This window comes from Streptomyces sp. V4I23 (assembly GCF_030817975.1).
Classification (GTDB): Bacteria; Actinomycetota; Actinomycetes; order Streptomycetales; family Streptomycetaceae; genus Streptomyces.
The window spans coordinates 4731933-4788212 of sequence record NZ_JAUSZW010000004.1; the positions used below are offsets into that span (position 1 = coordinate 4731933).

Consider the following 56280-nt stretch of genomic DNA (forward strand, 5'->3'; position numbering starts at 1 on the left):
GGGGGAGGGGGACACGGCGGCCGGGGAGGCCGCCCCCTCCGCGGCCTCCCCGGTCGTTCACGCTCGGCGCGCTTACTGCTCCGGCCGTGTCTTGTGCAGGTCGATGACGTCCTTGGCGGCCGGCTCGATCGGCCCCAGGGGCTTGTTGAAGTCCGTGAACGTCATCGTGGCCGGCTCCTCGCCGCCCTTCTGCTCCACCTTCAGCACGTACGGCTCGCCCTCGGCGGCGACGTAGACCTTGTAGCTCGCGTCCCCGTCCTTCTCGGTGAGGACGACCACCTGCTTCCCCTGCAGCGTGGTGGTCTCGCCGCGCCGCATCAGGTGGAAGCCCTCACGGAACTCGCCCAGGAACGTGTCGAGTTCGCAGAACTCCAGCTGCTCCTTCGCCTCGGGCGAGGACGCTTCCTCCTTCAGCCAGCGGCCCTTGAGCGTCTTCAGGACCTCCGCGTTCTCCTCGGCCGTGCCGCCCTCGTTCTGGCTGCGCAGGAACGCCTCGTCGAAGCGCATGTAGGCCGTGTCGCCGGCGCGCACCAGCTCGGCGGTCCCGGTGCCGCCCATGGTGAGCGTCCCCTTGCAGTCGCCTTGGGAGTCGATCGCCATGTACGCCTTGATGTTTCCGTCGGTCGTGTCGCCGGCGAAGTCGACGGTCAGTGACGTCGCCTTCGCGGTCGCCTTGGCGGCCGTGTCGGCGATCTCCGGTCCGGACATCCCGGGGAAGGGCCCGTCCGCCTCGCCGGACGCGCCGGAGAAGGGGCCGCAGGCCGTCGCGGCGAGCGCGACGCCGGCGCAGAGCGCGGCACGGACGAGGTGCGTGAACCGGCGGGGAGCGGTGGCAGGCATGGAGGTTCTCCGAGGCAGGGGTGGAATGGGGGTGCTGGGGTCCGGCGGGGCGTCGGGGGGCGCTCGGCCGGGGTGCGCGGTGGGCGCCGGTCAGGAAAGCCGGCTGCCCGGGGCGGCCCCGTCCCGCGCGGTGGCGGGAGCTGGGGCCGGGGACCGGCTCAGAGCGCCAGGTCCCACTGCGAGGCGTCGTACCAGACGTCGGGGACGACCTCGACCGTGAGGTTCTTCGCGTCGGCCGGGGTGTCGAAGGCGTAGGTCACCGTGGCCTTCTTGCCGGGCAGGATCGTGCTGTCGAAGCCCTGGCCGGCCTTGTCGTCGAAGATCTGCTCGGCGCTCACACCGTCCTTGCCCGCGCGGGCCGTGACCGTGACGAGGGTCGAGTCGAACTTCTTCTTGCCGGCGTTCTCGATGGTGATCGTGACCTGGTGGGCCTTGTTGCCCTTGGTGTGGCCGACGGCGAACTCGCCGGGGGTGAACGGCTTGGGCGCGGAGACGGTGACCGTCAGTTCGTCGTCATAGACGATGCTGTCGCCGGCGGCGAGCACCTCGGCCTTCGCGCTCTTCCCGTCCTTGTCCTTCTTGGACGGGTCCTTCGGAGCGGTGTTCTCGGTGGTCCGGTTCAGGTCGTCGACCGCGTCGTCCACGGCCTTCACCGTGGCGACCCCGATCACCACGCCCGCGATCATCGCGATCAGACCCAGGATCGCTCCGGCCGTCGCGGCGCCCTTGTTGGTGGCCTCCCCGCGCTTGACGCGGCCCCGCCCCATCAGGCCGAGGACCAGGGCGAGAAGGCCGAGGAGGCCACCGAGCCAGAAGAGCAGCGGGACGAATCCGGTGACGGCGCCGATGATGCCGAGCACCAGGGCGGCCGTGCCGAGCCCGTTGCGCACCGCGGCGGGCGCGCCGGGAGCGCCGTAGGTCCAGGCGCCGTGCGGCGCCTCGGGCTGCTGAGCGGACTGCGACATGGGTGTACCCCCCGGAGAGTTGTGGCCGGATCCGTGGAGCCGGATCCGTGTTCCGATGGGTCAATAAGAGCAGAGCCTGTGAACCGAGTCAACAAGATTCTCCGTTCACGCTGGGATCGTCATGTGAAGCGATGTCGACTGTGAAGGCGGGTAGGATCGCCGCCACAGCATCGGAACCGCCCGCGCGGACGGTCGCCGGACCACCCGCTGGGCAGACCCGCCCCGCCGGGGCGCGCGACAGCCGCCGGTGCGCCGCCGGAACAGGTCGAGGGGAGCCAGCCGGGTGCCGGACAACGCAGCAGAGGTGACCGCCGCCGGGATCGCCCGGCTCGCGGGAGTGGGCCGTGCCGCCGTGAGCAACTGGCGGCGCCGGCACGCCGACTTCCCGAAGCCCGTCGGCGGCACCGAGACCAGCCCCTCCTTCGCCCTCGCCGATGTCGAGCAGTGGCTACGCGACCAGGGGAAACTGGCCGAGGTCCCGCTGCGCGAACGGATCTGGCAGCAACTGGCGGGCCACCCCTCCGGCGCCGTCACCGCCCTGGTGCACGCCGGCTGCGCGCTCCTTCTCGTACGCGACAGGCCGGCCGGCTGGCTGGAGCTCTCCGCGGTCTCCGACGACCGCCTCGCCGAGGTGCTGCCCGGCGCGCTGGAGGAGGTGCTGAGCCTGCGATTCGGCGCCCCGCGCGCCGTGAGGACACCGCTCGCGGAGGAGCTCGTCCCCTCCGCGCCGATGCTGCGCGGCGTCGCGGAGCTCGCCGCGGAGACCGGGGCCCGCCAGGCGTTCGAGTTCCTGCTCGGCCGTCACCTCGACGCGAATCCCCGGCAGTACACGCTCACCCCGCCCGGCCCCGCCGCGCTCATGGCCGCTCTCGCCGGCCCCGCCCGCTGCGTCCTCGACCCGGCCTCCGGCACCGGCGCGCTGCTGCGCGCCGTCGAGCGGCCCGCCGCGCTCTACGCCCAGGAGGCGGACCCCGACCTGGCCGCCCTCACGGCCCTGCGGCTCGCCCTGAACACCGACGCCGACGTACGGGCGGCGGCCGGGGACGCCCTGCGCGCGGACGCGTTCGGGGATCTCGGCGCGGACGCCGTGCTGTGCCATCCTCCGTTCAACGAGCGCAACTGGGGCCACGACGAACTCGCCTACGACCCCCGCTGGGAGTACGGCTTCCCCGCGCGTACCGAATCGGAGCTGGCCTGGGTCCAGCACGCGCTCGCCCGCCTCCGCCCCGGCGGCACCGCGGTCCTTCTGATGCCCCCGGCCGCCGCTTCCCGCCGCTCCGGCCGCCGTATCCGCGCCGGGCTGCTGCGCCGCGGCGCCCTGCGCGCCGTCATCGCCCTGCCCGCCGGGGCGGCGCCCCCGTACGGCATCCCGCTCCACCTGTGGGTGCTGCGCAGGCCCGGCGCCACCGACCGGCCCTCGCCCGACCTGCTCCTCGTCGACGCCGCGGCCACCGACCAGGCGACGGCGGCGGGCCGCGACAGGCTCGACTGGCCCGTCGTCCAGGACACGGTGCTGGAGGCGTGGCTGCCGTTCGAACGGAACGGCTCCGCCACGGAGAACCCGGGCGTGAGCAGGCCCGTCCCCGTCATCGAACTCCTCGACGACGACGTGGACCTGGCCCCCGCCCGTCACCTGCCGCCACCGGCCGCGGGCGGCGGCACCGCCGAACTGGGCGCCGTGCGCGACCGGCTGACGGAGACCCTGCGGCGCACCGGCGAGCTCACGCCCCCGCCCGTCGAGCAGCCCCCGGCCGCCCCCGCGCACTGGCCGTCCACCACCGTGGGCGAGCTCGCCCGCGCGGGCGCTCTCGTCCTGCGTGCCGGAGGACAGGGCGCCGCTCCGGCCGGCGCCCCCGTGGCGGTCCTCACCGAACAGGACGTCCTGGCGGGCAGGCCACCCTCCGGGGCCCTGCCCGACGGCCCCGAGGAGGAGCCCGTGCTGGTCGAGGCGGGCGACGTCGTCGTCCCCGTGCTCGGCGGCGGCACGGTCGTGCGCGTGGCGGACGACGCCGCGGCGGGCGCGGCCCTCGGCCGCAACCTCCAGCTGCTGCGCCCGGACCCGGCCGCGCTCGACCCCTGGTTCCTCGCGGGCTTCCTGCGCGGCAGCGCCAACCAGCGCCAGGCCAGCAGCTATGCGTCGACCGCGACCCGCCTCGACGTGCGCCGCCTCCAACTGCCGCGCCTCCCGCTCGCCGACCAGCAGCGCTACGGGGCCCGCTTCCGGGCCCTGGCCGAGTTCGAGGACGCGCTGCGGCTCGCGAACAGGCTGGGCGAACAGCTGGTCCAGGGCCTGTACGACGGGCTGACGGACGGCACCGTGCGGCCGGAGTGACGGGTTCGACAACGGTTCCGTACAACCCCGGGGCCGTTGTCGGTGTCGGTGTATACGCTCGACATCGACCAGTGCGTTTCCAGCCATCCAGGAGCATCCATGCACGGCCCCGGCTATGCGCCGCCGCAGCCCCCGCGGGAGGTCTCCGCCTCGGTGATCGTGCTGCGCGTGCTCTTCGCGCTGATGCCGGTGATCAGCTGTGGGTTGCTGTCGTGGGCCACCATGCTGCGGCTCGCGGTGGTCACGCGCCGCCCGCGGGACTGGGCCCTGTTCGCAGCGACCGTGCTCGCGGTGGCGGTCTGCTTCGGCATGGTGATGTCGGACCCGACCGCCGACCTCGAGCTGCCCCGGTCGAACGTGGCCATCGCCGTGCTGCTCGCCATCGGGGTCCTGGTCGTCACGTACTACCTGTTCGCCGAGACCAAGCACTTCGCGACCCGGCCGCAGGCGTACTACGGTCCGCACCCGCACCCGCAGCCGCACTTCGGATACGGCTATCCGCCCCCGTCGGCCACCGCCCCCGCTCACGGCTCCCCCTGCACAACGCCGCCGCTCCACGCGCAGCCGCAGCCCGCGCCCGCCCCGCAACCGCAGGTCCCGCCGCAGACCCCGCCGCTCACCGCGCCCGTCCCGCAGCCCCAGGCAGCCCCGCGGCCCGCGCCCGCCTCCGAGCCGCCGCGGTCCGGCCGCATCGATCAGGTCCGCGCCGAGCTCGACGAGCTCAGCGACCTGCTCCGCAAGGAGGAGGACAGATGAACGGCCGTGTGATCGCGGGCCGTTACGAGCTGTCCGCGCTCATCGGGCAGGGCGGCATGGGGCAGGTCTGGACGGCGTACGACACCCGCCTCGACCGCCGCGTGGCCGTCAAGCTGCTGCGGCCCGACCACATGGCCGCCGCCACCGCCGCCGACGACATGCGCCGCCGCTTCGTGCGGGAGTGCCGGGTCACGGCCCAGGTCTCCCACCCCGGTCTCGTCACCGTCCACGACGCGGGCAGCGACGGTGACGACCTGTACCTCGTCATGCAGTACGTGGAGGGCGCGGACCTCGCGGACCATCTCGCCGAGCACGACCCCTACCCCTGGGAGTGGGCCGTCTCCGTCGCCGCCCAGCTGTGCGCGGTGCTCGGCGCGGTGCACGCCGTGCCGATCGTCCACCGCGACCTCAAGCCGCGCAACGTGATGGTGAAGCCGGACGGCACGGTCACCGTGCTCGACCTCGGTGTCGCCTCCGTCATCGACACGGACACCACCCGCCTCACCCACACCGGTTCGCCGATCGGCAGCCCCGCCTACATGGCTCCCGAGCAGGCGATGGGCGGCGCGGTCGGCCCGTACACCGATCTGTACGCCCTCGGGGTGCTCCTGCACGAACTGCTCAGCGGGAACGTGCCGTTCGCCGGGTCGACCGCCCTCGGCGTCCTGCACCGCCATCTGTACGAGCCGCCGCTGCCGGTCCGCCAGGTCCGCGCCGAGGTCCCGGAGCCGCTCGAGGCACTGGTCCTGCGCCTGCTGTCCAAGGACCCGCAGCACCGGCCGTCCGGCGCCCAGGAGGTGTACGAGGCGCTGGCGCCTCTGCTGCCCGCGCGCGGCGCGCCGGCCGGGCCGCTGGACCCCACCCGCCCCTTCCTGCGCCCGCACGCGCCCTGGCCGGACCGGGTGAGCATCCCGTCCCCGGCCGCACCGCCGGTGGCGCCCGCGCCCCGGCCGGACGTGGCCGCGGCCGTCGACGAGGTCAAGCGCCTGCTCGGCGAGGGCAGCATCACCCAGGCGGTGGACATCCTCGGCGGCATCCTCCCGGCCGCCGCCGCCGAGCACGGCGAGCACTCGCCCGTGGTGAGGATCCTGCGCAAGCAGTACGCGGCGACGCTGATGGACGACGGCCAGTACCGCCGCGCGCTGCCCGAGCTGCGCCGCCTCGCCGACGACCGCACGGCGGAGGCGGGCCCGTTGGACCCGCAGACCCTGCAGTACCGCTTCGACGCGGCCCAGTGCCTGGAGCAGCTCGGCGAGCCGGCCGCCGCGCTCACCGAGTACCGCGCGGTCCTGCCATACTACGAGAGCACCGACGGCGACCGCGCGCTCCAGGTCCGCCACCGCATCGGCCACCTTCTGCTGGCGGTCGGCGACCACACGGCGGCCCGGCACCAGTTCCAGTCGCTCCTGCTCGACGCGGAGCGCGCGTACGGTCCGTACCACCAGCTCCCGGCGGAGCTGCGGCGCGCACTGGAGCGGCAGCAGCAGTTCCGCACGGGCTGAGACGGAAGGCGGCCCCGCCGCCGTCACCGGCAGCGAGGCCGCCCGTGGGCGCGCGGTGTCAGCTCGCCCGCAGATAGGCCGACGTCGAGACCCTGCCCAGCATCCGCAGCCGGGACGTGCCGGCCGCCAGGTGCTTGTCCAGGGCGTCCTGCACGCCGGGCCACTTCTTGTCGCCGTAGTCGTCGAGCACCACGATCCCGCCGGGAGCGGCGATCTCCTCGACCCACTCCAGGTCGGCCCGCACCCCGTCCTCGGAGTGGTCGCCGTCCACGATGATCACCCCGTACTCCCGGTCGGAGACGGCCTCGCGCACGTCGGGGTCGGACGAGAAGCCCCGCTCGATCCTCGACGCGTACGCCTGCGGGCTGCCGGCCAGCGCCAGGTTGGCCCGCACGACGTCCTCCTGGACGGGCGTGCCCGTCGGGTCCGCGTGGTGGGTGGTGCCCGGCTGGAGCTGGGAGCCGGCCAGCGGGTCGACGATCGTCAGGTCGGGCCGGGTGCCGGCCCGGTGCAGCATCCGCATCAGGGCGGAGGCGAACTGCCCGTAAAGCGTGCCGATTTCGAGGATGTTCCCGTTGGGCGGGGACAGCAGGGGGACCGTGGCGAGCTTTCCGCACACGTTGGACGTGGAGCCCGCGAGCCTGCCCACGCCGAGCGCCTCCTGGGCGACCACCGTGCGGTAGGCGACGACGACGCTGCGGCGTGCGTGCTCGCTGCCGCCGCTCACCTGCTCTATCTGGCGCACCAGGGTGTCGATCGCGCCGGGCGTCGGCATCCGGTGCGTCCCCCTGCCCGTGCTGTCGAGGAGCAGCCCCAGCGCGTACTGCCGGGTGCGCATCTCCCCGACCTCTCTGCGCAGGGAGTCCACGTCGGCCCGCAGGGTTCTGGTCACACGCTCCACGCCCCATCTCACGCGCGGTTCGACCAGCGTGAGGGCGGGGCGCAGGACTCGCTTCGTCAAACGGTTGGGCACAAAGGGCATGTCCGGGAACGTACGCGTGAACGCCCCTCGACCCCACCAAGGGCCGATGCTGCGCAGGTGAAGTCTTGATGTCACGGCCGTGAAGGACCTTCCGGTTCCAGGTCGAGCGGAGGTGACGCCCCGCGCGGGACCGCCGCCGGCCGGTGCTCACGCCTCCCGGTGGCCGGCTCCCGCGCCCGCTCGCCGCCTGACGAGCAGGACGGTGACGGCCAGCGCGACCAGCGCACCCGCACCCGCTGCGGACCCCGCCACCAGGCCCGGAGGCCGGAACGAGCAGGTGACGGTCGAGGTCGTGCCGTCCAGCGGCACGGCGACCAGTCCCAGGTACGAGTCCGCCGGGCGTCCCTCGCAGCTCCAGCCCGCGATCCGCGGCGCGGCGAGCACGGCTGTGCCCTTCGTGCCCGGCGGCAGCTCGGCCGTGACGCCGCTGTCCGTGACGTCCACCCGCACCGCGCCGGTCCTCGTGAGACCGGCGACCGCGGCCTTCAGCCGGTCGCGGTCCAGGCAGCCGATGCTCGCGTCACGCGGCGCCTCGCCGCCGTAGACGACGCGGGCGCCCGGCTCGGTGACCGTGCCGAGCGGGGTGAGCGCCGCCCGCCGCTTGGGCTGTCCGCCGCGCAGCTCCACCGCGGGGCCGTCGCCGACGCGTGCCGTTCCCGTGTGGTCGGGCGCCCACAGGAACACCTCGGTGCCGACGCGACAGGCGCCCGCGACCGGGGATTCGTAGACCTTCGCGCCCAGCAGCAGCTCCTGATTGCGCAGCGGCGAGGCGCCGTAGCGCGGTTCGGCGCCGGCCGGCCGCACCGTCACGAGCGGGGCGGTCTCCTGCCGGATCACCTGGGGCTTCTGTCCGGGGGCGGTCCGCAGCCGGGCCCCGACCGAGAAGACGGCGTCCGTGACCGGATTGTCCAGGGACTGCAGACTGCGGCCGCCCGACGTCCAGCCGCCGCCGAGCGCCGCCAGCGTGCGCGTCAGGACGTCGGGCGTGTGGCTGCTGTAGTACGAGGCCCCCTGGCCGCCCAGCAGGATCGGGTCGTTGCCGGTGAGCTGTGTGCGCCCGGGGTCCGTGCGGTAGCCGGGCCAGCCGTCGGCGGCGGCGACGGCCGCCGCCCGCTCGCTGTGCGACGCGCCCCACGGCGGGTAGTCGTCGAGCCTGGCCGGGCGCTCGCGGTCGGCGTACGCGGTCGTCGCCGCGGCCTGGCCGGCGAGCGCCCCGGTGAGCAGGACCGCGGCCACCGCCACGGCCCGGCCCCGCGCGGCGAGCAGCAGACCGCCGAGCACGGCGGCCAGCCCCGCCGCGAACAGCAGGTACGCCGGGCCGGTGACCAGTTCGCTGGTGCTTGCGCCGAGCGCGATCACGGCCACGACGGCGCCGCCCCCGAGGAGGGTCCGTCGTCCCGGCCAGCCGCGCGACAGACAGGTCCAGGCGGCGATGACGACGATGCCCGCGAGGACGAAGGCCTGCCGGTAGGGACTGCCGTTCGGGGTGGCGAAGGCGTGCCACACCAGGTGCGTCGGGCCCCACTGGAGCGAGACGGCGACCGCCGCAATGAGCGCCGTCCACAACCGTCTCTCGCGCCTCGGCACGGACCGGTTGAACGCGAGGCCGCCGGCCAGCAGCAGCGCCCCGCCGCCGACGAAGACGGCGGGGGTGAAGAAGCTGTACGTCGCCGGCAGTGTCCGGGCGAACACGTCCGTCCAGCCGGCCGGCGCGAACTCCTTCGTCCACCCCGGGTAGGCGTGCTTCGAGCCGAGGAACACGGGGACCAGGACCGGGGCGGACAGGCCGATCCCCAGCAGCACCGTCCACGCGGCGCGCAGCAGGGCCCGTATCCTCTCCCGCGCCTGGGTGTCCTCCAGCAGCAGCCGGGCGAGGAGCACCAGCGCGGCGCCGAGCGTGGCCATGTACGCGGTGTAGAAGTTGGCGATCCACGCGAGCGCGACGATCACCGGGCCGAGCAGCGGCCTCCTGCCCTTGCGCGCCCACTCGCCGACCAGGCACAGCAGCGGGAAGGCGATCAGACCGTCCAGCCACATGGGGTTGTACGACGCCTCCACGACCGACCAGCCGCACAGGGCGTACGAGGCGCCGAGCACGCCCGCCATCCACCGGCGCCCGTGGCCCTTGTGCAGGGCGGTGAGCAGCCAGGTCATGGCAGCGGCTGCGGCGGCCGTCTTGACGAGCGTCACGACGTAGACGGCAAGGTCGATCCCGTCCCGCGGGAAGAGGCCGACGAGCAGGGAGAAGGGGCTCGTCAGATACGTGCCGAGGTCGGGCAGCGCGCTGGTGCCGTAGCCCGACTGCCAGTTGAGCAGCACACCGCCGTCGGCGCGTCCGTGGAGCAGGTCCCACAGGTGGGCGTGGAACGGGACGAACTGGTTGCCGAGGTCGTTCACGCTGCGGGTGCGCGGTCCGAAGGGGAAGGTGCGGGCGACGGCGTCGCCGGCGCTCACCGTCCCGACGGTGATCAGCGCGGCGAGGGCAGCGGCACGGCCGCGCGCGGAGGGCAGAGTCCACATGATGAATCGAATATGCCAGCGCCGATCGTGAAAACATGCTGTACACAGGTCAGTTCACTCAATGGTCGCCTGTATGTCACGTGGAACACGGGGTGGCGACATTCGGGCGGGCTGTTGTTCTCCCGTGCTGATCTCGATAGTTGTCCCGTGTTTCAACGAAGAGGAGATCATCGGCCGCTTCCATGACCATGTGACCGCCGAACTTGGCCTGCTCGGGCAGGAATTCGAGCTGGTCTACGTGGACGACGGAAGCCAGGACAGAACGCTCGATCTCCTCCAGGAGATCGCCGAGGCCGACTCCCGTACGCGTTATGTCTCCTTCAGCCGCAACTTCGGCAAGGAGGCGGCGATGCTCGCCGGTCTCCAGCATGCCGAGGGCGACGCGGTCGTCATCATGGACGCCGACCTGCAGCACCCGCCGGAGCTGGTCCGGCGCATGCTGCTGCTGCACGAGGAGGGCTTCGACCAGGTCATCGCCAAGCGCACCCGCAAGGGCGACCGGGTCACCCGCACCGTCACCGCCCGCGCCTACTACTGGCTCATCAACCGGCTGGTCGACGTCGAGCTCGTGGACGGCGTGGGCGATTTCCGGCTGCTGTCGCGGCGGACGGTCGACGCCATTCTGGAGCTGACCGAGTACAACCGGTTCTCCAAGGGGATTTTCGCCTGGGTCGGATTCCGTACGACGACTTTCGAGTACGAGAATGCGGTGCGCGAGCAGGGCCGCTCCAAATGGAGCTTCGGGAAACTGCTCAACTACGGCCTGGACGGACTGCTCTCCTTCAACAACAAACCGCTGCGAGCCGCGATCTATCTGGGAATGCTGCTCCTCGCGGTCGCCATGGCGTACGCGGCGTGGATCGTCGGTGTCGCCCTGGTGAACGGCGTGGACACCCCCGGGTATGTCACCCTACTCGTGGCGGTCATCGCGCTCGCCGGCGTGCAGATGCTGATGCTGGGGGTGGTCGGCGAGTACGTCGGCCGCATCTACTACGAGGTGAAGCGGCGTCCGCACTTCCTGGTGAAGGCGACCAACGCCGGCCTTCCCCGACGGGACGACGAGCGGAACAGGCGCGCGGGGGAACTGGTAGGGAAATGACGGTACGGGGCCAGATCGTCAGGTTCGCCCTGGTGGGAGCGGTGAACACCGGGACGTACTACGGCCTGTACCTGGTGCTGCTGACCTGGCTCCCGTACGTGGCGGCGCATGTCGTCGCCTTCCTGCTGAGCATGGTCGGCTCGTTCTTCCTGACCTCGTACTTCACGTACCGCACGCGGCCGACGTGGCGGAAGTTCCTGCTCTTCCCGCTGACCAACGCGGCGAACTTCGTGGTGACGACGAGCGGGGTGTACCTGCTGGTGGACGTGCTCCACTTCGGCAGCCGGTACGCCCCGCTGATCGCGGCGGCGGCGGCGATCCCCGCCACGTTCGTGGTCTCCCGCACGATCATGCTCCGCCCGGACAGCCGCCGTGAACCCGCTCCGGAGCCGGAGCGGGTCCGTACGTAGGGCCCGGCCTCCCCGCCGCATCCCCACCGCCTGGCGAATCGTTTGGCGAATCAGTGGCCCACGCCACTCCGACTGCCTACCATCGATCATCGCAAGGCCTTGTGCGCCCACCCGTCGCCCGACCACCACCCCTCAACGAGGTGCTGCGCACCACCCTTCATATGCACATCACGCCGGGAGGCCCCTTTGCACCGCCGTCGTCGCACCGCGCTCGTCGTCTCCGCGATCATCGCCGCCGCGCCCCTCCTCGCCGCCTGCGGCAACGAGGCACACCCCGGGGCCGCCGCCGTCGTCGGCGGGCAGCGGATCGAGGTGTCCACCGTCCAGGCCGAGGTCAAGGACGTGCGCGACGCGCAGCAGGCGTCACCGCAGGCCGCCCAGCTGATCAAGGACACCGGGCAGCTCGGGCGGGCCAAGCTCTACGACCTGATCGTGGACAGGATCGTGGAGAAGGCCGCCGCCGACGCCGGGGTCAAGGTCACCCGCAAGGAGATCCAGGACGCGCGGGCCGCGCTCACGGAGCAGTCCGGCGGGCAGGAACAGCTGGCCGCCATGTATCTGCAGCAGCGCGGAGTCGCCCCCGGCCGGCTCGACGAGGTCGTGCGCCGTGACGTCCTCGTGAACAAGCTGGCCACCGCGCTCGGCGTGACGAACGGCCCCGAGGGCCAGGAGCGGATGAACGAGGTGTTCACCGCCGCCGCCAAGTCGCTGAAGATCGACGTGAACCCGCGCTACGGCGCCTGGGACGACACCAAGCTGGAGCTCGGCGCCTACAAGGCGCCCTGGATCACCCAGGTCTCCAAGGACGCGGAGGCCGTCGAGGCCGGTGCCTGAGCCGAGGTAGGTTCGAGGGGTGACCGAACCTGTCGACGCCGGCCGTATCGTCCTGCTGACCGCCAGCCACCGCGTGGCGCCCGGGCTGCTGTCCTGGCCGGCGTGGCAGACGCTGCACGCCGCCGACCAGGTGCTCTGCGCCGACGCCTCCCACCCGCAGCTGCCGTACCTGCGCGAGGCGGGTGTCGCCGTCGAGCAGGCCACGCCGAGCGCCCGGGAGCTCGTCGACGCCTGTGCCGGAGGGCGCACCGTGGTCGTCCTCGCCTCCGGCGAAGGCGACCGGGCGCTGACCGACGGACTGGCAGGCCTCGGCGGTTCCGGCCAGGTCCGGATGCCGGACCTGGAGCTGCTGCCCGGCTCGTACGACCTGCCCGGCGCGCGGCTGCTCGACCTCGTCGAGGTCATGGACCGCATCCGCCGCGCCTGCCCCTGGTCCTCGCAGCAGACGCACAAGGGCCTCGCCAAGTACGGCATCGAGGAGGCGTACGAGCTCGTCGAGGCCATCGAGGACGGCGACCGCGCCGAACTGCGCGAGGAGCTCGGCGACGTACTCCTCCAGGTCGTCTTCCACGCGCGCATCGCGGAGGAGGATGCCGAGGCGCCGTTCTCGATCGACGACGTCGCCGGCACCATCGTCGAGAAGCTGATCCACCGGCATCCGCACGTCTTCGGCGACGAGACCGCCGAGACGCCGGAGGAGGTCAAGGAGCACTGGCTGCGCACCAAGGCGATCGAGAAGCAGCGCGCGTCGGTGACCGACGGCGTCCCGCTCGGCCAGCCCGGCCTCGCGCTCGCGGCCAAGCTCGCCTCCCGGGTGCGGACGGCAGGACTGGACGCGCCGCCGCCGGCCGGCGAGGGCATCGGGTACGAGCTGCTGCACCTCGCCGTACGCGCCGAGGCGGACGGCGTCGACCCGGAGGCGGCCCTGCGCGCGGCGGCCCGCGCCTACCGCGACGCGATCCGCGCGGCGGAGGGGCGCAGCGGCCCGGATACCGTCGGGGTGTGAACGACCCGAACACCGCGCCCGAACTCTTCACCTGGGAGTTCGCCACCGACCCGTACCCCGCCTACGCCTGGCTTCGCGAGCACGCGCCCGTGCACCGCACCGCGCTGCCCTCCGGGGTGGAGGCATGGCTGGTGACCCGGTACGCGGACGCGAAGCAGGCGCTCGCGGACCAGCGGCTGTCCAAGAACCCGGCGCATCACGACGAGCCCGCGCACGCCAAGGGCAAGACGGGTATCCCGGGCGAGCGCAAGGCCGAGCTGATGACGCATCTGCTCAACATCGACCCGCCGGATCACACACGGCTGCGCCGCCTGGTGTCGAAGGCGTTCACACCGCGGCGCGTGGCGGAGTTCGCGCCGCGCGTGCAGGAACTGACGGACCGGTTGATCGACAACTTCGCTGCAAAGGGGAGCGCCGACCTCATCCACGAGTTCGCCTTCCCGCTGCCCATTTACGCCATTTGCGACATGCTGGGCGTTCCCCGCGAGGACCAGGACGACTTCCGCGACTGGGCCGGGATGATGATCCGTCACGGCGGAGGTCCGCGCGGCGGTGTCGCCCGCTCTGTGAAGAAGATGCGGGGATACCTGGCCGAGCTGATCCACCGCAAGCGGAACGACCCGGGGGACGACCTCATCTCGGGGCTCATCAAGGCGTCGGACCACGGCGAGCACCTGACGGAGAACGAGGCCGCCGCGATGGCGTTCATCCTTCTCTTCGCGGGCTTCGAGACGACGGTCAACCTCATCGGCAACGGCGTGTACGCCCTGCTGCGCAATCCCGTGCAGCGCGAGCGGCTGCAGAGCTCGCTCGCGGCCGGCGAGAGCGCCCTGCTGGAGACCGGCGTGGAGGAACTCCTGCGCTACGACGGTCCCGTCGAGCTCGCGACCTGGCGGTTCGCCACCGAGGCGCTGGACATCGGCGGACAGCGGATCGCGGCCGGCGACCCCGTGCTCGTCGTCCTCGCCGCCGCCGACCGCGACCCGGAGCGGTTCACCGAGCCCGACACGCTCGACCTGTCCCGGCGCGACAACCAGCACCTGGGATACGGACACGGCATCCACTACTGCCTCGGCGCCCCGCTCGCCCGGCTCGAAGGACAGACGGCGATCGCGACCCTGCTCAGGAGGATGCCGGACTTGCGACTTGCGGGCGATCCAGCCGATTTGCGGTGGCGTGGGGGACTCATCATGCGCGGATTGCGCACTCTGCCCGTTGAGTTCACCGCCCTCAGGGGCTGACGCAGCGTCAAGTCTGTGACTTTTACGTGATCTGCGCTGCATCGACTTGTGACTCACGTTCGAATGCGGCTACGTTCACCGTCGACTCGGCAGGCATCAGCAGGCCGCACAGTCCCCAGTAGTCACGCGAAAGGCAACCGCATGCGCTCCGGGAACGGACGTCACCGCCGCCCCCGTCAGGCTCCGGCCATCGTCGTCGCGGCAGGGGTGACCGGATCCGCCATCGCGCTCCCCCTGCTCGGCGCGGGCTCCGCCTCCGCCGCCGACGCGGCCACCTGGGACCGCGTCGCCGAATGCGAGAGCAGCGGCATGTGGAGCGCTGACCTCGGCAACGGCTTCTACGGCGGGCTGCAGATGTCGCAGCAGACGTGGGAGGAGTTCGGCGGCACGGCGTACGCGCCGAGCGCCGACCTGGCGAGCCGTTCGCAGCAGATCGCGGTCGCGGAGAAGGTGCTGGACGCACAAGGGCCCGACGCCTGGCAGGTGTGCGCCCCGATCGCGGGGCTGACCAACGACGACGCCGCGACCGGTGTCGACCCCGGGGACCTCCTGCCCCTGCCGGACGAGAGCCCGGAGGCCGGCGCCGACACGAGGTCCGACACGGGTGAGCCGGCCGACTCCGACTCCGGTGACGCGGGCGCCGGCGACCCGGCCGCGGAAGCGCCGGACGGTTCGCGGGAGACCCCCGAGCCGGACGTCTCCACGACGCCCACGCCCGAGGACGGCAACGCGCAGGCGTCCCCGGTCCTGTCCGCCGGCACGGACGGTGCCGAGGCGTCCGACCCCGCGACCGGCGCGGGCAGGCACCGGGGCGAGCCCGCCCCCGACGATGCCGAAACGGGCATCGAGGATAAGGAGCGCGAAAGCGGTCGTCATGCCTCACGAGGTGACGCATCGGCACGTGACGGGGTGACAGAGGGCGCGTCCGACGGTACGTACACCGTCCGGCCGGGCGACACTCTGTGGGCCATCGCCGACGAGCGCGAGGTGCCCGGGGGGTGGGGCGCCCTCTACGAGGCGAACGAGAAGACTGTGGGCGCCGACCCCGATCTCATCCTCCCCGGTCAGAGCCTTGATCTCGGCCTGAACGGCGAGTAGTTCAAGCGGCGATTCGCCGGTATATGTCCGTTCTGTGTAAGTGAGACAAGGGTCTCTTTGCCGCAACTGGCCGATATCGCCCAGCAAATTCGCCCAAGCCATGCCCGACCTGCGCAAACGCCTCCCAAGTGGAGGGAAGTTCGGGCGATTTCTCCCCGATGTTCGACTTTGGACATCGGGGAGCGGTGTGTTTACGGTCGGAACCGCTCGCCACCGCGGGCACCGTCGACCGTCACGCCGAATCCTGCCGTCGGTCGGGGGGAACAGTCGTCGCTCAGTGCGCCGAAGGCAGGAGCGGGGGACCCAAGGTAAGTGCCGGTCCCGGCCGTCGATCACGACGGCCGAGAACGGCTGGGGGTGGAGCCGCGCGCATCGACGCGCGGCCGGGCAACTCTTCCGGCCCGAACCCGACAGCTCACCTCGCAGGCGTCGGTGAGGAGAAGCTCCATGCTGCGTTCCGGCAAGGCCAAGCACCGCCGCTCGTCGAAGACTGTTCGTCTCGCAACGCTCGCCGGCGTCGCCGGTGCCGCCATCGCGGCCCCGATGCTCGGCGCGACCTCGGCGTCCGCCGCCACCGCCTCCGAGTGGGACGCCGTCGCCCAGTGCGAGTCCGGTGGCAACTGGTCCATCAACACCGGCAACGGTTACTACGGCGGCCTGCAGTTCTCCGCCTCCACCTGGGCGGCCTACGGCGGCACCGCGTACGCCCCCTCCGCCGACCAGGCCTCCAAGTCCCAGCAGATCGCGATAGCCGAGAAGGTCCTCGCCGGTCAGGGCAAGGGCGCCTGGCCGAACTGCGGCGTGGGCCTCTCCAGCGCCCCCTACAACGGCGGCTCCGCCGAGCCGGCGTCGCAGCCCGCCGCCGAGCCGGCCGAGAAGCGTGCCGAGGTCCCGACCACCCGCTCCGAGCGTGCCGAGGCCCCCGCGCCGAAGAAGGCCGCGGCCACGTCGTTCAAGAAGGGCGACGGCGAGTACAAGGTCAAGGCCGGGGACACCCTGGGCAAGATCGCGGAGGCCGAGAAGGTCAAGGGCGGCTGGAAGAAGCTCTTCGACCTCAACAAGGACGTCATCGAGAACGCCGACGTCATCTACCCGGGCCAGCAGCTCCACCTGAGCTGACCGCCCGCCGTCCGCGGGCCCGCGGACGGGTTCCGAGCACCCCGGTCCGGCGCTGCTTCCCCCGTAAGCGCCGGGCCGGGGTTTCGGTCGTGAAGGGCCCCGAAGAGCCTTACTTACGGGTAGCTTGCGGGGGTTTTGTCCGGCAAGCCCAGCGTTCATGCCCTTTTTCGTCCCACGGGGCGGGCATCGGCCGGCCTTTGTCCCCGAGACGGTTAGGCTCTTGCCGCAAGGCCAAGCAGACCTCTGCACATTTCTCGCGTCACATCCCAGAAGGAGATGCTCGTGCCGTCCATCGACGTCGTCGTAGCCCGGGAAATCCTGGACTCCCGAGGCAACCCCACGGTCGAGGTCGAGGTTGGCCTCGACGACGGCAGCACGGGTCGTGCTGCTGTTCCGTCCGGCGCCTCCACCGGTGCGTTCGAGGCCATTGAGCTCCGCGACGGTGACCAGAACCGTTACCAGGGCAAGGGTGTCGAGAAGGCCGTCCTCGCCGTCATCGAGCAGATCGGTCCGGAGCTCGTCGGCTACGACGCCACCGAGCAGCGCCTGATCGACCAGGCGATGTTCGACCTGGACGCCACCGACAACAAGGCGTCGCTCGGCGCCAACGCCATCCTCGGTGTCTCCCTCGCCGTCGCGCACGCCGCCTCCGAGGCGTCCGACCTGCCGCTCTTCCGCTACCTGGGCGGCCCGAACGCGCACCTGCTGCCCGTTCCGATGATGAACATCCTGAACGGCGGCTCGCACGCCGACTCCAACGTGGACATCCAGGAGTTCATGATCGCGCCGATCGGTGCGGAGTCCTTCTCCGAGGCCCTGCGCTGGGGCACCGAGGTCTACCACACCCTCAAGAAGGTGCTGAAGACCAAGGGCCTGTCCACCGGCCTCGGCGACGAGGGCGGCTTCGCGCCGAACCTCGACTCCAACCGCGCCGCCCTCGACCTCATCCTCGAGGCCATCAAGGAGGCCGGTTACGCCCCGGGCAAGGACATCGCGCTCGCGCTGGACGTCGCCGCGTCCGAGTTCTACAAGGACGGCGCGTACCTGTTCGAGGGCAAGGCCCGCTCGGCCGCCGAGATGACCGAGTACTACGAGGAGCTCGTCGCCTCCTACCCGCTGGTCTCCATCGAGGACCCGCTGTTCGAGGACGACTGGGCCGGCTGGAAGGTCATCACCGACAAGCTCGGCTCCAAGGTCCAGCTCGTCGGCGACGACCTGTTCGTCACCAACCCGGAGCGTCTGGCCCGCGGCATCGAGGAGGGCACCGCCAACGCCCTGCTCGTCAAGGTCAACCAGATCGGTTCGCTGACCGAGACCCTGGACGCCGTCGAGCTCGCCCAGCGCAACGGCTTCAAGTGCATGATGTCCCACCGCTCCGGCGAGACCGAGGACGTCACCATCGCCGACCTGGCCGTCGCCACCAACTGCGGCCAGATCAAGACCGGCGCCCCGGCCCGCTCCGAGCGCGTCGCCAAGTACAACCAGCTGCTGCGCATCGAGGAGATCCTCGACGACGCCGCGGTGTACGCCGGCCGCAGCGCCTTCCCGCGCTTCAAGGGCTGACCACGGGCTGACACCCCCGCCTCCGTACGTCCCCGGCCCCGGTCCCGTACCGTGTCCGGGGACGTACGCGTGTGAAAGGGGAGGCGAGAGAGCATGGCACGCAGGCCGGAGCCGGACCGGTTCTCCACCGCGACGAGACTGCGGCTGCTCGGCGAGCAGACCGCCGCCCGCGTCTACCGGTCGCAGAGCCGTCGCCAGGCCCGCCGCTCCCGGCTCACCGGCCGGGCCGCGTTCCTCGCACTGGTCGTCTGTTCCCTGGTGGTCGCCCTCGCCTACCCGATGCGCCAGTACGTCTCCCAGCGCGCCGAGATCGCCGAGCAGGAACGCCGGATGGCCGAGGCCCGCGAGCAGGTCGAGGAGCTCCGGGACGAGAAGGCCCGCCTCCAGGACGACATGTACATCCGGCGCCTCGCCCGTGAGCACCTGCACTACGTGCTCCCGGGCGAGACCGGCTACACGGTGATCGACCCCGAGACCGCCGAGGAGCGCCGCGAGGACGAGAGCGCGGCGGACCGGCCCTGGTACTCGAACGTCTGGAACGGCGTGGACAACGCCGACCGCCAGTAGCCCCCAGTAGCGAACACAGCAGCAAGGCAGGCATGGAAACCCCTCCTCCCACCACCGAGCACACCGAGCCGACCGACGCGGACATCGCCGCGTTCGAGCAGCAGCTCGGCCGGCCGCCGCGCGGACTGCGCGCCATCGCGCACCGCTGCCCCTGCGGGCAGCCGGATGTCGTCGAGACCGCACCCCGTCTGCCGGACGGGACGCCCTTCCCCACGCTGTACTACCTGACCTGCCCGCGGGCCGCGTCCGCCATCGGCACGCTGGAGGCCAACGGCGTCATGAAGGAGATGCAGGCACGCCTGGCCACGGATCCCGAGCTGGCCGCCGCCTACCGCGCCGCGCACGAGGACTACATCGCGCGCCGCGACGCGATCGAGGTGCTCCAGGGCTTCCCCAGTGCGGGCGGCATGCCGGACCGGGTGAAGTGCCTGCACGTCCTGGTCGGCCACTCGCTCGCGGCGGGCCCCGGCGTGAACCCGCTGGGGGACGAGGCGATCGCGATGCTGCCCGAGTGGTGGCGCAAGGGCCCGTGCGTGACCGGCCTCGTCACGGAGGAGGACGACAAGTGACCCGCGTCGCCGCCGTCGACTGCGGCACCAACTCCATCCGGCTCCTCGTCGCCGACGTCGACCCGGAGTCGGGCAGCCTGGTCGACCTCGACCGGCGGATGATCATCGTCCGGCTGGGGCAGGGCGTCGACCGCACCGGGCGGCTCGCCCCCGAGGCGCTGGAGCGGACCTTCGCGGCCTGCCGCGAGTACGCCGCCGTCATCAAGGAGCTCGGCGCCGAGACCGTACGCTTCGTCGCCACGTCCGCCTCCCGGGACGCCGAGAACCGCGACGACTTCGTCCGCGGCGTCCTCGACATCCTCGGCGTCGAGCCGGAGGTCATCTCCGGCGACCAGGAGGCCGAGTTCTCCTTCACCGGTGCCACCCGCTCGCTCGCGGGGCGCACCGACCTGGACAAGCCGTACCTGGTCGTCGACATCGGCGGCGGTTCGACCGAGTTCGTGGTCGGCGAGGAGCATGCGCGCGCCGCCCGGTCGGTCGACATCGGCTGCGTGCGGATGACGGAGCGGCACGCGCCGAGCAGCCCCGCGACGCCGGAGCAGATCGCGGCGATCCGCGCCGACATCGAGGCCGCGCTGGACCTCGCGGCGCAGACCGTCCCGATCGACGAGGCCCGCACCCTGGTCGGCCTCGCCGGTTCCGTGACCACAGTGGCCGGGATCGCGCTCGGCCTCGACACGTACGACCCGGCCAGGATCCACCACTCGCGCATCTCCTACGAGAAGGTCGAGGAGGTCACGACGATGCTGCTGAACTCGACGCACGACGAGCGCGCGGCGATCGGTGTGATGCACCCCGGCCGGGTGGACGTCATCCAGGCCGGGGCGCTCGTCCTGCTCACGATCATGCAGCGCATCGGCGCCCGCGAGGTCGTCGTCAGCGAGCACGACATCCTCGACGGCATCGCCTACAAGGCGGCCGAAGGCTGGTTCTGAGGTGTCTCAGGCCGGCGGGGCGGGGGTCAGCACGACGAACTCCGCCCCCGCCGGGTCGTTGCACACCGCCAGCCGGCCGACGCCCTCCGCGTCCTCCGGGCCCATCGAGACCGACCCGCCGTTCTCCCGCACACGGGCGACCGTGGCGTCGCAGTCCGCCGCGCCGAAGACGGGGTGCCAGTACGGCTTCGCGTCACCCGAGTCGAACATGCCGGGCACGGCCATGAGGCCGCCGAACATCCGCTCCGGCGGATGGTCCTTCGGGGTCAGCAACGTGTACGTGCCGCCGCCGCCCGGGAGCTCCATGTCCTGGCCGGTCCAGCCGAAGACCGTGCCGTAGAAGTCCTGCGCCGCCGACGAGTCGTTCGTGTACAGCTCGACCCAGCCCAGGCTGCCCGGGCTGTCCGCGACCTCGATGCCCGGGTAGCTGCCGGGCTGCCAGACGGCGAACCGGGCGCCCTGCGGGTCGGTGAGCTGCGCGAACCGCCCCTCCTCCGAGACCTCGGACGGCGGGGTGCGGACGGAGCCCCCCGCCTGTTCGACGGCCTTGACGGTGGCCTCGATGTCGGGCGTGTGGAAGTAGACCATCCAGGCCGAGCGGGCGCCTTCCTCGGTGAGCGGCCCGATGGCGCCGACCACCTTGCCGTCCAGGCGGAGGGCCTTGTAGTCGCTCGGCTCGGCGCCGAACGGATGGGCCTCCCAGCCGAAGACGGCGTTGTAGAAGGCCGCCGCCGCCGGGACGTCGCGGGCGCCCAGGTCGATCCAGCACGGGGAGCCGGGGACGAAGTCGGTCGTGATCATGGTCGGGTTCTCTCTCTCCGGGGCTGTGTCTCAGGGCTCGTGGCGCACCTTTGCCAGCCTGGCACCAGGCGCGTCCCGTCGCGCGCCGAACAGCCCGGAACCGTCCCGACGGGTACGCGGGAGCCGCCCGGCCGGCCCTGTGGACCGACGGGGCGGCTCGGCATTCCACCCGCGCGGCGCGAGAGCGAGGCGCTCGCCCTGCCGGCCTCCGGTCTGGGCCTGGTGGAGCGATCGGAGGGCCCCGGGAAGCGCCCGCGGAGAAAGTTCGTGAAGTTCTTCACAAGGAATTCGGCCCCGATGGGCGCTCCGAGGCCCCGAAACCCTCTCTCCACCCGCCTGTTGGGTGTTCTGCAGCGGATTCCAAGGCATTCGGTATGCGTTGCCCGCAGAGGGGAAGGAGGAGTGGTTCTCCTGTCGAGAAGGCTTAGGGGCCAGCTCACGAGGGGTGGACAACGTCCTCTGTTACACCGTGGTTCCCGTACCACGCCATGACCTCGGTCACGTGGGCCGCGCAGTGTAGCAGAGCACACCCAAGTGCTTGTGAAGGGGCTCACGAGCACCCCCTCCGAGGGGGGTGGATACTCGATGGCATGAGCACCACGGAGCGTCCCAGGATCCTCGTTGTAGGCGGTGGGTACGTAGGCCTGTACGCGGCACGTCGCATCCTGAAGAAGATGCGCTACGGCGAGGCGACCGTCACGGTCGTCGACCCGCGCTCGTACATGACGTACCAGCCCTTCCTCCCCGAAGCTGCCGCCGGCAGCATCTCGCCTCGGCATGTCGTCGTCCCGCTGCGACGTGTGCTGCCCAAGGCAGAGGTTCTCACCGGCCGGGTCACGACCATCGATCAGGACCGCAAGGTCGCCACCGTCTCCCCGCTGGTCGGCGAGGCGTACGAGCTGCCCTTCGACTACCTGGTCATCGCCCTCGGCGCGATCTCCCGTACCTTCCCGATCCCCGGCCTCGCCGAGCAGGGCATCGGCATGAAGGGCATCGAGGAGGCCATCGGCCTGCGCAACCACGTCCTCGAGCAGCTCGACAAGGCCGACTCGACGACCGACGAGGAGGTCCGCCGCAAGGCGCTGACCTTCGTCTTCGTGGGCGGCGGCTTCGCCGGTGCGGAGACCATCGGTGAGGTGGAGGACCTGGCCCGCGACGCGGCCAAGTACTACACCAACGTCAAGCGCGAGGACATGCGCTTCATCCTCGTCGACGCCGCCGACAAGATCCTTCCCGAGGTCGGCCCCAAGCTGGGCACGTACGGCAAGGAGCACCTGGAGGCCCGCGGGGTCGAGATCTACCTCTCCACCTCCATGGACTCCTGCATCGACGGCCATGTGGTGCTCAAGAACGGCCTCGAGGTCGACTCCAACACCATCGTGTGGACGGCCGGCGTGAAGCCCAACCCGGCGCTGGCCCGCTACGGCCTGCCGCTCGGCCCCCGCGGCCACGTGGACTGCAACGAGACCCTCCAGGTCAACGGCACCGACTACATCTGGGCCGCCGGCGACAACGCCCAGGTCCCGGACGTGGCCGCCCGCAAGGCCGGCGTCGAGAACGCCTGGTGCCCGCCGAACGCCCAGCACGCGCTGCGCCAGGCCAAGGTCCTCGGCGACAACGTGATCTCCGGGATGCGCGGCTTCCCGCAGAAGACGTACGAGCACGCGAACAAGGGTGCGGTCGCCGGTCTCGGCCTGCACAAGGGCGTCGCGATGATCGTCATGGGCAAGGTGAAGATCAAGCTCAAGGGCCGGCTCGCCTGGTACATGCACCGTGGCTACCACGGCATGGCCATGCCGACCTGGAACCGCAAGATCCGGGTCTTCGCCGACTGGACGCTCGCGATGTTCCTCAAGCGCGAGGTCGTCTCCCTCGGTGCGATGGAGAGCCCGCGCGAGGAGTTCTACGAGGCCGCCAAGCCGGCCCCGGTCGCCGCGAAGCCGGAGGCCGAGAAGGCCAAGGCGTCGTAACGACACCCGCACCGCCCCGAAGGGGCCGCCCGCCATCCGTGGTGCGGGCGGCCCCTTCGGCGTTCCCGGCGTACACCCGGTGGGCCATGCAGGCATTTTGCCTGTGCATGGCGTAGTGCGGGGAAGTACACAGGGTGGGCATCGTGTTGGACGGAAGTGGAGCGTTCCGCGGAACCACCGTCACGGAGGTGTGCGCCATGGCCGACGCCGCGCTGCGGCTGACCACTCTTGCCGAGGAAGTGCTGGGAGCCCCGCTCCCGGTGCGCATCCGGGCCTGGGACGGCAGCGAGTCCGGTCCTCCGGACGCGCCGGTCGTCGTCGTACGCCACCGGCGGGCGCTGCGGCGGCTGTTGTGGCGGCCGGGCGAGCTCGGCCTCGCGCGCGCGTGGGTCGCCGGAGAGATCGACGTCGACGGGGACCTCTACGAGGCGCTCGACCGGCTGTCCGGGCTCGCGTGGGAGCGGAACTCCGACCCCGCTGCCACTGCTGACGCCGCCCCCGCCGTGCACCCGCTGCGCGACCCCCGGCTGCGGGCCGCCGCCCGGGGGCTGCTGAAGCTCGGCGGCGCGCTTCCCCCGCCGGCCGCCCCCGCCGAGGAGGTGCGGCGCCGCACCGGCCCGCTGCACACCAGACGGCGCGACAAGGAGGCCATCAGCCACCACTACGACGTCGGCAACGACTTCTACGGGCTGGTGCTCGGCCCGTCGATGGTCTACTCGTGCGCCTACTGGGACGAGGGCGAGGGCACCACCCTGGAGGAGGCCCAGCGCGACAAGCTCGACCTGGTCTGCCGCAAGCTGGGGCTGGCGCAGGGCGACCGGCTGCTCGACGTCGGCTGCGGCTGGGGCTCGATGGCGATCCACGCGGCACGCGAGTACGGCGCGCAGGTCACGGGCATCACCCTCTCCCGCGAGCAGGCCGCGTACGCCCGCAAGCGGATCGCCGACGAGGGGCTGACGGACCGGATCGAGATCCGCGTGCAGGACTACCGCGACGTCAGGGACGGTCCGTACGACGCGATTTCCTCCATCGGCATGGCGGAACACGTCGGCCGGGTCCGCTACCGCGAGTACGCCGACCAGCTCCTGTCGCTGCTGAAGCCGGGCGGCCGACTGCTCAACCACCAGATCGCGCGCCGCCCGGAGAAGAACGAAGCGGCGTACCACGTGGACGAGTTCATCGACCGGTACGTCTTCCCCGACGGCGAGCTGGCCCCGCTCGGCCGTACGGTCGCCACGCTGGAGGAGGCGGGCTTCGAGGTCCGCGACGTGGAGGCGATCCGCGAGCACTACGCCCGCACGCTGCGGGCCTGGGTCGCCAACCTGGAGGCGTCCTGGCCCCGCGCGTCCCGCCTGACGTCCCCGGGCCGGGCGCGGGTGTGGCGGCTGTACATGGCGGCGTCGGCGGTGTCGTTCGAGCGGAACCGGATCGGAGTCAACCAGATCCTGGCGGTCCGGACCCCGACGACGGGCGAGTCGGGCCTTCGCCCGCGCACACGGGACTGGCGGGGCTGAGGGCGGGACGGGGGCGAGGACCGCCGCGCGGACCTGCCCCCGAACCGGGGGTTCCGCCCCCGGGCCCCCGCGCATCAAACGCCGGCGGGGCTGCGTATGCAGCCCGTCTGGGGGTCCCTCCCACGGCCGCCAGGCCGTAGGGGGAGATTGAGGACACCGCGCGAAGCGCGGTACGGGGTTTGGGGCGAAGCCCCAGTTCGGGATGGGGCGGGGTGGGGAAAGGCTCCGCGCAGCGGCCACACCGCCGCGCGGACGCCCCCGCCCCCGGCCTACTCCGTCTTGATCGCCGTCAGCATGTTCAGCCGCGCCGCGCTCCGCGCCGGCCACATCGCCGCCAGCACACCCACCACACCGGCCAGCAGCAGGAAGATCCCGATCCGGTCCCACGGCAGGATCAGCGCGTAGCCCGGGATCTCGGAGCGGATCGTCTCGCCGATCGCCCACGCCAGGAACGCACCGAGGCCCACTCCGATCACCGCGCCGAACACCGAGATCACCACGGCCTCCAGGCGGATCATCCGCTTCACCTTCCGCCGGTCGAGACCGATCGCGCGCAGCATGCCGATCTCCTGCTGGCGCTCGAACACCGACATCGCCAGCGTGTTGATCACGCCGAGCACCGCGATGATCAGGGCCATCGCGAGCAGGCCGTACATGATGTTCAGCGCCGTGTTGATGAAGCCGCCGAACATGTTCCGGATGTCCTGCTGGTCCATGACGCTCATCGCCGGGTTGTCGCCGAGCGCGTCCACGAGCGCCTGCTCGTTCGCCTCGCTCGCTCCGCCGTCCATCGCCACCCAGATCTCGGGGATGAACGGCCTGGTCTCGTACGGGGCCACCAGGTCGGTCGACACCAGCACCGGCGAGAGGAACTCGTTGCCCTGGTAGACGGCGCCGATCCGCACGTTCTTCTTCTCCGGCTTGTCCGCGTCGCCGAAGTCCGCCGGCAGCGTGTCACCGACCTTGTAGCCGCTGGACTTCGCCGTGTCCTCGGCGACCGCGATCTCGCCCTTGGCGAGTGTCGCGAGCGATCCGGACACCGTCTTCAGGTCGAAGACCTTCTCCACGGCGCCGGGGGTGACGGCCGACGCGGCGTGCCACGTGCCCTTGATCTCCAGCGACGTCGCCTGCTGCGGCGAGACCGCGCTGACGCCCTTCGCCTTCCGGATCGCCTCGAGCGCCGACTCGTCCAGGGCGCCGCCGCTGGCCATCGAGACCATGTAGTCGGCCCGGATGTTGTCCGTCGTCATCTTGTCGACGGCCCGGCCCATCGTCGCGCCGAGCACCGACAGGCCGGTGACCAGGGTCAGGCCGATCGCCAGCGCGGAGGCGGTGGCGCCGGTGCGGCGCGGGTTGCGGACCGCGTTCTGTCCGGCCAGCTTGCCGGACACCCCGAACACCTTGTGCAGCAGCGGGCGGGCCAGGGCGATGACCGGCCGCGACAGCAGCGGGATGAGGACGATGACGCCGACGAGGGCGAAGAAGGCGCCGGCGCCGATGAGCATCCGGCCGTCCTTGCCGACCGCCGCGCCACCGACGATGCCGGCCGCGCCGAGCAGGGTGACGGCGCCGCCGATGCTGTTCCGCAGGACGAGCGACTTGGTCGTCGCGACCGCGTGCACGCTGCCCATCGCCGCGACCGGCGCGATCTTCGCGGCGCGGCGGGCGGGCAGCCACGCCGCCAGCATCGTGATCAGCACACCGACAGCGAACGCCGCGGCGACCGCGGTCGGGGACACCACCAGCGGACCGGCCGGCACCTTCGCGCCGAACGCGCTCATCGCGGACCGCAGCCCGGTCGCCAGGCCGAGGCCCAGGACGAAGCCGACCACCGAGGCGACCGCTCCCACGACCATGGCCTCCAGGATCACCGAGCGCTTGACCTGGCGGCGCGAGGCGCCGACGGCGCGCAGCAGCGCCAGCTCCTTGGTGCGCTGGGCGACGAGCATGGTGAAGGTGTTGGCGATCAGGAAGACGCCGACGAACAGGGCGATGGCCGCGAAGGCGAGCAGCATCGTGTTGAGGTTCGACAGGCCGCTCTCGATCTGCCGGGCCTGGTCGTCGGCGAGCTGCGTGCCGGTCTGGGCCTCGGCGTCCTCGGGCAGCAGGGGCTCGACGGCGTCGAGGATCTTCGCGTCGGACGCGCCCGCCGCGGCGGTGACGGTGACGTCCTTGTAGTAGCCGGGCTGGAGGTAGAGCTTCTGCGCGACGGCGGTGTCGAACAGGACCAGGCTGCCGCCCGCGTTCACCGCGCCGTCCTCGGTGGTGAACACACCGGCGAGGGTGTACTCCTTCACCGGACCGTTGGTGGCGACGCGCACGGTGTCGCCGACCTTGTACGTGCCCTTCTCCGCGGAGTCCTTGTCGAGGGCTATCTCGCCGGCCGCCTTCGGGCCCGTGCCGTCGGTGAAGTCGTACGCCGGGTCCTTCCCGTCCTCGCCGGGGACGAAGTTGGCTCCGGTGTTGGACCAGCCGTTGCCGATGAGCTTGCCGTCCTGGTCGGCGACCCCGGCGAATCCGGAGACCCGTCCGGTGGCTCCGGCCACGCCGTCGAGGGCCCGGATCTTCTCCAGGGTCCTGTCGTCGATTCCGGCGTTCTTCCGGCTGTCGTCCGGGTCGGCGTAGGTGGTCACGGCGACCGCGACGTCGTCGTAGCTCTTGGCGGACTGCTTGCGGTAGGCGTTGCCGAGGGTGTCGGTGAAGACCAGGGTGCCGGAGACGAAGGCCACGCCGAGCATCACGGCGAGCACGGTCATCAGCAGCCTGGCCTTGTGCGCGAGCACATTGCGCAGGGCGGTACGGAACATGGTGTGTCCTGGGAGTGGGCCGGCGCGCGACGAAGGAGCCCGGCGGGCTCGGTCACGGGCCGGACGATGACAACAGGAGAGCAGGGGGCCTTCAGGCGTGCGGTGCGTCGCCGCACATGCGGGGCGTGGGGCCGGTCGTACGGCCCGCCGGGCGGTGGAGCGTCAGCTCGTGCGGCCCTTGGCGTCGAAGGCCTTCATCCGGTCGAGCACCCCGTCGGCGCTCGGGCTCAGCATCTCGTCGACGATCCGCCCGTCCGCCAGGAAGATCACCCGGTCGGCGTAGGAGGCGGCCACCGGGTCGTGGGTCACCATGACGACGGTCTGGCCGAGCTCGCGCACCGAGTTCCGCAGGAACCCCAGCACCTCGGCGCCCGAGCGCGAGTCCAGGTTTCCGGTCGGCTCGTCACCGAAGATGATCTCGGGCCGGGAGGCCAGGGCGCGGGCCACGGCCACGCGCTGCTGCTGGCCGCCGGACAGCTGGGCCGGACGGTGGCCGAGCCGGTCGCGCAGACCGACCATCTCGATGACGCGCTGCACCCACTCCTTGTCGGGCCTGCGGCCCGCTATGTCCATGGGGAGCGTGATGTTCTCCTGCGCGGTCAGCGTCGGCAGCAGGTTGAACGCCTGGAAGATGAAGCCGATCTTGTCGCGGCGCAGCTGGGTCAGCTGCTTGTCCTTGAGTGAGCCGAGCTCGATGTCGCCGATGCGCACGGAGCCGGAGCTGAAGGTGTCGAGGCCGGCGACGCAGTGCATCAGCGTCGACTTGCCGGAGCCCGAGGGCCCCATGATCGCGGTGAACTCCGCCTGGCGGAAGTCGACGCTCACCCGGTCGAGCGCGACCACCTGGGTCTCGCCCTGTCCGTACACCTTGGACAGGTCCGTGGCGCGGGCGGCCACGGCGGTGGCGCGGTGAGCGATGGGCGTGGTGGTCACGAGAAGGGCTCCTGTCGGCCTTGTGCTGCGGGGACCGTCCCATCGTGTCGCCCGCCGGGCGACGAATCGTCACTCCCGATGCCCGTTCCCGGGGCCCTCTCCGGTCGGACCGGACGGCGTGCTCGTCATCCTTGGGTATGACAGCGCCCCTTAGCCGGCCGGGGGACGGCGGACCGGTGCCGACCTGACATACGTGCCCGGCAGTTTTCCGTCATTCCCGATGCCGCGCGCGGGCGGGCAGGACCCCTGTGCTGCGGGTACGAACACCCATGTACCAGCACTGACGGACCCTCAGGTGCCAATAAAATAAGACAACATCGGGCCATCGGGGCCGATGTCGGTTCGATCTCCACCGATAGGCTCGTGTGCCAACGCGGAGCCGCGTACACGCCCGGATGGTGGAATGCAGACACGGCGAGCTTAAACCTCGCTGCCCCTCGGGGCGTGCCGGTTCAAGTCCGGCTCCGGGCACACCTGAGCCTCGGGGCACCCGTCCCGCAGCCGCCAGGCCACCGGCCCGGCGGCCCTTCGGTACGTCACGATCTCGGAAAGATCCTCCCCGAGCACTAGGGTGTTCTCTTTGCTTCCGCATTACTCTTGACTTCTAGTGCCACGCACGGTGGCCAAGGAGGAGTGAGATGAGGAGCAGCAACCCGGTCTTCTCGCGACGGGGGTTCAGCCGCGACAACGGCTACGCGGGCTTCAACGCGCAGCAAACGCAGGCCGGGGGCCCCGCCGCTGGAACGAACCCCTACGCACAGGGCGCGGGCAACCCGTACGCCACCAACCCCTACGCCCCGGCGGGCACGCAGTCCGGCGCTCCCGTGCAGGCGCCCGCCCGCACGGGCGTGATGACGATCGACGACGTCGTCACGCGCACCGCCATGACCCTCGGCACGGTCGTGCTCACCGCGATCCTGTCCTGGGTGCTGCTGCCGGTCGACCCGGCCAACCTCGGCACGTCGTACGGCATCGCCATCGGCGCGGCTCTGGTCGCGATGGTGCTGGCGCTCGTCCAGGCCTTCAAGCGCAAGGCCTCGCCCGCGCTGATCCTGCTGTACGCGGCCTTCGAGGGCGTTTTCCTCGGCGTGATCTCCAGCGCGGTCTCCACGTACATCTCGGACGGCGTGGTCGCCCAGGCCGTGCTCGGCACGATGGCGGTCTTCGCCGGCGTGCTGATCGCCTACAAGATGCGCTGGATCCGTGTCACGCGCCGTTTCTACGGCTTCGTGATGGCGGCGGCGATGGGCTTCGTCCTGCTGATGCTGGCGAACCTGCTGTTCTCCGTCTTCGGTGGCGGTGACGGCCTCGGCTTCCGTACCGGCGGCCTCGGCATCCTGTTCGGTGTCATCGGCGTCATCCTCGGAGCCTGCTTCCTCGCCCTGGACTTCAAGCAGGTCGAGGACGGCATCGCGTACGGCGCTCCGCGCGAGGAGTCCTGGCTGGCGGCCTTCGGCCTCACCCTGACCCTGGTGTGGATCTACCTGGAGATGCTGCGTCTGCTGTCGATCCTCCAGGGCGACGACTGATCCAGGTCGTCACCCCTGCGGCACACGCACGAAGGGCCCGCCCGGCACTTGCCGGGCGGGCCCTTTCCGTTGCTCGTGCGCGATTCCGCCAAGCCGCTACAGCAGCTTGCGCGCGGCGCGCCTCAGATCGTACTCATGGATGATCGCTTTGGCCTGGCCGTACGAGAGGTTGTGTTCGCCGCGGAGCCAGCTGACCTTCTCCTCGAAGCGGAAGAGCGACGGACCTTCTTCGACGGTGCGCAGCCAGTCGGAGATCTCACGACCGGTGCATTCGGGGATTCGGGAGAGCAGATTTCGGTGGGTCTCTTCGGAGAAGACTTGGGACATCGGCGCCTCCGGACGCATTGCGCGTGTGCTCTTCACGCCACCGTGCCTGAGGGTTCGCGTATTGGCAACAGTCCCGCGAGGGCGCGTAGGGTCGCGGCGTGCTTGATACGAGTGAGCTGATCACCGTCGGTGAGCGATTCGCGGACCGGTTGCGGGCGGCCCCGCACAGCCGTCTCCAGCGTGGCGCGGCGGCCGAGGGGCTGGCCCTGGCCAGGGAATTGTCGGTGCGGGCGCAGCGTCTGGAGAACCCGTCGGGCGAGCCGATGATCATGCCCGACGAGGGCGTGTTCGCGGTGGCGGACCAGCTGATGGTGGCGGTCCGTGACATGGCCGAGGCCCTGCGGTTCGGCCCGGCAGGTCCCGAACAGGTTGACGCCGCGGTCGTCCTCGTACAGGAGGCCGCTGCGCGGGCGGGGCTCTAGGGGGCGCGGCGGGCGGCAGGGCCCGGGGAGCCTCAGTGGGAGACGATCACGCGGTCCGCGAGGATGTAGACGCTTTCCTCGCCGCAGGTGAAGGTCAGGGCGTAAGCGCCCGAGACGCCGGAACCACCGAGCAGCACGGGCGCGTGGCCCGCGCGCAGCGCCTCGGCGAGGCGTTCGGCGGTCTCGCGGTGGCCGGGCGTCATGCACAGCGTCGTCCCGTCGGCGAACACGTACACGTCGAGTGTCCCCAGCGGACCCGGCCGGACGTCGGCCAGCTCGGTACCGGTCTCGGCCAGCTCCTCGAGCCGCGCGACCGTGCGCTCGTGGTCGGTGACCACCGGCGTCTGGACCGGGACGAAGTCGGGGTGCGAGGGGTGGCGGCGGCGGGCGGCGGCCAGCTCGGGGGAGTCCTCGGCGAACTCGGTCATCTCCGGCAGGTCCGCCATGTCGTCGAGCGCCTCCACGGCGTCCAGGTCCATGGCCTCCAGGCCCACGAAGTCGGCCTGGCGGGGCACGTAGAACGGCGGGATCTCGTCCCCTGCGTCGGGAAGGCCGCCGAACAGCGACGCGGAGCCGTCGCCGGCGTAGCGGGCAGAGGCGTCCGCGGCGTCCCGGGCCTCCTGCGCCGCCCAGAAGGCGCGCGCCTCGGCCAGCTCGCGCTCCCGCTCCTCGGCCAGCGCCTCGGCGACGGCCGCGCGTATCTCGGCGGTGTCGCTGCGGCGGGCCGCGGGTACGGAGGCCGTGCGGCCGGGCCCATGCGACGCGGCGAGCTCGGCGCGCAGGGCGGTGACCTGCTTGCGGAGTCCGTGGGCGGCGTGCAGGGCAGCGGCGCCCACGGCCGTGGCGGCGGCCGCGGTCAGCAGCAGGGCAAGAGGCATGGCGCTCACTGACGTACTCCCGGTTTTCACTCGATACCCCCGACTTCCTACATCAGCTTGCGATGTACTCGCGCCTCCTGTCAGTGCATTACGTCACGAATTGGACAGGACTTTGTGCCCTGTGTTTAGCCGGGAAAAGGCGTTGACCTGGTAAAAGGGTCTCCCCCAGGAGATAGGTCACATCCTGGGGGAGATTGCGTCACGAACTGAGATCCACAGCGCGTAGACCCGCGGAACCGCGTCGGATCGGCCGATCCGCCCAATCCTTCGCGCCATCGCTGCGGGCGGGGGCGCCGGGGCGGCCCCTGCCCTCCGCTCCGGCTCAGCTCAGCCGCTCGGTTCTTCGGTCGCGCTGAGCCTCGCCACCGCTGCGGGCAGGTGCCGCCCCTCGCCACGCGGCGGAGCCGCATGTCGGCACGGCCGGGGCGGCCCCTGCCCTCCGCTCCGGCTCAGCTCAGCCGCTCGGTTCTTCGGTCGCGCTGAGCCTCGCCACCGCTGCGGGCAGGTGCCGCCCCTCGCCACGCGGCGGAGCCGCATGTCGGCACGGCCGGGGCGGCCCCTGCCCTCCGCTCCGGCTCAGCTCAGCCGCTCGGTTCTTCGGTCGCGCTGAGCCTCGCCACCGCTGCGGGCAGGTGCCGCCCCTCGCCACGCGGCGGAGCCGCATGTCGGCACGGCCGGGGCGGCCCCTGCCCTCCGCTCCGGCTCAGCTCAGCCGCTCGATGACCATCGCCATGCCCTGGCCGCCGCCCACGCACATCGTCTCCAGGCCGAACTGCTTGTCGTGGAACTGGAGGCTGTTGATCAGCGTGCCGGTGATCCGCGCGCCGGTCATGCCGAAGGGGTGGCCGACCGCGATCGCGCCGCCGTTGACGTTGACCTTGTCCAGGTCGAAGCCGAGGTCGCGGTAGGACGGGATGACCTGCGCCGCGAACGCCTCGTTGATCTCGACCAGGTCGATGTCGGAGGAGGTCAGGCCCGCGCGCTGCAGAGCCTGCTTCGACGCCTCGACCGGGCCGAGGCCCATGATCTCGGGCGAGAGGCCCGAGACGCCGGTGGAGACGATGCGGGCCAGCGGGGTCAGGCCGAGCTCGCGGGCCTTGGTGTCGCTCATGATGACGAGCGCGGCGGCGCCGTCGTTCAGCGGGCAGCAGTTGGCCGCGGTGACCATGCCGTCGGGGCGGAAGACGGGCTTGAGGCCCTGGACGCCCTCCAGGGTGACGCCCGCGCGCGGGCCGTCGTCCGTACTGACGACCGTGCCGTCGGGGGTCGTCACCGGGGTGATCTCCCGCTCCCAGAAGCCGTTCTTGATGGCTTCCTCGGCCAGGTTCTGCGAGCGCACGCCGAACTCGTCCATCTCCTGGCGGGTCACGCCCTTCCAGCGGGCCAGGTTCTCGGCGGTCTGCCCCATGGCGATGTACGCGTCCGGAACGAGGCCGTCCTCGCGCGGGTCGTGCCAGGTGGTGCCCTCGGTCTCGGCGACGGCAGCGGTGCGGGCCTCGGCCTCGGCGAAGAACGGGTTGTGCGTGTCCGGCAGCGTGTCGGAGTTGCCCTTGACGAAGCGGGACACCATCTCGACGCCCGCGGAGATGAAGACGTCGCCCTCGCCGGCCTTGATGGCGTGCAGCGCCATGCGCGAGGTCTGCAGCGACGAGGAGCAGTAGCGGGTGACGGTGCAGCCGGGGAGGTGGTCCATGCCCATCTGCACGGCGACGATACGGCCGAGGTTGTGGCCCTGCTCGCCGCCGGGCAGACCGCAGCCGAGCATCAGGTCGTCGATGTCGCGGGGGTCCAGCTCGGGCACCTTGGCGAGCGCGGCCTGGATGATCGTGGCGGTCAGGTCGTCGGGCCGCAGCTCCTTCAGGGAGCCCTTGAAGGCCCGGCCGATGGGCGAACGGGCGGTAGAGACGATCACGGCTTCGGGCATCACGGCTCCATGGGAAAAGAAGGACGGGCAGGCTGACTGACTGGGAAGTTACCCGTACGTACCGGCCTGGTCACCGTACGGGCCGTGTGATGAGGGACTCTTTTCTAAGCGCTTGTTCAGTGAAAGTGTACGGCCGTCAGTCCGTCTCCACGCGGGCCTCGGTGGGCTCCCTGTCCGGGGTCGGGGACACCTCCGCCGCCGGGAGACGGCGGCGCCTGCGGTGCTTGAGCAGCGCCCAGGGCGCCCGTGCGCCCGTGACCTCGGTGCCCGCCTCCGAGGCGGCGGTCGCCGCCGCGCGCGCCACAGGCAGCATGTCCTCGTCGCGGTCCACGTCCAGCGCGTCGGTCTCCGGCCACAGGCCGAGGGCCGCGCACAGGGTGGGCAGCATCGCCATCGCCGCCGTGGCGTAGCCCTCGGCGGAGGGGTGGTAGTTGTCCGCGCCGAACATCTCGCGCGGGTTCGCCGCGAACTCGGGGCCGAGCAGGTCGCCCAGCGAGACCGTGCGCCCGCCCTGCTCCACCACCACGATGGTCTGCGCGGCCGCCAGCTGCCGCGACACCCGGCGGGCCAGCCAGCGCAGCGGCTGGTACACCGGCTCGATCGTGCCCAGGTCCGGGCACGTGCCGACCACCACCTCCGCCCCCGCCGTCCGCAGCCGGCGCACCGCCGACGCCAGGTAGCGCACCGACTGCGTCGGCGGCATCCGGTGCGTGACGTCGTTCGCGCCGATCATGATCACGCACACGTCGGGGGTCCGCGTGCGGTCCGCGAGGAGCTGGGTCACCTGCCGCTCCAGGTCGTCCGACTGGGCACCCGGCAGCGCGATGTTGCGGACCTCGACCGGTCGCTCGGCCACGGCCGCGAGCCCGGAGGCCAGCAGCGCCCCCGGCGTCTGGCCGGCCCTGCGCACGCCCTGGCCCGCCGCAGTGGAGTCGCCGAGGACCGCGAGATACAGCGGGTCGTCCCGGCCGAACGCCATCCCGTACAGGCCGTTGCCCCGTGGAGGGATGGGTGCCGTGCCCCCGCCGACCGAGCGCTTCGCCAGCTGGACCTCCGCCAGCACCACGCCCACCGCCGCCGCACCGATCAGGCCGATACCGCCTCCGCCGTATGCCGCACCCGCCGCGATGCGCCTGGCCACCCTCGCCCTCGACACAGCCACCTCCTCGCGGCCCTCGCAGGCCGCCGTCTTGCCGTACTAGAGCTAACTGCCCCGTAGCCGGTGTCGCCCAATCCAGCGCCCATCCGGCATACGCTGGCCGCACCATCACGGAGACCCCGGAGAACACTGTGCGTATCCACAACTCGATGATCAGCCTCGTCGGCGACACCCCGCTGGTGAAGCTGAACAACGTGACCGCAGGCATTTCGGCGACCGTCCTCGCCAAGGTCGAGTACTTCAACCCCGGCGGGTCGGTGAAGGACCGCATCGCCCTGCGGATGATCGAGGCGGCCGAGCAGAGCGGCGAGCTGAAGCCCGGTGGCACCATCGTCGAGCCGACCAGCGGGAACACCGGTGTCGGACTCGCGATCGTGGCCCAGCAGAAGGGCTACAAGTGCATCTTCGTCTGCCCGGACAAGGTGTCCACGGACAAGATCAACGTGCTGCGCGCGTACGGTGCCGAGGTCGTGGTCTGCCCCACCGCCGTGGACCCCGAGCACCCGGACTCGTACTACAACGTCTCCGACCGGCTTGTGCGGGAGACCCCCGGCGCCTGGAAGCCGGACCAGTACTCCAACCCGAACAACCCGCGCTCGCACTACGAGACCACCGGTCCGGAGCTGTGGGAGCAGACGGAGGGGAGGATCACCCACTTCGTCGCGGGCGTCGGCACCGGCGGCACGATCTCCGGCACCGGCCGTTACCTCAAGGAGGTGAGCGACGGCCGTGTGAAGATCATCGGCGCCGACCCCGAGGGCTCGGTGTACTCCGGCGGCTCCGGGCGGCCCTACCTCGTCGAGGGCGTCGGCGAGGACTTCTGGCCGAGCGCCTACGACCGGACCGTCACCGACGAGATCGTCGCCGTGTCCGACAAGGACTCCTTCCAGATGACCCGCCGCCTCGCCAAGGAGGAGGGCCTGCTCGTCGGCGGCTCCTGCGGCATGGCGGTCGTCGCAGCCCTGCGCGTCGCCGAGCGGCTCGGCCCGGACGACATCGTGGTCGTCCTGCTCCCCGACAGCGGCCGCGGCTACCTCTCCAAGATCTTCAACGACGAGTGGATGGCCGACTACGGCTTCCTGGAGGAGACGGGCTCCGCGACCGTGGGGGACGTGCTGCGCCACAAGGAGGGCGGCGCCATCCCCAGCCTGGTGCACATGCATCCGGAGGAGACCGTCGGTCAGGCCATCGAGGTGCTGCGCGAGTACGGCGTCTCGCAGATGCCGATCGTCAAGCCCGGCGCCGGCCACCCGGACGTGATGGCCGCCGAGGTCATCGGCTCGGTGGTCGAGCGCGAGCTGCTCGACGCCCTGTTCACCCAGCGCGCCTCGCTGCACGACCCGCTGGAGAAGCACATGTCCTCCCCGCTGCCCCAGGTGGGATCCGGCGAGCCCGTGGCCGACCTGATGTCGGTGCTCGGCGACTTCGCGGACGCGGCGATCGTCCTGGTCGAGGGCAAGCCGACGGGTGTGGTGAGCCGTCAGGACCTGCTGGCCTTCCTCGCGAACGACGCCAAGTAACCGGCAGCGGAAGTCCTTTCGTGAAAACGGTACGAGCGCGACACGTTCGCGCAGCACCTGCTTAACACGCGTCCGGCACATTGGTGGATGTCGGCAGGGGGACCGGGCAGGTAACCCGGCCGGCATCCAGCGGCGTCAAGGACTTCCGGAGCGGCTCCCGGACCCCTGGACGCCACGGACGCGGAGACCGGCCCTGACCCGGTCCGTGTCCTTCGCGGGGACCGCCGTCGTCCCGCCCCCCGGCTCGCCGGGGGTGCGGCGGTCCCCGCGACATTCTTCAACGGCCCGTCCCGAAGCGGCCCGCCGCCGCAAGGGCCTAGTCCTCCCAGTCGGACTTCCTGCGCTGCGACGTCCGCTGCCAGGGCCACAGGCGCGCCGCGTGGGCGGCGTTCACGCCGACGATGCCGAGCCAGGTGACGATCAGGCCGGCCAGGCCGGCGTTGGCCGCACCGATCGCGGACAGCGGGACCGCCAGGACCAGGGAGACGATCGCGAAGCCGAAGCGCTCGCCGAAGTTCGATTCGGCGGCCTGCTTCGGCCGGGCACCCCCACGGGCGACGACCATCTGCTGCTCGGCCAGTTGGCGCCGCACCTGGCGGTCGACCGCGCCGTCGAGCCGCTGCCCGACCTTCTCCAGGAACGATTCGACGAGCGCGGCGTCGTACTCCTCCCCCAACTCGCGGCGGGCGTGCAGCGTGGCGTGCGCCGGACGTCATTGCAGCCAGCCCTCCTGTCGCAGACGGTCGAGGAACGGCGGGACGTCCGTGGCGACCGGAGCGCCCGGGAAGCGTCCGGCCAGCTCGTCGACGATCGCCCGCACGGTGCGGGTCCCGTCGCACAGCTCGACGACGACAGCGGCTCTGCCGGTGAGGACGACGACACGTTCGGGGAGGACCAGCAGGTCCGTTTCCCGGGCCCGGTCGTGGCGGCGCACGATGACCGGGGCCAGGGCCGGCTGCCAGCCGTCCGCCTGCGACGCCTTCACGACCCCTCCGGGCAGTGCGCGTGGGCCACCGCGTCGAGGAGCGCCCACAGGACGTCGCACTTGAAGCGAAGCGCCGCCACCGCACGTTCCTGGTCGTCGCGGGTGTACGCCCAGGAGAGGACCAGCCGGAGCGCCTCGGCGCTGTCCCGCCCGCCCTGGGAGACGAGGGAGCGGAAGCAGGCGAGGCCGTCCGGTTCGATCCACGAGTAGTGGCGTTCGAAGGCGTCGATGCGGGTGCGCATCAGGTCCGGGGCGGCCAGTTCGGTCAGTGAGGCGGCGACGGCTTCGAGGGGCGGGCGCAGGCGGCAGAAGTTCACGTAGCCGTCGACGGCGAGCCGTACGCCCGGCAGCACGGTGTCGCCGCTCAGCAGCGTCTCGCGGTCGAGGCCGGCCGCCTCGCCCAGTCGCAGCCACCGCTCGATGCCGCCCTCGCCCTCGTCCAGGCCGTCATGGTCCTGAATGCGGCGCAGCCACATGCGGCGCAGTGCGGAGGTGGGGAGCTTGGCGGTGATCAGGGCGTCCTTGACGGGGATGTGGCGCTGGTAGTGGAAGTGGTTGGCGATCCAGCAGCGCAACTCGGCCCGGCTGAGAGCGCCGCTGTGCATGCGGATGTTGAAGGCGTGGCGGTCGTGGTACCGCTCCTCAGGCACCGCGCGGAGCCGTGACTCGAACTCCGCGGTGCTCCAGGGGGCGTCGCCGACCAGGGTGAGCAGCGTGGTCACCACTCGATCACCATCCCGCCGGCTAGACGGAGTCGCTGTGCCGGCCGGTGACTTCCAGCGCGGTCCCGACGACCGTGTGCCCCGGGGTCTCCCAGGTGGAGTCGTCCGTCGTCTCCACGGCGGTCTCCTCGGCCTGCTCCGCGAGTGCCTCGGCTTCGTTCATGGTGCTGCCCTTCCGTTTGCGGTGGGGTCGGGGACCTGCTCCGACGGCGGCCCCGGTGCCCCCGACGACCGGGACGCCGCAGCCGCTCAGCCGCGCAGTGTCGAGAGGCAGCGCGCCGCGACCTTCTGTTACGGAGTCTTGACGCAATGCACCCGGCCGACCACTCGGATTCACCCGTCAGGGCCGCCCTTGCCCCTCCGCCGGGCAGCTGCATATGGTCATGCAGAGTTGTCGGTGGCTGAATAGATGGGGCCGGACGAGGGGGATGGCATGAACGACAGCCCTGCGGCGCGGCTGCAGTTGCTCTTCGAGGGACACCGCCTCACCCCGACCCAGCGGCGCATCGCGCACAGCATGGTCCGCCGGGCCGCGGACGTGCCGTTCCTGTCCAGTGTGGAGCTCGCCGAACTCGCGGGCGTCAGCCAGCCGTCGGTCACCCGCTTCGCCGTCGCCCTCGGCTTCGACGGCTACCCGGCGCTGCGCAGGCACCTGCGCGACGTCGTGCCGCCGGAGTCTGTCGCGCACGAGGACACGAACAACGAGTACCAGCAGGCGGTCCAGGCCGAGATCGAGAATCTGCGGCAGCTGGCCGAGATGCTCGCCGACCCCTCCCTCGTGGAGCGCGCCGGGCGGCTGCTCGCCGCCTCCCGTCCGCTGCCGGTGCTCGGGCTGCGCGCCGCGTCCTCGCAGGCCCGCGGCTTCGCGTACTTCGCCGCCAAGGTCCACCCCGACGTCCGCCTCCTCGACGAGGGCGGCTCGATGCTCGCCGACCGCATCGACTCCGCGCGGCGGGCCGGGGCGAGCGCGCTGCTGTGCTTCGCGCTGCCGCGCCACCCGAAGGAGGTCGTGGCGGCGCTGGAGTACGCGCGCGCTGCCGGACTGAAGGTGGTGACCGTCGCGGACTCGGCGTTCGCGCCGGTCGCGGCCCACAGCGATCTGCTGATCCCCGCCGCCGTGGGCACGGGCCTCGCCTTCGACACGGCGTGCGCCCCGATGCTGCTCGGCCGTGTGCTGCTGGAGGCCATGTGCGACGACCTTCCGGACGCCCAGGCGCGGCTCGAGGACTTCGACGCGCAGGGCGGCGGAGCGCGGCCTGTTCGTGGAGTAGCCGCTGGGGCCTGATTCCGCCGCGATTCTCATGCACCGCTCAGAATCGGCCGCTACCCTCCCGCCGGAACGGCAGCTCGACAGAACTCGACGGAACTCGGCGGAAAGGACCTTGCAGTGGGGCGCGGGGCGCAGTCGTTGGCGCGAGTGGCGGTGGCAGTACGGGCCGGTGCGGCACCCCTGTGGTGGCTGGGGGTTCTCGCCGCCGGGATCGGGCTGCTGCTGCCGGGGCTCACCGGACGTCGCATCGGGGTGCCGGCGGGGGCCGCACTGTTCCTTGTCACCGCTGCCGCGGTCGCTCTCGTGCGGCGCCGTCGGTACACGAGTCTCGCGGACTGCGCGACCCGTGCCGGACGGCACGACGTGCTCCAGGACCGCCGTGTGACGCTGAAGGTGGTGCGCCGGTCACGCCGCTGGTGGCTGCTGCTCGCCTTCCTCGCCGCCGTCGCGAGCTCGCTCGTGCTGCCGGCCGCGGGAGGGGCGGTGCTCGCCGGCGCGGGAGCGGGCCTGTGGCTCAAGGCCGTGTGGCTGGGCCGGCGCGAGCGCACACAGGAGACGCTGCTGTGGATGCGTACGGACTGGCTGGCCGATGGAGCGGTCGGTAAGCCGGTCAAGGGCTTCCGTACGACCGGGATCGCCGCCGGTGACGCCGCGCCCGGAGGGGCGCGGCGCCGGAGCTGAGCGGGGACGGGATCAGACCTCCAGTTCGGCCTCGATCTTCTTCAACTGGTGTCGGGCCATCGCCAGGTTCGCGCGCTCCTTGTCCAAGGCCAGGTACAGGAACAGGCCGCCCGCGCCGCGGCTCTTCATCAGGCGGATCAGGTGGTACTGCGAGCCGAGGGTGATCAGGATGTCCTCGATCTCGTCCTTGAGGCCCAGGTGCTCCATGGTGCGGACCTTGGCGCGGACCACGTCGGTGTTCCCGGCGGCGGCGACAGTGAGGTCGAGGTCCTTGCCGCCGCCTATGGTGCCCAGCGCCATGCCACTGGTGTAGTCGACGAGCGCGGCGCCGATGGCACCTTCGATGGTGGTGGCTTCCTTGAGCGCGGTCTCGGTGTTGGCCATGGCAGGCGCACGTTCCTTCCGTCGGTTGGTTGTCGTTCTCGCGGTGGTTCTGTTGCGGGTGGTTCCGGTGCGGCTTCGTGCGGGTGGGTCTGCGGGGGCGGCGGCCATGTGTCAGGCCTCCTGCGGTCGTTCGAGGGCGGCGTCCACCAGCGCCCCGACACGGACACAGGCCCGGCGGGCCTCGAGATGGAGCCGGCCCACGTTGATGCGCGGCTCGGCCAGTACGGTGAGCACGGCCGACGAGCCGGCCGCATAGGTGGCGACGTAGCCCGCCTCGCCCCGTACGAGCAGCTCCTTGAAGCCGCCCTGTCCGGTCGCCTCGGTCAGCCGCATCGCGACCCCGAGCGCGGCGGCGGTGAGCGCTGCGACGCCCTCCGCGTCCGGGGTGTCCGTCGCCAGCACCAGGCCGTCGACGCTTGCGGCGAGCACACCGGTCAGCTGCGGCACACGGGCGCGCAGTCTTTTGAGTTCACCGAGCACCTCGGTCTCGGCCGTCATGAGCTGTCTCCTCTCGGCACGCAGCCTCAAAGCACGCCTCATGACGGTGTGCGCAGAGCCCGGTGGGTCGTGCGGTGGGTCACAGGCTTGCCTCCAGAGCGTCGCGGAGCCGGCGTAACAGGGCGATGTCCGGGTCGGCGGGGAATCCGGCGACCCAGTCGGGCAGCGGGGCGGGGGTGGGCGGGACGGGCTCCGACGGTGTCTCGACGAGCCCCGCGGCGGCCATCCGCCGTACCTCGATCAGGGTGTTGAAAGCGGGCCGGCCGACGGCCCGGGCGATCACCGGCGGGGTGCGCACACCGTCGGCGAGCTCCAGCAGCGTCCGCTGTCTGCGGGTGGCCGTGGCACCGTGGCCCGGCGGACGGCGGCGCAGCGGTGCGGTGTCCACCTCGGGGTGCGGCCACACGGAGTCGAGCAGCCCGCGCCGCCGGCGCGCCTCCCGGACGACGGCCGCGGCGGGCACGGGGCGCACGGTGCCGATCCAGTGCGCGACGCCGTAGCGGAAGCGGGTCGGTCCGCTGCCGGGCGCCAGGGCGAAGAACGCGGCGTCGTGGAGGGCACCGAGGTGGCAGATCTCCAGTGCGCCGCCGGTGACCTGGCCGCTGTCGACGAGGAAGCGTGCCACTTCGCGGCGTGCGCCGGCCCTCGCCACCGCCTCCTGCCAGCCTTCGGGTGCCAGTTGGCCGCCTGCGGTCAGCAGCACGTCGAGGCCGGGTGCGGCCGGGCTCTCGGCGTGCACCACCTGGCCGTCGGCGAGGTAGAGGGCCCCGTGGTCACGGACCAGGACGCCGGTGGCGCGCTCCTCGGCCAGCCGCACGAGCATGGGGGAGACGGTCGTGGCCGCTGCGGTCATCCGAGGACCAGCCGCTCTGCGAGGTCCGCGAGGCGCAGCCGGGCGAGCGCCAGATTGCCGGTGTCCCGGTCGAGCCACAGATGCAGGAACACACTGCTGTCGAACGTGGTCTCCACGAACCGCATCACGTGGTATCCGGTGCGGGTGGTGACGATGAGGTCCTCGACGGGTAACCCCTTGGTGCCTTCGGATGCCGGTGTTCCGTCGGATGCGAAGGACGGGTACTCGGCGGCCATCCTGGCCAGTTCGGCCGTCTCGGCCGCGGTGCTCTCGTGGTCGCCGCCGGGGGTCTCCCCGACGGCGCCGAGGGCGAGGCCGCTGGTCCAGTCCACGATGGAGGCTCCCCGCGCCCCGGGCACCACCATGGCTTGCAGCAGACACTCGTCGATTCCGGGCACGCGGACTCCCCTCCCCGCCTCGGTGTGCCGCGCAACCGGCACGGCAGTGACGGAGAGGTTACTCAACGTGGCGCCCTCAGGGGTGAGTTTCTGGCATTTTCCAACGGAACATGCGCGCGCCCGATAAAGTCCGCCCCGTCCGAGACGGCCCTATCCGTTGCCGGTGCCTGCCTCCTCTTCGTGGCGCACCTTCATCACCAGCTTGTTGACACCCCACAGCAGGATGCCGATGCCGACCAGCACCCCGGCCCGGATGTAGACGTCCGCCGCGCGGTCGGCGAGCGGGCTGGCCAGGATCACCGCCGTGATCGCGCCGAGGACCGGCAGGACCGTCGGCGTGCGGAAGTGCGCGTGCTCCACGCGGTCCTTGCGCAGCACCAGCACGGCCACGTTGACGACCGCGAACACGCACAGCAGCAGGAACGCGGTCGTGTCGCCGAGCCCCTCGATCTCGCCCGTGGACACGAGCCCGATGGCGATCAGCGTCACGAACACGATGCCGGTGACCGGGGTGCGGCGCCGCCGCAGCACCTTGCCCATGCCGCGCGGGAGGACCTTCTCGTTGGCCAGGCCGTAGCAGAGCCGGGAGGCCATCATGATGTTGATCAGCGCCGAGTTGGTGACCGCGAACAGCGCGATCAGCGCGAAGAGCCGGGGCGGGAAGTCGACGCCGCCCGCTTTGACGACCTCCAGCAGCGGGCCGCTGGACTTCTCCAGGGTGCGGTAGTCCACGAGCAGCGACGACACCAGGGCGACGAGCACGTAGATCGTGCCGGTGACCGCGACACCGGTGAAGATCGCGCGGGGGAAGCTGCGCACCGGATCGTGGGTCTCCTCCGCCATGTTGACCGAGTCCTCGAACCCCACGAAGGCGAAGAACCCGAGCGCGGTGGCGCCCAGCACGCCGGTGATCAGCGCGTAGCCCGTGCCCGACGCCTCGAACTCGCCCAGCCGGGACGGCTCTCCGTCACCGGTGATCACCGCCCAGGCGCCGATCGCGAGGATCACGAGCAGGCCGGTGAGCTCGACGAGCGTCAGCACCACATTGGTCTTCACGGACTCCGACACACCGCGCAGGGCGAGCGCGGCGAGAGCGAGAATGAAGGCGATCGCGATGACGGTGGGCGGGATCGCGTCGGTGAACTCCCGGAAGTAGTCCCCGCTGAAGGCGCGGGCCGCGGCGCTCGCGGACGACAGCCCCGAGCACATCACCATGAAGGCGACGACGAAGGTCAGGAAGGGGACCTTGAAGGCCTTCTGGGTGTACAGCGCCGCCCCGGCGGCCTTCGGGTACTTCCCGACCAGCTCGACGTACGAGGCGGCCGTCAGGATCGCGACCACGAAGCCGATGGCGAACGGCAGCCACAGCGCGCCCCCGACCTTGCCCGCCACCTTGCCGGTGGTGGCGTAGATGCCGGTCCCGAGGATGTCGCCGATCACGAAGAGGATCAGCAGCTTCGGCCCGATCGCCCGCTTGAGCGAAGGGGACCCGTCCGGTGTTCCGGTGGACGCCGGCGCGGATGCGCTCATGAGACACCTTTCCCGTGGACCCGACCGTTCCCGACGGAAGAGTTTCTGCCCGGTGGGACCGGTGTGATGCCTGTGGGCGGCCGGGACGCGGCGTGTTGCGCCGCCTGGGCTACAGCAGCGCGCCCGGGCAGGCGCCGCCCGATTCCGCGACGATCTCGTCGAGGGTCTGCGCGGCTCGTACCAGGCTGAAGCGGACCCCGTCGGAGCCGGCGGTGAAGCCGTGCACGGCGGTCCTGGGCAGGCTGTTGTAGCCGTAGTGGCTGGAGAAGTAGTACGCGCCCGTGTCGAGCGCCGCGATCACGTCGCCCTGCTCCAGCAGCGGCAGGGCCCGCTTCTCGGCGAGCAGGTCACCGGCGAAGCAAGCCGGTCCCGCGACGTCCTGCACCACGTCCGGCCCCGGCTTGGGCAGGCCCTTGGCGTCGTACGCGGCGATCCTCAGCGGCCAGGACACCGGGTCGTAGACGGTGCGGGTGGCGACCTGGACGCCGGCGTGCGTGACGGCGATGGGACGGCCGCCGGCCGACTTCGCGTACTCGACACGGGCGAGGACCAGGCCGTGCTTGGCGACCAGAGAGCGGCCGAACTCGGTGACCAGCCCGTAGCGCCCGTCGAAGAGGCCCGGCACGTGCTCCTTCAGCTGCCGCGCGTACGCGGCGAAGGTGGGCGTGTGCTCGTCGGAGGCGAAGTTGACCGGGAGGCCGCCGCCGATGTCGATCGTGTCGACCTGGCGGCGGCCCGCCGCCGCGTTGATCTCCTCGGCCAGCTCGTAGACGGCGAGGACGCCCTGGGCCATGCGCGCGAGCGGCATTCCCTGGGAACCGGAGTGGGTGTGCAGACGGGTCAGCCAGGGGCGTTCCGCGTAGGCGCGCACGACCGCGTCCCTGGCCCCCGCGTCGGCGAGCGCGAAGCCGAACTTGGACGTGGCCGTGGCCGTCGACAGCGCGCCGATCGAGCCGCCGCCGACCTGCGGATTGACGCGCAGTCCCAGCGGCGAGGCGCTCGGCCCCTCGGCCATCAGGGCGTCGATGCGCCACAGTTCCTGGAAGTTGTCCGCGTTGACCGCGATCCCCAGCGCGAGGGCCTCGCGCAGTTCGGCGCCGGTCTTGGCGGGGGAGTCGAGCACCGTCAGACCGGCGGGCAGGCCGGCGGCCCGCGCGAGCGCCAGTTCGCCCGGGCTCGCGACCTCCGCGCCGATGCCCTCGGCGTGCAGGAGGGCGAGGACCGGTACCAGCGGGGCGGCCTTGACGGCGAAGGCGTGCAGCACCGGCGCGTCGGTGACGGCGGCGAAGGCGGCCCGCAGCGCCGCCGCCGAGGAGCGGATACCCGCCACGTCGATCAGGGCGGTCACGGGCTCGGCCCCGGAAACAAGGCCCTGCTCCACGGCCGCTCGCACGGCCAGGTCCCGACGCTCGGCGGTCACGTCCCCTGTCACGTCCGCAGTCATGGTGTTCAGCCAATCATCCGGCGGGTCGCGCCGCAGCTGTTGACTAAAACTATTCAGACATACAGGATGTGAATAGAAGATCCCACAACCGTAGTCGTCGCTGTCGCGAGGAGGCATCGCCATGTCAGGACCCCGCCCCGTTCGGGCACCGCGCGGTACGGAGCTGAGCGCACTGGGCTGGCAGCAGGAAGCCGCGCTCCGGATGCTCCAGAACAACCTCGACCCCGAGGTGGCGGAGCATCCGGACAAGCTGGTGGTCTACGGCGGTACGGGCAAGGCGGCGCGGGACTGGCGTTCGTTCGATGCGATGGTGCGCACGCTGCGGACGTTGAAGCAGGACGAGACGATGCTGGTGCAGTCGGGTCGTCCGGTGGGGGTGATGCAGACGCACGAGTGGGCGCCGCGGGTGCTGATCGCGAACTCGAACCTGGTGGGGGACTGGGCGAACTGGGAGGAGTTCCGGCGTCTGGAGCAGCTGGGGCTGACCATGTACGGGCAGATGACGGCCGGTTCGTGGATCTACATCGGGACGCAGGGCATTCTGCAGGGCACGTACGAGACGTTCGCGGCGGTGGCGGCGAAGAAGTTCGGCGGGACGCTGGCGGGGACGATCACGCTGACCGCGGGTCTGGGCGGCATGGGCGGCGCCCAGCCGCTCGCCGTCACCATGAACGACGGCGTGGCGATCTGCATCGACTGCGACCCCCGCGCGATCGAGCGCCGTATCGAGCACCGCTACCTGGACGTGAAGGCGGACTCCCTGGAGCATGCGCTCCAGCTCGCGGTCGAGGCCCGGGACCAGCGCAGGCCCCTGTCCATCGGTCTGCTGGGCAACGCGGCGGAGCTGCTGCCGCGGATGCTGGCCGAGGGCGCGCCCGTCGACATCGTGACGGACCAGACGTCGGCGCACGATCCGCTGGCGTATCTGCCGGTGGGGGTCGACTTCGGCGACATGCAGTCGTACGCGGCGAAGGACCCGGCCGGGTTCACCACCCGAGCCCGTGAGTCCATGGCCCGGCATGTGGAGGCGATGGTCGGCTTCATGGACGCGGGCGCCGAGGTCTTCGACTACGGGAACTCGATCCGCGGCGAGGCTCAGCTCGCGGGCTACGACCGGGCGTTCGCGTTCCCGGGTTTCGTGCCCGCCTACATCCGGCCGTTGTTCTGCGAGGGCAAGGGTCCCTTCCGGTGGGCGGCGCTCTCGGGCGAGGCCTCCGACATCCACAAAACCGACAAGGCGATGCTCGAGCTCTTCCCGGAGAACGAGTCGCTGGCGCGCTGGATCACGATGGCGGGCGAGCGCGTCCACTTCCAGGGCCTGCCGGCGCGGATCTGCTGGCTGGGTTACGGCGAGCGGGACAGGGCGGGTGAGCGGTTCAACGACATGGTGGCGAGCGGTGAGCTGGCCGCGCCGCTGGCCATCGGTCGTGACCATCTGGACTGTGGTTCGGTCGCCTCTCCGTACCGGGAGACGGAGGCGATGCTGGACGGGTCGGACGCGATCGCGGACTGGCCGTTGCTGAACGCGATGGTGAATGTGGCCTCGGGTGCGTCGTGGGTGTCGATCCACCACGGCGGTGGTGTGGGCATGGGCCGTTCGATCCACGCGGGTCAGGTGTCGGTCGCGGACGGCACGAGGCTGGCGGGCGAGAAGGTCCGCCGGGTGCTGACCAACGACCCGGGCATGGGCGTCATCCGCCACGTCGACGCCGGCTACGACATCGCCGAGACCGTCGCCGCCGACAAGGGCGTCCGCATCCCCATGCGCGAGGGTGACCAGGCGTGACCACTTCGTTCCACGAGATGTGGCGGGAGCTCGCGCCCATCGGGCGCAACGCCGACACCGGCGGATACCGCCGGTACGCGTGGACCGAGGCCGACCGCGAGTGCCGCGCCTGGTTCCAGGAGCAGGCCGAGGCGCGCGGGCTCGCCTACGAGACCGACCGCAACGGCAACCAGTGGGCCTGGCTCGGCGACCCCTCCGCGGGTGACGCCGTCGTCACCGGCTCGCACCTCGACTCCGTCCCCGACGGCGGAGCCTTCGACGGGCCGCTGGGTGTCGTGTCCTCCTTCGCCGCACTGGACGAACTACGCCGCAGAGGTGCGGAGTTCACCCGGCCGCTCGCCGTCACCAACTTCGGTGACGAGGAGGGCGCCCGGTTCGGGCTCGCCTGTGTCGGCTCCCGGCTCGCCGCCGGGCAGCTGACGCGTGAGGCCGCGTACGAGCTGCGCGACGGCGACGGGATCAGCCTGCCCCGGGCGATGGAGGCCGCCGGGTACGACCCGGCCGCCATCGGGCCCGACCCCGAACGGCTCGCCCGTGTCGGCGCGTTCGTCGAGCTGCACGTCGAGCAGGGCCGCGCCCTCGCTGCAATGGACAGCGGCTCCGCCGCGGGGACCGGCCACGCGGTCGGCATCGCCTCCGCGATCTGGCCGCACGGCCGCTGGCGCTTCGACTTCCGCGGCGAGGCGAACCACGCCGGCACCACGCGCCTCGTCGACCGGCGCGACCCGATGCTGACGTACGCGGAGACCGTGCTCGCCGCCCGCCGCGAGGCGGAACTCGCGGGCGCCGTCGCCACGTTCGGCAAGATCTCCGTCGAGCCGAACGGCGTCAACGCCATCCCCTCCCTCGTCCGCGGCTGGCTCGACTCGCGCGCCCCCGACCAGGCGGCGCTCGACACCGTCGTCACGGCGATCGAGCACGCCGCGAAGGAGCGCGCGGACCGCGACGGAGTGGACCTGGCCGTCGTACGGGAGTCGTTCACCCCGGTGATCGAGTTCGAGCACGCGCTGCGCGACGAGCTCAACAAGATCCTCGGCGGTGCCGTTCCGGTCCTCGGCACGGGCGCCGGACACGACGCGGGAATCCTGTCCGCGTCCGTTCCGACCGCCATGCTGTTCGTACGCAACCCCACGGGGATCTCGCACTCCCCGGCGGAATTCGCGCCCGAGGACGACTGCGTGGCCGGGGTGATCGCACTCGCCGACGTACTGGAGGGCCTGGCGTGCAGGTGACCTACTGGCTGGAACACGCCTGGCTCGGCGCCCACGTCGAGCCGGGTGTGGCACTGGACGTGCGCGACGGCAGCATCGCGGCCGTCCGCACGGGCGTGGACGCCCCGCCGCCGGGAGCGGTGGTCCTGCGCGGGCTCACCGTCCCGGGCCTGGCGAACGCCCACTCGCACGCCTTCCACCGCGCCCTGCGCGGCACGGTCCAGGTCGGCAGCGGCACGTTCTGGACCTGGCGCGAGGTCATGTACCAGGTCGCGTCCGGGCTGACCCCTCAGACGTACTTCACGCTGGCCCGCGCGGTGTACGCGGAGATGGCGCTCGCCGGGATCACGGCCGTCGGCGAGTTCCACTACCTCCATCACGCGCCCGGAGGCACGCCCTACGCCGATCGGAACGCCATGGGCGAGGCCCTGATCGCGGCCGCGGCCGAGGCGGGCATCCGCATCACGCTGCTCGACACGGCGTATCTGTCCTCAGGCTTCGGCGAGCCGCCGAACCGGCACCAGCTGCGCTTCTCCGACGGCACGGCGGACGCCTGGGCAGAGCGTGCGGACGCCCTGAAGGACGGCGAGCACGTACGCATCGGAGCGGCGATCCACTCCGTACGGGCCGTCCCGGCACAGCAGTTGTCGACGGTCGCCTCCTGGGCGTCCGCACGCAACGCGCCCCTCCACGTCCACCTCTCCGAGCAGACCGCGGAGAACGACGCCTGCCTCGCGGCGCACGGGGTGACACCGGCCCGGCTGCTCGCCGACCACGGCGTCCTCGGCCCCCGCACCACCGGGGTGCACAACACGCACCTGACGGACGAGGACATCGCGCTGCTGGGCGGCACGGCGACGGGCACCTGCATGTGCCCCACGACGGAACGCGACCTCGCCGACGGCATCGGACCCGCCCCCGCGCTCCAGGCCGCCGGCTCGCCGCTGTCCCTCGGCAGCGACAGCCACGCGGTGATCGACCTGTTCGAGGAGGCGCGGGCGATGGAGCTGAACGAACGCCTCCGCTCACGTACGCGCGGCCACTGGACGGCGGCGGCACTGCTGCGCGCGGCGACGGCGGACGGCCACGCCGCACTGGGCTGGCCCGACGCGGGCCGCCTGGAGCAGGGCGCGCTCGCGGACTTCACCACCATCACGCTGGACTCCGTGCGCACGGCCGGACCGGTGCCGAGGCTGGGCGCGGAGACGGCGGTCTTCGCGGCGGGCGCGGCGGACGTGCGGGACGTGGTGGTGGGGGGCCGCCGCGTCGTGCGCGACGGGTCGCACGTGCTGGTCCCGGACGTGGGGTCGGCGCTCACGGAGGCGGTGGCCGCGCTGCGCCGATGACGTTGCCCCACCCCGCCCTCCCCCTACGGCCGCCAGGCCGTAGGGGGAGGGCGGGGTGGGGAAAAGGAACCCCCCGAAAGGACCCCATGACCACCACCCTCGTCACCAACATCGCCACCCTCGTCACCAACGACCCCGCCCTCGGCGACGGGCCCCTCGGCCTCGTCGAGAACGGCGCGCTCGTCATCGACGGCGACCGCGTCGTCTGGGCCGGCGCCGCCGAGGACGCGCCCGACGCCGACCTGCGGCACGACGCCCGGGGCCGCGCCTGCATCCCCGGCTTCGTGGACTCCCACTCGCACCTCGTCTTCGCAGGCGACCGCACCCAGGAGTTCAACGCCCGTATGTCCGGCCGGGCCTACTCCGCCGGCGGCATCCGCACCACCGTCGCCGCCACCCGCGCCGCGAGCGACGACGAGCTCGAGGCCAACCTCACGCGGTATCTCGACGAGGCCCTGCGCCAGGGCACGACCACGTTCGAGACCAAGTCCGGGTACGGGCTGACCGTCGAGGACGAGGCCAGGGCGCTGCGGATCGCCGCCCGGCACACGGACGAGGTGACGTACCTCGGCGCGCACGTCGTCTCCCCGGACTACGCCGACGACCCGGCGGCCTACGTCGCCCTCGTCACCGGCGAGATGCTGGACGCCTGCGCGCCGCACGCCCGCTGGATCGACGTGTTCTGCGAGAAGGGCGCGTTCGACGGGGACCAGGCGCGTGCGGTGCTGACCGCGGGCAAGGCGAAGGGCCTCCTGCCGCGCGTGCACGCCAACCAGCTCGGCTACGGCCCGGGCGTGCAGCTCGCCGTCGAGCTGGACGCCGCGTCCGCCGACCACTGCACCCACCTCACGGACGCGGACGTCGACGCCCTCGCAGGCAGCGCGACCGTCGCGACCCTGCTGCCGGGCGCGGAGTTCTCCACCCGCGCCGAGTGGCCCGACGCGCGCCGTCTGATCGACGCCGGCGCCACTGTCGCGCTGTCGACGGACTGCAACCCGGGCTCGTCGTTCACGTCCTCGATGCCGTTCTGCATCGCACTCGCCGTGCGCGACATGGGGATGACACCCGACGAGGCGCTGTGGTCCGCCACGGCGGGCGGCGCCGCGGCCCTGCGCCGTACGGACGTGGGCCGCCTGACGCCCGGGTCCCGCGCGGACCTCGCCCTGCTGGACGCCCCGAGCCATGTCCACCTCGCCTACCGGCCGGGCGTGCCGCTGGTGCGCGAGGTCTGGCGGGCCGGTAAGCGTGTCTAGCCGGTCCGGTCCGGGGAGGGCTACGGCAGCAGGTGCGCGTAGCTGCGCGGGTGCTCGGCCAGGTACTCGCGCAGCGACTGCGCCGGGTGCCCCGTCAGCCGCGGCACCGCGTCCGAGACCGCGGCCATCTCTCCGGCGGCCATCGCCTCGTACGACGTGACCCAGCCCGTCACCTCCCACTCCTCGGCGCCGTAGCCGGCACGGGAGGCGTAGGCCTCGTCCTCGGACTCGGGGACGTAGCGCACGGTGCGGCCGGTGGCGCGGGTCAGTTCGGCCGCGGCCTCCGCGAGGGAGAACGCGGTGGGACCGGTCAGGTCGTACACCGCGCGGTCGTGCGGACCGGGTCCGTCGAGGAGCACGGCCGCCGCCGCGTCGGCGATGTCGTCGTGGGCGACGGCGGCCACCCGGCCCTGCCCGGCCGGGCCGCGCAGCACCCCGTCAGCGCCGGTCATCGCCGGGAACGCGGCCAGGTAGAAGTTGTCCCGCAGGAAGGTGTGGTGCACCCGGCGGGCCCGGATGTACTCCTCCGTGTGGAAGTGGTCGCGGGCGAAGGTGAACGTCGCGTCCGGTGCGGCGCCCACGAACGAGATGTACACGATCCGCCCGACGCCCGAGGCGAGTGCCGCGTCCACGGCCGTGTGGTGCTCCTGGACCCGCCCGGGCGCCTCGTGCGCCGAGACGAGGAACAGCGTGTCCGCGCCGTCCAGGGCCCGCCGCATCGCCTCGCCGTCGCCGTAGGAGGCGGGGGGCGCGGCGACCGCGCCGGGCAGCTCGGGCAGCCGGGCCGGATCGCGGCCCACCAGCCGGGTCGCGACGCCCGCCGCCGAGAGCCTGGCCGCCACCCGGCCGCCGACGCGTCCGCTCGCTCCGGTGACGGCGATGACAGGGGGCATGACGGGTGTCCTCTCGTACGGCCGGGCTGTGCGGACCAGTGTCACCGGCGGCCGCATCCGCCCGGGCCGCGACATGCGACAGTGGCCCGATGCGAACCATCGGACTGATCGGCGGCATGAGCTGGGAATCCAGCGCGGAGTACTACCGGCTCCTCAACGAGCTCGTACGGGAACGCCTCGGCGGACTCCACTCCGCCAGGTGCGTCCTGCATTCCGTGGACTTCGCCGAGATCGAGGAACTGCAGGTCGCGGGCGAGTGGCAGCGGGCCGGCGACATCCTCGCCGAGGCCGCGAAGGGTCTGGAGGCGGCGGGCGCTGACCTGCTGCTGATCTGCACCAACACGATGCACAAGGTCGCCGGCCAGGTGCAGGACGCGGTCGGTGTGCCGCTGCTGCACCTCGCGGACGCCACCGCCGCGGCCGTGCGGGCGCATGGCCTCGCCACCGTGGGCCTGCTGGGCACCGCCTTCACCATGGAGCAGGACTTCTACCGGGACCGGCTGGCCTCCCACGGCCTGACGGTCCTCACTCCGGACGCCGCCGGGCGCGCCCTCGTCCACCGGGTGATCTACGAGGAGTTGTGCCTCGGAGTCGTCCGCGAGGAGTCCCGGGCCGCCTACCGGCGGGTCATCGGCGAGCTCGTCGCGGAGGGCGCGCAGGGCGTCGTCCTCGGCTGCACGGAGATCGAGCTGCTGATCGGGGCGGACGACAGCCCGGTGCCGGTGTTCCCGACGACGCGGCTGCACGCGGAGGCGGCGGTGACGGCCGCGCTGCAACCGCCCGCCGCACCCTGACGGGCCCTGACGGGCTCCACGACGGGGAAGGGCCCGTTCCTGACGGAGCGGGCCCTTCCGGAGGCAGTGGGAGCGGTCGGCTCACTCCTCCAGAGTGAGCCCCCTGCGCAGCTTCACCAGCGTCTTCGTCAGCAGCCTCGACACGTGCATCTGTGAGATGCCGAGCTCCTCGCCGATCTCCGACTGCGTCATGTTCGCCACGAACCGCAGGCTGAGGATCGTGCGGTCCCGCGCCGGGAGCCCCGCGATCATCGGCTTGAGCGACTCGACGTACTCGATGCCCTCGAGGCCGTGGTCCTCGTACCCGATGCGGTCGGCGAGCGCGCTCTCGGTGTCGTCCTCCTCGGGCTGGGCGTCCAGCGAGCTCGCGGTGTACGCGTTGCTCGCCGCCATGCCCTCGACGACCTCGTCCCGGCCGATGCCGAGGCGTTCGGCGAGTTCGCCGACGGTGGGCGTGCGGTCCAGCTGCTGGGAGAGCTCGTCACCGGCCTTCGCGAGTTCGAGCCGCAGTTCCTGCAGCCGCCGCGGCACCCGCACCGACCAGGACGTGTCCCGGAAGAAGCGCTTGATCTCGCCGATGATGGTCGGCATCGCGAACGTGGGGAACTCGACGCCCCGGCTGAGCTCGAACCGGTCGATCGCCTTGATCAGGCCGATCGTGCCGACCTGGACGATGTCCTCCATCGGCTCGCTGCGCGTCCGGAACCGTGAGGCGGCGAACTTGACCAGGGCCAGGTTGAGTTCGATCAGCGTGTTGCGGACGTAGGCGTACTCGTGCGTGCCCTCTTCGAGGATCGTGAGCCGCTCGAAGAGCGTCTTCGACAGCGCTCGCGCGTCCAGCGAGTCAACCTCGTCGAAAGGCGGAATCGCCGGCAGATCCGGAAGGTCTTCCAGGCCGGCGGACTGCTGTCCGGTGGCCGCGGCCCCGGTCACTGCGGCTTCGGTCGCCGCGTCGCACGCGGTGGTTGCCTGGGGTGCCACGTCGGTCGCGGCGGCGCCGGGACCGGTCGTCTCGGCGGGGTCGTGAGCGGTCGTACGGGCGGGGTGTGCCGACGGCGCGGTGGGGGTACGCGGTACGTCGAGCCGGGGTGACATGGTGTCCTCCATCGTTCTCGGCATATGGCTGCCGATGCCATGCATGCTGCTGCGGTGAGCGGCGCCTCCAAAGCCGGCCGTGTCGGTGTGTCCTTACTAGCCCTACCGGCTCGGCAGGGCCGATCGCAAGTGGCGTATGTCATGTATGTCCGTATTGGGGGGTAGTTCGGGTACCGGTCGACGCCGGGAAGGCGTAGGGTTCGACGGGCGTCCGGCGCCGCCCGAGTGGCGGCATGTGACGTGTGGCACGAAACGGTGGACGACGCAGCGAACGACACGGCGAAGAGGGACGGCATGGACCGCGAGACGGTCGGCAGCGTGAGTCGGGGCCGGCTTCAGGTCGAGGTTCGGACCGAGGGCCGCAGCGAGATTGTGCAACCGGCGGGTGAGCTGGATCACCACACCGCCGAACTGTTGCGCGCCCCCCTGGACGAGGCGATCGATCGAGGCCGTGTGCGCCTGGTGATCGACTGTTCACGCCTCGATTTCTGCGACTCCACCGGGCTCAATGTCCTGCTGGGTGCCCGGCTGAAGGCAGAGGCCGGTGGGGGAGGGGTCCATTTGGCCGGGATGCAGCCCTTGGTGGCGAGGGTCTTCGAGATCACCGGAGCCGAGGCGGTCTTCACCGTGCACGACTCCCTCGAAGCGGCCCTGTCCGACTGAGTCCGGGGCCCGCCGTGCCGCCCTGTAGTCGGCGTCACGTGTGCCGTGCCGACCTAGTGGGTGTTGTCACGATTCGGCCGGGCAGGAGTACCCCCGCAGAATGTTGAACGCCCAATACTCTGCGTACTGAAACCATGGCGAACTGGTGAACCGGTGAATCGGTGAGGTGAAGCGCTGATGAGCACCACCCGGCAGCAACAGCCGGGCGATCTCGGCCCCGAGCCGGGAGCCGCCGCCGCGGCGCCGACCGTGCCTGTATCCGCCGCACCGGTCGGTGGCGCGGTGCGCAGGCTCTCGCTCGGCAGCGCCAGCGGGATCGTTCCGCTCGCCCGCGACTTCACCAGGCAGGCGCTCCACGACTGGGGCTGGCTGCCCGCCGGGACGGCGGACCGCAGGGCGGCGGCCGAGGACGTGCTGCTGGTCGTCTCCGAACTGGTCACCAACGCCTGTCTGCACGCCGAGGGCCCCGAGGAGCTGCGCATCGGCTGCGACGGGAAGGTCCTGCGTCTGGAGGTCACCGACCGCGGCACGGGCCAGCCCGCGCCGCGTACCCCGCACCGCGCTGGACGGCCCGGTGGCCACGGCATGTTCATCGTCCAACGCCTCTGCCTGGACTGGGGAGTCGTGCGGACACCCGGCTCGCCGGGGAAGACGGTGTGGGCCGAACTCGCCGCCCCCGCGTGAGCGTTTCGCAGGCCGTCGCCGAATCTCTTGTGGAGCACGCCGATACGGCGTGCTCTTTGTCTTCCCTCCCCAGGGCCCCCGGCGTACCTTGAGCCCCGATCTGATGTGCCGTCAGTAACGCCGTCAGTCCATGCGCGCACGAGGGGAACCGAGGTGTCGTACCGGAACCGCAAGCGGACAGCTCTCGCGGCGGCAGCGGCCGTGGCGGGCTCGGCGGTGCTGATCGCCGCCCCCGCCGCGCAGGCCGCCGTCGTCGACGTCGACTACCAGTGCCGGACCCCCATCGGCCCCAAGGGGGCGGTCTCGCCGATCGACATCAGGGCAGAGAGGAGCGGCAGCGCCTACCGGCTCACGATGTCGTTCCGCAAGGGCGTCTCGTCCAGCCCGGTCGAACTGGGCAAGGGCGCCATGAACCCGAGCGCGGTCATCCAGGTGGGCGGCGCGGACCGGGGAGAGGTGCGGGTGTCCGGCCCGGCCAACGCCGCGGCGATCCCCGCCGAAACGCCCATCAAGATCAATGACCTGTCGGGCACGTACACGCCGCGCAGGAGCGGCAAGGTCACCTTCACCGCGGGCGTGCTGACGATCAAGGCGCTCGGCACGACGACCACGTGCACGCCGCGCAACAACCCGGGACCGTCGCTGGAACTGGACGTCACGGCGGCGGGCGGCGGCACGGCGTCCGCGTCCTCGCGGCTCCCGAGGACGGGCCCGCTGGACTCGGCCGTGGCGCTCGGCACGCTCGGCGGTACGGTGCTGCTCACCGGTGCCGCGGGCGTCCTGTGGCTGACCCGGCGCGGCGGCGGCCGGGCCGCGGGCTGACCGTGCGGGCCGCGCTCGCGCTCGTCCTCGCGCTCACGGCGGCGCCACTCCTCCCGGCGGCGCCTCCGGCGGTGGCGGCGTCCGGGCCATGGGCGCCGGACCGCGCGTACCTGTACCTGGAGGGCGCGCCCGGCGCCGTACTGGAGGACCGGCTCGCGGTGACCAACCAGGCCGGCGAGCCGCTCACCCTGCGCCTGCGGGCCGACGCGGCCGGGCCGTGGATCGCGCTGGCCGCCCGTACGGTCACCGTCCCCGCCCGCACCCGCGCGGAGGTCCCCTTCACCGTCACCCTGCCCGCGAGCACCCCGCCCGGCGGGCAGACGGCGACGATCACGGCGTCCGGCCGGGGCCGTGAGGAACCGGTGCGGCTCCATCTGCGGGTGCGCGGGCCGCTGTTGGCGGCCCTCACGGTCGAGGACGTGTCGTACGCGGACGGCTCGATCCGCTACGCCCTCGTCAACCGGGGCAACACGCCGCTGACGCCGCGTGTGGCGCTCCGCGCGGACGGCCTGTTCGGCGAGGTCCTCAGCCGCCCCGCCCGCGTGCGGGCCGAGCTGCCCCCGGGCCGCCGGGTCGCCCTTTCCGAACCCTGGTCCGACCCGCCGCACCTGGACGCCGTGGACATCCGCGTGACGGCGAGCGCGCCGGGAGCCGCCCGGGCCGAGGCGACCGCCTCGCGGACGTTCGCGGCCTGGCCGGCGACGGCGACGCTGCTGACGTGCGCCGTGACGGCGGCGGCCCTGGTCCTCCGGCGCCGCGTGCCGAGCCGCCGCGCGCAGCGCCGCCGCCGTGGCCGCACCGTCCCCGAACGCCGACCGCCGGGAGCAGGAGCCTGACCATGCAACG

53 protein-coding genes, 1 tRNA gene, 1 pseudogene and 1 riboswitch (1 of these 56 cut by a window edge) are annotated in these 56280 nt (G+C 71.9%); of the genes and pseudogenes, 32 read left to right on the forward strand and 23 right to left on the reverse strand.

The window, feature by feature from the left end; translation table 11 throughout:
- Positions 1 to 72: 72 nt before the first annotated feature.
- Positions 73 to 840, reverse strand: a complete 768-nt coding sequence (locus QFZ82_RS23850; protein ID WP_307715093.1) for a hypothetical protein — start codon at positions 838 to 840, stop codon at positions 73 to 75.
- 158 nt (positions 841 to 998) lie between these two features.
- Positions 999 to 1805: a DUF4352 domain-containing protein gene (locus tag QFZ82_RS23855; RefSeq protein WP_307715094.1), complete on the reverse strand. Its 807-nt coding sequence runs from the start codon at positions 1803 to 1805 to the stop codon at positions 999 to 1001.
- A gap of 283 nt (positions 1806 to 2088) precedes the next feature.
- Here QFZ82_RS23855 and QFZ82_RS23860 point away from each other — a divergent pair, with 283 nt between their 5' ends.
- The 3 genes from QFZ82_RS23860 to QFZ82_RS23870 all read left to right on the forward strand — a co-directional run bounded on the left by QFZ82_RS23860 (position 2089) and on the right by QFZ82_RS23870 (position 6395).
- A complete protein-coding gene (locus QFZ82_RS23860) occupies positions 2089 to 4137 on the forward strand; it encodes an N-6 DNA methylase (protein WP_307715095.1) in 2049 nt (682 codons plus the stop codon).
- Positions 4138 to 4236: 99 nt separating this feature from the next.
- Positions 4237 to 4893, forward strand: coding sequence for a hypothetical protein (locus QFZ82_RS23865; RefSeq protein WP_307715096.1), 657 nt, complete (start codon positions 4237 to 4239; stop codon positions 4891 to 4893).
- Complete coding sequence (locus QFZ82_RS23870) at positions 4890 to 6395, forward strand: serine/threonine-protein kinase (protein WP_307715097.1); 1506 nt, start codon at positions 4890 to 4892, stop codon at positions 6393 to 6395. The genes QFZ82_RS23865 and QFZ82_RS23870 overlap by 4 nt, the downstream gene beginning before the upstream one ends.
- Before the next feature lie 58 nt (positions 6396 to 6453).
- Here QFZ82_RS23870 and QFZ82_RS23875 read toward each other — a convergent pair whose 3' ends face one another.
- The gene (locus tag QFZ82_RS23875; protein WP_307715098.1) at positions 6454 to 7377 is read right to left on the reverse strand and encodes a class I SAM-dependent methyltransferase; all 924 of its coding nucleotides are present in this window, start codon (positions 7375 to 7377) and stop codon (positions 6454 to 6456) included.
- Between the two features lie 147 nt (positions 7378 to 7524).
- Positions 7525 to 9897, reverse strand: a complete 2373-nt coding sequence (locus QFZ82_RS23880) for a YfhO family protein (RefSeq protein WP_307715099.1) — start codon at positions 9895 to 9897, stop codon at positions 7525 to 7527.
- Positions 9898 to 10021: 124 nt separating this feature from the next.
- Between QFZ82_RS23880 and QFZ82_RS23885 the strand changes: the two genes are divergently transcribed.
- The 11 genes from QFZ82_RS23885 to QFZ82_RS23935 all read left to right on the forward strand — a co-directional run bounded on the left by QFZ82_RS23885 (position 10022) and on the right by QFZ82_RS23935 (position 20338).
- Complete coding sequence (locus QFZ82_RS23885) at positions 10022 to 10996, forward strand: glycosyltransferase family 2 protein (RefSeq protein WP_307715100.1); 975 nt, start codon at positions 10022 to 10024, stop codon at positions 10994 to 10996.
- Complete coding sequence (locus QFZ82_RS23890) at positions 10993 to 11406, forward strand: GtrA family protein (RefSeq protein WP_307715101.1); 414 nt, start codon at positions 10993 to 10995, stop codon at positions 11404 to 11406. Before QFZ82_RS23885 ends, QFZ82_RS23890 begins: the two co-directional genes overlap by 4 nt.
- Before the next feature lie 186 nt (positions 11407 to 11592).
- Positions 11593 to 12240 carry a SurA N-terminal domain-containing protein gene (locus tag QFZ82_RS23895; RefSeq protein ID WP_307715102.1) on the forward strand — a complete coding sequence of 216 codons (648 nt, stop codon included), beginning with the start codon at positions 11593 to 11595 and terminating at the stop codon, positions 12238 to 12240.
- Positions 12241 to 12259: 19 nt separating this feature from the next.
- A complete protein-coding gene (locus QFZ82_RS23900; protein WP_307715103.1) occupies positions 12260 to 13246 on the forward strand; it encodes a nucleoside triphosphate pyrophosphohydrolase in 987 nt (328 codons plus the stop codon).
- Complete coding sequence (locus QFZ82_RS23905; protein ID WP_307715104.1) at positions 13243 to 14487, forward strand: cytochrome P450; 1245 nt, start codon at positions 13243 to 13245, stop codon at positions 14485 to 14487. The genes QFZ82_RS23900 and QFZ82_RS23905 overlap by 4 nt, the downstream gene beginning before the upstream one ends.
- A 141-nt stretch (positions 14488 to 14628) precedes the next feature.
- Positions 14629 to 15585, forward strand: coding sequence for a transglycosylase family protein (locus QFZ82_RS23910; protein WP_307715105.1), 957 nt, complete (start codon positions 14629 to 14631; stop codon positions 15583 to 15585).
- A 270-nt stretch (positions 15586 to 15855) separates the two neighbouring features.
- A riboswitch (cyclic di-AMP (ydaO/yuaA leader) is annotated at positions 15856 to 16029 on the forward strand.
- Positions 16030 to 16032: 3 nt separating this feature from the next.
- Entirely contained in the window at positions 16033 to 16704 is a 672-nt protein-coding gene (locus tag QFZ82_RS23915; protein WP_307715106.1) for a transglycosylase family protein, read from the forward strand.
- Between the two features lie 276 nt (positions 16705 to 16980).
- Positions 16981 to 18267: a phosphopyruvate hydratase gene (eno, locus tag QFZ82_RS23920; RefSeq protein WP_307715107.1), complete on the forward strand. Its 1287-nt coding sequence runs from the start codon at positions 16981 to 16983 to the stop codon at positions 18265 to 18267.
- Between the two features lie 93 nt (positions 18268 to 18360).
- Positions 18361 to 18834, forward strand: coding sequence for a septum formation initiator family protein (locus QFZ82_RS23925; RefSeq protein ID WP_177152366.1), 474 nt, complete (start codon positions 18361 to 18363; stop codon positions 18832 to 18834).
- A gap of 32 nt (positions 18835 to 18866) precedes the next feature.
- Positions 18867 to 19403, forward strand: coding sequence for a DUF501 domain-containing protein (locus tag QFZ82_RS23930; RefSeq protein ID WP_307715108.1), 537 nt, complete (start codon positions 18867 to 18869; stop codon positions 19401 to 19403).
- Positions 19400 to 20338 (forward strand): Ppx/GppA phosphatase family protein, encoded by a 939-nt coding sequence (locus tag QFZ82_RS23935; protein ID WP_307715109.1) that lies wholly within the window; start codon positions 19400 to 19402, stop codon positions 20336 to 20338. The genes QFZ82_RS23930 and QFZ82_RS23935 overlap by 4 nt, the downstream gene beginning before the upstream one ends.
- A gap of 6 nt (positions 20339 to 20344) precedes the next feature.
- Here QFZ82_RS23935 and QFZ82_RS23940 read toward each other — a convergent pair whose 3' ends face one another.
- On the reverse strand, positions 20345 to 21139 hold the full coding sequence (locus QFZ82_RS23940; protein WP_307715110.1) for a VOC family protein: 795 nt from the start codon (positions 21137 to 21139) through the stop codon (positions 20345 to 20347).
- Between the two features lie 590 nt (positions 21140 to 21729).
- On the opposite strand from QFZ82_RS23940, the gene QFZ82_RS23945 reads away from it, so the two are divergent.
- Both QFZ82_RS23945 and QFZ82_RS23950 read left to right on the forward strand, forming a co-directional pair.
- Positions 21730 to 23109, forward strand: coding sequence for an NAD(P)/FAD-dependent oxidoreductase (locus QFZ82_RS23945; protein WP_307715111.1), 1380 nt, complete (start codon positions 21730 to 21732; stop codon positions 23107 to 23109).
- A gap of 197 nt (positions 23110 to 23306) precedes the next feature.
- Positions 23307 to 24623: a cyclopropane-fatty-acyl-phospholipid synthase family protein gene (locus QFZ82_RS23950; RefSeq protein WP_307715112.1), complete on the forward strand. Its 1317-nt coding sequence runs from the start codon at positions 23307 to 23309 to the stop codon at positions 24621 to 24623.
- Between the two features lie 269 nt (positions 24624 to 24892).
- Here QFZ82_RS23950 and QFZ82_RS23955 read toward each other — a convergent pair whose 3' ends face one another.
- Positions 24893 to 27430 carry an ABC transporter permease gene (locus QFZ82_RS23955; protein ID WP_307715113.1) on the reverse strand — a complete coding sequence of 846 codons (2538 nt, stop codon included), beginning with the start codon at positions 27428 to 27430 and terminating at the stop codon, positions 24893 to 24895.
- A gap of 162 nt (positions 27431 to 27592) precedes the next feature.
- Positions 27593 to 28363: an ABC transporter ATP-binding protein gene (locus QFZ82_RS23960; protein WP_177152358.1), complete on the reverse strand. Its 771-nt coding sequence runs from the start codon at positions 28361 to 28363 to the stop codon at positions 27593 to 27595.
- A 389-nt stretch (positions 28364 to 28752) separates the two neighbouring features.
- On the opposite strand from QFZ82_RS23960, the gene QFZ82_RS23965 reads away from it, so the two are divergent.
- Both QFZ82_RS23965 and QFZ82_RS23970 read left to right on the forward strand, forming a co-directional pair.
- Positions 28753 to 28834: transfer RNA gene (locus tag QFZ82_RS23965), tRNA-Leu, on the forward strand.
- A gap of 167 nt (positions 28835 to 29001) precedes the next feature.
- Positions 29002 to 29892, forward strand: a complete 891-nt coding sequence (locus QFZ82_RS23970; protein ID WP_307715114.1) for a Bax inhibitor-1/YccA family protein — start codon at positions 29002 to 29004, stop codon at positions 29890 to 29892.
- A 96-nt stretch (positions 29893 to 29988) separates the two neighbouring features.
- On the opposite strand, the gene QFZ82_RS23975 is transcribed toward QFZ82_RS23970, so the two are convergent.
- Positions 29989 to 30219: a DUF4287 domain-containing protein gene (locus tag QFZ82_RS23975; protein WP_177152356.1), complete on the reverse strand. Its 231-nt coding sequence runs from the start codon at positions 30217 to 30219 to the stop codon at positions 29989 to 29991.
- Positions 30220 to 30317: 98 nt separating this feature from the next.
- On the opposite strand from QFZ82_RS23975, the gene QFZ82_RS23980 reads away from it, so the two are divergent.
- Positions 30318 to 30641, forward strand: a complete 324-nt coding sequence (locus QFZ82_RS23980) for a hypothetical protein (RefSeq protein ID WP_307715115.1) — start codon at positions 30318 to 30320, stop codon at positions 30639 to 30641.
- Between the two features lie 32 nt (positions 30642 to 30673).
- Here QFZ82_RS23980 and QFZ82_RS23985 read toward each other — a convergent pair whose 3' ends face one another.
- The 3 genes from QFZ82_RS23985 to QFZ82_RS23995 form a co-directional block, all read right to left on the reverse strand.
- Positions 30674 to 31528, reverse strand: coding sequence for a hypothetical protein (locus QFZ82_RS23985; RefSeq protein ID WP_307715117.1), 855 nt, complete (start codon positions 31526 to 31528; stop codon positions 30674 to 30676).
- 694 nt (positions 31529 to 32222) lie between these two features.
- Positions 32223 to 33443 carry an acetyl-CoA C-acetyltransferase gene (locus QFZ82_RS23990; RefSeq protein ID WP_307715118.1) on the reverse strand — a complete coding sequence of 407 codons (1221 nt, stop codon included), beginning with the start codon at positions 33441 to 33443 and terminating at the stop codon, positions 32223 to 32225.
- A gap of 136 nt (positions 33444 to 33579) precedes the next feature.
- Complete coding sequence (locus QFZ82_RS23995) at positions 33580 to 34584, reverse strand: SGNH/GDSL hydrolase family protein (protein ID WP_307717823.1); 1005 nt, start codon at positions 34582 to 34584, stop codon at positions 33580 to 33582.
- A 149-nt stretch (positions 34585 to 34733) separates the two neighbouring features.
- Here QFZ82_RS23995 and QFZ82_RS24000 point away from each other — a divergent pair, with 149 nt between their 5' ends.
- Positions 34734 to 36122, forward strand: coding sequence for a cystathionine beta-synthase (locus QFZ82_RS24000; protein WP_307715119.1), 1389 nt, complete (start codon positions 34734 to 34736; stop codon positions 36120 to 36122).
- Between the two features lie 316 nt (positions 36123 to 36438).
- Here QFZ82_RS24000 and QFZ82_RS24005 read toward each other — a convergent pair whose 3' ends face one another.
- The 4 genes from QFZ82_RS24005 to QFZ82_RS24020 are packed head-to-tail and all read right to left on the reverse strand — an operon-like array spanning position 36439 to position 37992.
- Positions 36439 to 36798, reverse strand: a complete 360-nt coding sequence (locus QFZ82_RS24005) for a hypothetical protein (RefSeq protein WP_307715120.1) — start codon at positions 36796 to 36798, stop codon at positions 36439 to 36441.
- Positions 36799 to 36834: 36 nt separating this feature from the next.
- Positions 36835 to 37107 carry a pyrroloquinoline quinone biosynthesis peptide chaperone PqqD gene (pqqD, locus tag QFZ82_RS24010; RefSeq protein ID WP_307715121.1) on the reverse strand — a complete coding sequence of 91 codons (273 nt, stop codon included), beginning with the start codon at positions 37105 to 37107 and terminating at the stop codon, positions 36835 to 36837.
- Positions 37104 to 37832, reverse strand: a complete 729-nt coding sequence (pqqC, locus tag QFZ82_RS24015) for a pyrroloquinoline-quinone synthase PqqC (RefSeq protein ID WP_307715122.1) — start codon at positions 37830 to 37832, stop codon at positions 37104 to 37106. Before pqqC ends, pqqD begins: the two co-directional genes overlap by 4 nt.
- A gap of 19 nt (positions 37833 to 37851) precedes the next feature.
- The gene (locus QFZ82_RS24020) at positions 37852 to 37992 is read right to left on the reverse strand and encodes a pyrroloquinoline quinone precursor peptide PqqA (RefSeq protein WP_307715123.1); all 141 of its coding nucleotides are present in this window, start codon (positions 37990 to 37992) and stop codon (positions 37852 to 37854) included.
- Positions 37993 to 38262: 270 nt separating this feature from the next.
- Here QFZ82_RS24020 and QFZ82_RS24025 point away from each other — a divergent pair.
- Positions 38263 to 39100, forward strand: a pseudogene (locus tag QFZ82_RS24025) (MurR/RpiR family transcriptional regulator).
- Positions 39101 to 39216: 116 nt separating this feature from the next.
- Positions 39217 to 39780: a hypothetical protein gene (locus QFZ82_RS24030; RefSeq protein WP_307715124.1), complete on the forward strand. Its 564-nt coding sequence runs from the start codon at positions 39217 to 39219 to the stop codon at positions 39778 to 39780.
- Positions 39781 to 39792: 12 nt separating this feature from the next.
- On the opposite strand, the gene QFZ82_RS24035 is transcribed toward QFZ82_RS24030, so the two are convergent.
- The 6 genes from QFZ82_RS24035 to QFZ82_RS24060 form a co-directional block, all read right to left on the reverse strand.
- Positions 39793 to 40164, reverse strand: a complete 372-nt coding sequence (locus QFZ82_RS24035) for a hypothetical protein (protein WP_307715125.1) — start codon at positions 40162 to 40164, stop codon at positions 39793 to 39795.
- 111 nt (positions 40165 to 40275) lie between these two features.
- Positions 40276 to 40662 (reverse strand): roadblock/LC7 domain-containing protein, encoded by a 387-nt coding sequence (locus QFZ82_RS24040; protein WP_307715126.1) that lies wholly within the window; start codon positions 40660 to 40662, stop codon positions 40276 to 40278.
- Between the two features lie 79 nt (positions 40663 to 40741).
- Positions 40742 to 41515, reverse strand: a complete 774-nt coding sequence (locus tag QFZ82_RS24045) for a transcriptional regulator (protein WP_307715127.1) — start codon at positions 41513 to 41515, stop codon at positions 40742 to 40744.
- On the reverse strand, positions 41512 to 41913 hold the full coding sequence (locus QFZ82_RS24050; protein ID WP_307715128.1) for a hypothetical protein: 402 nt from the start codon (positions 41911 to 41913) through the stop codon (positions 41512 to 41514). The genes QFZ82_RS24045 and QFZ82_RS24050 overlap by 4 nt, the downstream gene beginning before the upstream one ends.
- A 150-nt stretch (positions 41914 to 42063) precedes the next feature.
- Positions 42064 to 43443 (reverse strand): APC family permease, encoded by a 1380-nt coding sequence (locus QFZ82_RS24055; RefSeq protein ID WP_307715129.1) that lies wholly within the window; start codon positions 43441 to 43443, stop codon positions 42064 to 42066.
- Positions 43444 to 43552: 109 nt separating this feature from the next.
- Positions 43553 to 44887, reverse strand: a complete 1335-nt coding sequence (locus QFZ82_RS24060) for a diaminopimelate decarboxylase (protein WP_307715130.1) — start codon at positions 44885 to 44887, stop codon at positions 43553 to 43555.
- Between the two features lie 121 nt (positions 44888 to 45008).
- Here QFZ82_RS24060 and hutU point away from each other — a divergent pair, with 121 nt between their 5' ends.
- The 4 genes from hutU to hutI all read left to right on the forward strand — a co-directional run bounded on the left by hutU (position 45009) and on the right by hutI (position 50483).
- Positions 45009 to 46673 carry a urocanate hydratase gene (gene hutU / locus QFZ82_RS24065; RefSeq protein ID WP_307715131.1) on the forward strand — a complete coding sequence of 555 codons (1665 nt, stop codon included), beginning with the start codon at positions 45009 to 45011 and terminating at the stop codon, positions 46671 to 46673.
- A gap of 17 nt (positions 46674 to 46690) precedes the next feature.
- On the forward strand, positions 46691 to 47905 hold the full coding sequence (locus QFZ82_RS24070; RefSeq protein ID WP_307717824.1) for an allantoate amidohydrolase: 1215 nt from the start codon (positions 46691 to 46693) through the stop codon (positions 47903 to 47905).
- Complete coding sequence (locus QFZ82_RS24075; RefSeq protein ID WP_307715132.1) at positions 47896 to 49230, forward strand: formimidoylglutamate deiminase; 1335 nt, start codon at positions 47896 to 47898, stop codon at positions 49228 to 49230. Before QFZ82_RS24070 ends, QFZ82_RS24075 begins: the two co-directional genes overlap by 10 nt.
- An 86-nt stretch (positions 49231 to 49316) precedes the next feature.
- The gene (hutI, locus tag QFZ82_RS24080) at positions 49317 to 50483 is read left to right on the forward strand and encodes an imidazolonepropionase (protein ID WP_307715133.1); all 1167 of its coding nucleotides are present in this window, start codon (positions 49317 to 49319) and stop codon (positions 50481 to 50483) included.
- A gap of 20 nt (positions 50484 to 50503) precedes the next feature.
- Here hutI and QFZ82_RS24085 read toward each other — a convergent pair whose 3' ends face one another.
- Complete coding sequence (locus QFZ82_RS24085; protein ID WP_307715134.1) at positions 50504 to 51376, reverse strand: NAD(P)H-binding protein; 873 nt, start codon at positions 51374 to 51376, stop codon at positions 50504 to 50506.
- 89 nt (positions 51377 to 51465) lie between these two features.
- Between QFZ82_RS24085 and QFZ82_RS24090 the strand changes: the two genes are divergently transcribed.
- Positions 51466 to 52170 carry an aspartate/glutamate racemase family protein gene (locus QFZ82_RS24090; protein WP_307715135.1) on the forward strand — a complete coding sequence of 235 codons (705 nt, stop codon included), beginning with the start codon at positions 51466 to 51468 and terminating at the stop codon, positions 52168 to 52170.
- Between the two features lie 81 nt (positions 52171 to 52251).
- On the opposite strand, the gene QFZ82_RS24095 is transcribed toward QFZ82_RS24090, so the two are convergent.
- The gene (locus QFZ82_RS24095; RefSeq protein WP_307715136.1) at positions 52252 to 53265 is read right to left on the reverse strand and encodes an RNA polymerase sigma factor SigF; all 1014 of its coding nucleotides are present in this window, start codon (positions 53263 to 53265) and stop codon (positions 52252 to 52254) included.
- A gap of 294 nt (positions 53266 to 53559) precedes the next feature.
- Between QFZ82_RS24095 and QFZ82_RS24100 the strand changes: the two genes are divergently transcribed.
- The 5 genes from QFZ82_RS24100 to QFZ82_RS24120 form a co-directional block, all read left to right on the forward strand.
- Entirely contained in the window at positions 53560 to 53928 is a 369-nt protein-coding gene (locus tag QFZ82_RS24100) for an STAS domain-containing protein (RefSeq protein WP_307715137.1), read from the forward strand.
- Between the two features lie 177 nt (positions 53929 to 54105).
- Positions 54106 to 54612 carry an ATP-binding protein gene (locus QFZ82_RS24105; RefSeq protein ID WP_177152335.1) on the forward strand — a complete coding sequence of 169 codons (507 nt, stop codon included), beginning with the start codon at positions 54106 to 54108 and terminating at the stop codon, positions 54610 to 54612.
- A gap of 153 nt (positions 54613 to 54765) precedes the next feature.
- Positions 54766 to 55434, forward strand: a complete 669-nt coding sequence (locus QFZ82_RS24110; protein ID WP_177152334.1) for a peptidase — start codon at positions 54766 to 54768, stop codon at positions 55432 to 55434.
- Positions 55395 to 56270, forward strand: coding sequence for a hypothetical protein (locus tag QFZ82_RS24115; RefSeq protein WP_307715138.1), 876 nt, complete (start codon positions 55395 to 55397; stop codon positions 56268 to 56270). The genes QFZ82_RS24110 and QFZ82_RS24115 overlap by 40 nt, the downstream gene beginning before the upstream one ends.
- A 2-nt stretch (positions 56271 to 56272) precedes the next feature.
- Positions 56273 to 56280, forward strand: partial view of a hypothetical protein gene (locus QFZ82_RS24120; protein WP_307715139.1) — the 5' portion only. It continues 997 nt past the right edge of the window; the window shows 8 of its 1005 coding nt (coding positions 1-8); it begins with the start codon at positions 56273 to 56275; its stop codon lies off the right edge, out of view.

Excerpts from the sequence above, each read along its gene's own strand:
- QFZ82_RS24090 (WP_307715135.1), top strand. The coding sequence starts at position 51,466 with ATGCGAACCATCGGACTGATCGGCGGCATGAGCTGGGAATCCAGCGCG.
- QFZ82_RS24060 (WP_307715130.1), bottom strand. The coding sequence starts at position 44,887 with ATGACTGCGGACGTGACAGGGGACGTGACCGCCGAGCGTCGGGACCTG.
- QFZ82_RS23945 (WP_307715111.1), top strand. The coding sequence starts at position 21,730 with ATGAGCACCACGGAGCGTCCCAGGATCCTCGTTGTAGGCGGTGGGTAC.
- eno (WP_307715107.1), top strand. The coding sequence starts at position 16,981 with ATGCTCGTGCCGTCCATCGACGTCGTCGTAGCCCGGGAAATCCTGGAC.
- QFZ82_RS23870 (WP_307715097.1), top strand. The coding sequence starts at position 4,890 with ATGAACGGCCGTGTGATCGCGGGCCGTTACGAGCTGTCCGCGCTCATC.
- QFZ82_RS23855 (WP_307715094.1), bottom strand. The coding sequence starts at position 1,805 with ATGTCGCAGTCCGCTCAGCAGCCCGAGGCGCCGCACGGCGCCTGGACC.
- QFZ82_RS23880 (WP_307715099.1), bottom strand. The coding sequence starts at position 9,897 with ATGTGGACTCTGCCCTCCGCGCGCGGCCGTGCCGCTGCCCTCGCCGCG.
- QFZ82_RS24100 (WP_307715137.1), top strand. The coding sequence starts at position 53,560 with ATGGACCGCGAGACGGTCGGCAGCGTGAGTCGGGGCCGGCTTCAGGTC.
- QFZ82_RS23850 (WP_307715093.1), bottom strand. The coding sequence starts at position 840 with ATGCCTGCCACCGCTCCCCGCCGGTTCACGCACCTCGTCCGTGCCGCG.
- hutI (WP_307715133.1), top strand. The coding sequence starts at position 49,317 with ATGACCACCACCCTCGTCACCAACATCGCCACCCTCGTCACCAACGAC.
- QFZ82_RS23865 (WP_307715096.1), top strand. The coding sequence starts at position 4,237 with ATGCACGGCCCCGGCTATGCGCCGCCGCAGCCCCCGCGGGAGGTCTCC.
- QFZ82_RS24020 (WP_307715123.1), bottom strand. The coding sequence starts at position 37,992 with ATGAACGAAGCCGAGGCACTCGCGGAGCAGGCCGAGGAGACCGCCGTG.
- QFZ82_RS23925 (WP_177152366.1), top strand. The coding sequence starts at position 18,361 with ATGGCACGCAGGCCGGAGCCGGACCGGTTCTCCACCGCGACGAGACTG.
- QFZ82_RS23970 (WP_307715114.1), top strand. The coding sequence starts at position 29,002 with ATGAGGAGCAGCAACCCGGTCTTCTCGCGACGGGGGTTCAGCCGCGAC.
- QFZ82_RS24040 (WP_307715126.1), bottom strand. The coding sequence starts at position 40,662 with ATGACGGCCGAGACCGAGGTGCTCGGTGAACTCAAAAGACTGCGCGCC.
- QFZ82_RS24035 (WP_307715125.1), bottom strand. The coding sequence starts at position 40,164 with ATGGCCAACACCGAGACCGCGCTCAAGGAAGCCACCACCATCGAAGGT.
- QFZ82_RS24095 (WP_307715136.1), bottom strand. The coding sequence starts at position 53,265 with ATGTCACCCCGGCTCGACGTACCGCGTACCCCCACCGCGCCGTCGGCA.
- QFZ82_RS23990 (WP_307715118.1), bottom strand. The coding sequence starts at position 33,443 with ATGCCCGAAGCCGTGATCGTCTCTACCGCCCGTTCGCCCATCGGCCGG.
- QFZ82_RS23975 (WP_177152356.1), bottom strand. The coding sequence starts at position 30,219 with ATGTCCCAAGTCTTCTCCGAAGAGACCCACCGAAATCTGCTCTCCCGA.
- QFZ82_RS23875 (WP_307715098.1), bottom strand. The coding sequence starts at position 7,377 with ATGCCCTTTGTGCCCAACCGTTTGACGAAGCGAGTCCTGCGCCCCGCC.
- QFZ82_RS23930 (WP_307715108.1), top strand. The coding sequence starts at position 18,867 with ATGGAAACCCCTCCTCCCACCACCGAGCACACCGAGCCGACCGACGCG.
- QFZ82_RS24045 (WP_307715127.1), bottom strand. The coding sequence starts at position 41,515 with ATGACCGCAGCGGCCACGACCGTCTCCCCCATGCTCGTGCGGCTGGCC.
- QFZ82_RS24105 (WP_177152335.1), top strand. The coding sequence starts at position 54,106 with ATGAGCACCACCCGGCAGCAACAGCCGGGCGATCTCGGCCCCGAGCCG.
- QFZ82_RS23950 (WP_307715112.1), top strand. The coding sequence starts at position 23,307 with ATGGCCGACGCCGCGCTGCGGCTGACCACTCTTGCCGAGGAAGTGCTG.
- QFZ82_RS23910 (WP_307715105.1), top strand. The coding sequence starts at position 14,629 with ATGCGCTCCGGGAACGGACGTCACCGCCGCCCCCGTCAGGCTCCGGCC.
- QFZ82_RS24055 (WP_307715129.1), bottom strand. The coding sequence starts at position 43,443 with ATGAGCGCATCCGCGCCGGCGTCCACCGGAACACCGGACGGGTCCCCT.
- QFZ82_RS23890 (WP_307715101.1), top strand. The coding sequence starts at position 10,993 with ATGACGGTACGGGGCCAGATCGTCAGGTTCGCCCTGGTGGGAGCGGTG.
- QFZ82_RS24085 (WP_307715134.1), bottom strand. The coding sequence starts at position 51,376 with ATGCCCCCTGTCATCGCCGTCACCGGAGCGAGCGGACGCGTCGGCGGC.
- QFZ82_RS23955 (WP_307715113.1), bottom strand. The coding sequence starts at position 27,430 with ATGTTCCGTACCGCCCTGCGCAATGTGCTCGCGCACAAGGCCAGGCTG.
- QFZ82_RS23915 (WP_307715106.1), top strand. The coding sequence starts at position 16,033 with ATGCTGCGTTCCGGCAAGGCCAAGCACCGCCGCTCGTCGAAGACTGTT.
- hutU (WP_307715131.1), top strand. The coding sequence starts at position 45,009 with ATGTCAGGACCCCGCCCCGTTCGGGCACCGCGCGGTACGGAGCTGAGC.
- QFZ82_RS23940 (WP_307715110.1), bottom strand. The coding sequence starts at position 21,139 with ATGATCACGACCGACTTCGTCCCCGGCTCCCCGTGCTGGATCGACCTG.
- QFZ82_RS24070 (WP_307717824.1), top strand. The coding sequence starts at position 46,691 with ATGTGGCGGGAGCTCGCGCCCATCGGGCGCAACGCCGACACCGGCGGA.